55 protein-coding genes, 6 pseudogenes and 1 other annotated feature (1 of these 62 cut by a window edge) are annotated in these 57318 nt (G+C 57.6%); of the genes and pseudogenes, 48 read left to right on the top strand and 13 right to left on the bottom strand.

Annotated features, from left to right (window positions below; genetic code table 11):
* From BI364_RS07255 to BI364_RS07290, 8 genes are all read left to right on the top strand, one after another.
* Positions 1-882, top strand: partial view of a ribonucleoside-diphosphate reductase subunit alpha gene (locus tag BI364_RS07255; protein ID WP_456049113.1) — the 3' portion only. It extends 1932 nt beyond the left edge of the window; the window shows 882 of its 2814 coding nt (coding positions 1933-2814); its start codon lies beyond the left edge, outside the window; its stop codon occupies positions 880-882.
* 457 nt (positions 883-1339) lie between these two features.
* Entirely contained in the window at positions 1340-1792 is a 453-nt protein-coding gene (locus BI364_RS07260) for a hypothetical protein (protein WP_070078173.1), read from the top strand.
* Positions 1793-2089: 297 nt separating this feature from the next.
* Positions 2090-2554, top strand: coding sequence for a single-stranded DNA-binding protein (locus BI364_RS07265; protein WP_070078174.1), 465 nt, complete (start codon positions 2090-2092; stop codon positions 2552-2554).
* Positions 2555-2596: 42 nt separating this feature from the next.
* Positions 2597-3565, top strand: coding sequence for a RecT family recombinase (locus tag BI364_RS07270; RefSeq protein ID WP_083251226.1), 969 nt, complete (start codon positions 2597-2599; stop codon positions 3563-3565).
* A gap of 163 nt (positions 3566-3728) precedes the next feature.
* Positions 3729-4166, top strand: a complete 438-nt coding sequence (locus BI364_RS18295; protein WP_070078176.1) for a hypothetical protein — start codon at positions 3729-3731, stop codon at positions 4164-4166.
* Entirely contained in the window at positions 4081-5193 is a 1113-nt protein-coding gene (locus tag BI364_RS17315; protein ID WP_197495934.1) for a DUF7146 domain-containing protein, read from the top strand. The genes BI364_RS18295 and BI364_RS17315 overlap by 86 nt, the downstream gene beginning before the upstream one ends.
* A 2-nt stretch (positions 5194-5195) precedes the next feature.
* Positions 5196-5462 carry a hypothetical protein gene (locus tag BI364_RS07285; RefSeq protein ID WP_156782654.1) on the top strand — a complete coding sequence of 89 codons (267 nt, stop codon included), beginning with the start codon at positions 5196-5198 and terminating at the stop codon, positions 5460-5462.
* 23 nt (positions 5463-5485) lie between these two features.
* On the top strand, positions 5486-5707 hold the full coding sequence (locus BI364_RS07290; protein WP_145930829.1) for a hypothetical protein: 222 nt from the start codon (positions 5486-5488) through the stop codon (positions 5705-5707).
* On the opposite strand, the gene BI364_RS07295 is transcribed toward BI364_RS07290, so the two are convergent.
* The 4 genes from BI364_RS07295 to BI364_RS07310 all read right to left on the bottom strand — a co-directional run bounded on the left by BI364_RS07295 (position 5678) and on the right by BI364_RS07310 (position 9987).
* Positions 5678-6916 (bottom strand): carbon-nitrogen hydrolase family protein, encoded by a 1239-nt coding sequence (locus BI364_RS07295; protein WP_070078179.1) that lies wholly within the window; start codon positions 6914-6916, stop codon positions 5678-5680. The two genes, BI364_RS07290 and BI364_RS07295, sit on opposite strands and share 30 nt — an antisense overlap.
* Positions 6917-6919: 3 nt before the next feature.
* A complete protein-coding gene (locus BI364_RS07300) occupies positions 6920-7486 on the bottom strand; it encodes a nuclease-related domain-containing protein (protein WP_070078180.1) in 567 nt (188 codons plus the stop codon).
* Positions 7487-7524: 38 nt separating this feature from the next.
* Positions 7525-9165 (bottom strand): ATP-dependent helicase, encoded by a 1641-nt coding sequence (locus tag BI364_RS07305; RefSeq protein WP_197495936.1) that lies wholly within the window; start codon positions 9163-9165, stop codon positions 7525-7527.
* Positions 9166-9240: 75 nt separating this feature from the next.
* On the bottom strand, positions 9241-9987 hold the full coding sequence (locus BI364_RS07310; RefSeq protein ID WP_070078182.1) for a hypothetical protein: 747 nt from the start codon (positions 9985-9987) through the stop codon (positions 9241-9243).
* Positions 9988-10268: 281 nt separating this feature from the next.
* On the opposite strand from BI364_RS07310, the gene BI364_RS07315 reads away from it, so the two are divergent.
* The 3 genes from BI364_RS07315 to mobI all read left to right on the top strand — a co-directional run bounded on the left by BI364_RS07315 (position 10269) and on the right by mobI (position 12321).
* A complete protein-coding gene (locus BI364_RS07315; RefSeq protein WP_070078183.1) occupies positions 10269-10652 on the top strand; it encodes a hypothetical protein in 384 nt (127 codons plus the stop codon).
* On the top strand, positions 10649-11476 hold the full coding sequence (locus tag BI364_RS07320; RefSeq protein WP_156782655.1) for a hypothetical protein: 828 nt from the start codon (positions 10649-10651) through the stop codon (positions 11474-11476). Before BI364_RS07315 ends, BI364_RS07320 begins: the two co-directional genes overlap by 4 nt.
* A gap of 383 nt (positions 11477-11859) precedes the next feature.
* Positions 11860-12321: a conjugative transfer protein MobI(A/C) gene (gene mobI, locus BI364_RS07325; RefSeq protein ID WP_070078185.1), complete on the top strand. Its 462-nt coding sequence runs from the start codon at positions 11860-11862 to the stop codon at positions 12319-12321.
* Here mobI and BI364_RS07330 read toward each other — a convergent pair.
* Positions 12305-12568, bottom strand: coding sequence for a hypothetical protein (locus BI364_RS07330; protein WP_070078186.1), 264 nt, complete (start codon positions 12566-12568; stop codon positions 12305-12307). The two genes, mobI and BI364_RS07330, sit on opposite strands and share 17 nt — an antisense overlap.
* Before the next feature lie 142 nt (positions 12569-12710).
* Between BI364_RS07330 and BI364_RS07335 the strand changes: the two genes are divergently transcribed.
* Genes BI364_RS07335 through BI364_RS07350 form a run of 4 tightly spaced genes read left to right on the top strand, consistent with a single transcriptional unit; the run spans position 12711 to position 15615 of the window.
* Positions 12711-13673, top strand: coding sequence for a ParM/StbA family protein (locus BI364_RS07335; RefSeq protein ID WP_070078187.1), 963 nt, complete (start codon positions 12711-12713; stop codon positions 13671-13673).
* Entirely contained in the window at positions 13654-13938 is a 285-nt protein-coding gene (locus tag BI364_RS07340) for a hypothetical protein (RefSeq protein WP_070078188.1), read from the top strand. Before BI364_RS07335 ends, BI364_RS07340 begins: the two co-directional genes overlap by 20 nt.
* Positions 13939-13982: 44 nt before the next feature.
* Positions 13983-14567, top strand: coding sequence for a hypothetical protein (locus tag BI364_RS07345; protein WP_070078189.1), 585 nt, complete (start codon positions 13983-13985; stop codon positions 14565-14567).
* Positions 14560-15615 (top strand): hypothetical protein, encoded by a 1056-nt coding sequence (locus BI364_RS07350; RefSeq protein WP_070078190.1) that lies wholly within the window; start codon positions 14560-14562, stop codon positions 15613-15615. Before BI364_RS07345 ends, BI364_RS07350 begins: the two co-directional genes overlap by 8 nt.
* A 632-nt stretch (positions 15616-16247) precedes the next feature.
* Here the strand turns inward: BI364_RS07350 and BI364_RS07355 are convergent.
* Positions 16248-17276: pseudogene (locus BI364_RS07355) on the bottom strand (IS630 family transposase).
* 211 nt (positions 17277-17487) lie between these two features.
* On the opposite strand from BI364_RS07355, the gene BI364_RS07365 reads away from it, so the two are divergent.
* The 10 genes and pseudogenes from BI364_RS07365 to BI364_RS07415 all read left to right on the top strand — a co-directional run bounded on the left by BI364_RS07365 (position 17488) and on the right by BI364_RS07415 (position 28353).
* Positions 17488-18614, top strand: a protein-coding gene (locus BI364_RS07365; protein ID WP_156782608.1) for an IS3 family transposase whose coding sequence is annotated in 2 segments (ribosomal slippage) — positions 17488-17755 and positions 17755-18614 — 1128 coding nt in all. Because the reading frame shifts where the segments join, the coding sequence is not laid out codon by codon here.
* Between the two features lie 56 nt (positions 18615-18670).
* A pseudogene (locus BI364_RS18300) lies at positions 18671-19039 on the top strand (transposase); the annotation flags it as partial.
* 1033 nt (positions 19040-20072) lie between these two features.
* Positions 20073-21107, top strand: a complete 1035-nt coding sequence (locus tag BI364_RS07380) for an IS630 family transposase (protein WP_070078097.1) — start codon at positions 20073-20075, stop codon at positions 21105-21107.
* Between the two features lie 78 nt (positions 21108-21185).
* Positions 21186-21614, top strand: coding sequence for a hypothetical protein (locus BI364_RS07385; RefSeq protein WP_156782656.1), 429 nt, complete (start codon positions 21186-21188; stop codon positions 21612-21614).
* Positions 21615-21702: 88 nt separating this feature from the next.
* Complete coding sequence (locus tag BI364_RS07390; RefSeq protein ID WP_070077351.1) at positions 21703-22458, top strand: cytochrome c oxidase subunit II; 756 nt, start codon at positions 21703-21705, stop codon at positions 22456-22458.
* A 426-nt stretch (positions 22459-22884) separates the two neighbouring features.
* Positions 22885-24377, top strand: a pseudogene (locus BI364_RS17325) (cytochrome c oxidase subunit I).
* Between the two features lie 52 nt (positions 24378-24429).
* A complete protein-coding gene (locus BI364_RS07400; protein ID WP_070078192.1) occupies positions 24430-24999 on the top strand; it encodes a hypothetical protein in 570 nt (189 codons plus the stop codon).
* A 395-nt stretch (positions 25000-25394) separates the two neighbouring features.
* Positions 25395-26522: a porin gene (locus tag BI364_RS07405; RefSeq protein ID WP_197495938.1), complete on the top strand. Its 1128-nt coding sequence runs from the start codon at positions 25395-25397 to the stop codon at positions 26520-26522.
* Positions 26523-26622: 100 nt separating this feature from the next.
* A complete protein-coding gene (locus BI364_RS07410) occupies positions 26623-27585 on the top strand; it encodes an IS5 family transposase (RefSeq protein WP_070078194.1) in 963 nt (320 codons plus the stop codon).
* A gap of 312 nt (positions 27586-27897) precedes the next feature.
* Positions 27898-28353 (top strand): bacteriohemerythrin, encoded by a 456-nt coding sequence (locus BI364_RS07415; protein WP_156782658.1) that lies wholly within the window; start codon positions 27898-27900, stop codon positions 28351-28353.
* 314 nt (positions 28354-28667) lie between these two features.
* On the opposite strand, the gene BI364_RS07420 is transcribed toward BI364_RS07415, so the two are convergent.
* Positions 28668-29630: an IS5 family transposase gene (locus tag BI364_RS07420; RefSeq protein WP_070078194.1), complete on the bottom strand. Its 963-nt coding sequence runs from the start codon at positions 29628-29630 to the stop codon at positions 28668-28670.
* A 420-nt stretch (positions 29631-30050) separates the two neighbouring features.
* On the opposite strand from BI364_RS07420, the gene BI364_RS07425 reads away from it, so the two are divergent.
* On the top strand, positions 30051-31673 hold the full coding sequence (locus BI364_RS07425) for a methyl-accepting chemotaxis protein (RefSeq protein ID WP_070078195.1): 1623 nt from the start codon (positions 30051-30053) through the stop codon (positions 31671-31673).
* Positions 31674-31757: 84 nt separating this feature from the next.
* Positions 31758-32318, top strand: a complete 561-nt coding sequence (locus BI364_RS07430; protein WP_070078196.1) for a hypothetical protein — start codon at positions 31758-31760, stop codon at positions 32316-32318.
* Positions 32319-32384: 66 nt separating this feature from the next.
* Here BI364_RS07430 and cysB read toward each other — a convergent pair whose 3' ends face one another.
* Positions 32385-33443 (bottom strand): HTH-type transcriptional regulator CysB, encoded by a 1059-nt coding sequence (gene cysB, locus BI364_RS07435; RefSeq protein ID WP_083251532.1) that lies wholly within the window; start codon positions 33441-33443, stop codon positions 32385-32387.
* 219 nt (positions 33444-33662) lie between these two features.
* Here cysB and BI364_RS07440 point away from each other — a divergent pair, with 219 nt between their 5' ends.
* The 10 genes from BI364_RS07440 to BI364_RS17850 all read left to right on the top strand — a co-directional run bounded on the left by BI364_RS07440 (position 33663) and on the right by BI364_RS17850 (position 44424).
* Entirely contained in the window at positions 33663-34415 is a 753-nt protein-coding gene (locus tag BI364_RS07440) for a sulfite exporter TauE/SafE family protein (protein ID WP_070078198.1), read from the top strand.
* Between the two features lie 19 nt (positions 34416-34434).
* Positions 34435-35148 carry a phosphoadenylyl-sulfate reductase gene (locus BI364_RS07445; protein WP_070078199.1) on the top strand — a complete coding sequence of 238 codons (714 nt, stop codon included), beginning with the start codon at positions 34435-34437 and terminating at the stop codon, positions 35146-35148.
* A complete protein-coding gene (locus tag BI364_RS18305) occupies positions 35145-38621 on the top strand; it encodes an NADPH-dependent assimilatory sulfite reductase hemoprotein subunit (RefSeq protein WP_197495940.1) in 3477 nt (1158 codons plus the stop codon). The genes BI364_RS07445 and BI364_RS18305 overlap by 4 nt, the downstream gene beginning before the upstream one ends.
* Positions 38618-39250, top strand: coding sequence for a peroxiredoxin (locus tag BI364_RS07460; RefSeq protein ID WP_070078201.1), 633 nt, complete (start codon positions 38618-38620; stop codon positions 39248-39250). Before BI364_RS18305 ends, BI364_RS07460 begins: the two co-directional genes overlap by 4 nt.
* Positions 39251-39252: 2 nt before the next feature.
* Complete coding sequence (gene cysG / locus BI364_RS07465; protein WP_070078202.1) at positions 39253-40677, top strand: siroheme synthase CysG; 1425 nt, start codon at positions 39253-39255, stop codon at positions 40675-40677.
* 301 nt (positions 40678-40978) lie between these two features.
* Positions 40979-41881, top strand: coding sequence for a sulfate adenylyltransferase subunit CysD (gene cysD / locus BI364_RS07470; protein WP_070078203.1), 903 nt, complete (start codon positions 40979-40981; stop codon positions 41879-41881).
* Complete coding sequence (gene cysC / locus BI364_RS07475) at positions 41881-43761, top strand: adenylyl-sulfate kinase (protein WP_070078204.1); 1881 nt, start codon at positions 41881-41883, stop codon at positions 43759-43761. Before cysD ends, cysC begins: the two co-directional genes overlap by 1 nt.
* Positions 43758-43931 (top strand): hypothetical protein, encoded by a 174-nt coding sequence (locus BI364_RS17845; protein ID WP_156782659.1) that lies wholly within the window; start codon positions 43758-43760, stop codon positions 43929-43931. Before cysC ends, BI364_RS17845 begins: the two co-directional genes overlap by 4 nt.
* The gene (locus tag BI364_RS07485; RefSeq protein WP_070078205.1) at positions 43928-44257 is read left to right on the top strand and encodes an IS3 family transposase; all 330 of its coding nucleotides are present in this window, start codon (positions 43928-43930) and stop codon (positions 44255-44257) included. Before BI364_RS17845 ends, BI364_RS07485 begins: the two co-directional genes overlap by 4 nt.
* 2 nt (positions 44258-44259) lie before the next feature.
* Positions 44260-44424 carry a DDE-type integrase/transposase/recombinase gene (locus tag BI364_RS17850; RefSeq protein ID WP_407639352.1) on the top strand — a complete coding sequence of 55 codons (165 nt, stop codon included), beginning with the start codon at positions 44260-44262 and terminating at the stop codon, positions 44422-44424.
* Positions 44425-44633: 209 nt separating this feature from the next.
* On the opposite strand, the gene BI364_RS07490 is transcribed toward BI364_RS17850, so the two are convergent.
* Positions 44634-45101, bottom strand: a complete 468-nt coding sequence (locus tag BI364_RS07490; RefSeq protein WP_070078206.1) for an RES family NAD+ phosphorylase — start codon at positions 45099-45101, stop codon at positions 44634-44636.
* Positions 45098-45649: an antitoxin Xre-like helix-turn-helix domain-containing protein gene (locus BI364_RS07495; protein WP_070078207.1), complete on the bottom strand. Its 552-nt coding sequence runs from the start codon at positions 45647-45649 to the stop codon at positions 45098-45100. Before BI364_RS07495 ends, BI364_RS07490 begins: the two co-directional genes overlap by 4 nt.
* A gap of 201 nt (positions 45650-45850) precedes the next feature.
* On the opposite strand from BI364_RS07495, the gene tnpA reads away from it, so the two are divergent.
* The 4 genes and pseudogenes from tnpA to BI364_RS07515 all read left to right on the top strand — a co-directional run bounded on the left by tnpA (position 45851) and on the right by BI364_RS07515 (position 48322).
* Entirely contained in the window at positions 45851-46294 is a 444-nt protein-coding gene (gene tnpA / locus BI364_RS07500; RefSeq protein ID WP_070078208.1) for an IS200/IS605 family transposase, read from the top strand.
* Positions 46291-47406 carry an RNA-guided endonuclease InsQ/TnpB family protein gene (locus BI364_RS07505; protein ID WP_070078209.1) on the top strand — a complete coding sequence of 372 codons (1116 nt, stop codon included), beginning with the start codon at positions 46291-46293 and terminating at the stop codon, positions 47404-47406. The genes tnpA and BI364_RS07505 overlap by 4 nt, the downstream gene beginning before the upstream one ends.
* Positions 47407-47410: 4 nt before the next feature.
* Positions 47411-47701: pseudogene (locus BI364_RS17330) on the top strand (integrase core domain-containing protein); the annotation flags it as partial.
* A gap of 219 nt (positions 47702-47920) precedes the next feature.
* The gene (locus BI364_RS07515) at positions 47921-48322 is read left to right on the top strand and encodes a hypothetical protein (protein WP_070078211.1); all 402 of its coding nucleotides are present in this window, start codon (positions 47921-47923) and stop codon (positions 48320-48322) included.
* 123 nt (positions 48323-48445) lie between these two features.
* On the opposite strand, the gene BI364_RS07520 is transcribed toward BI364_RS07515, so the two are convergent.
* A protein-coding gene (locus BI364_RS07520; protein WP_156782661.1) for an IS3 family transposase occupies positions 48446-49674 on the bottom strand; the annotation gives its coding sequence in 2 pieces (ribosomal slippage) (positions 48446-49386 and positions 49386-49674; 1230 coding nt in all).
* Positions 49280-49396, bottom strand: a sequence feature (AL1L pseudoknot). (Overlaps the previous gene by 117 nt.)
* 52 nt (positions 49675-49726) lie before the next feature.
* Here BI364_RS07520 and BI364_RS07530 point away from each other — a divergent pair.
* The 3 genes from BI364_RS07530 to istB all read left to right on the top strand — a co-directional run bounded on the left by BI364_RS07530 (position 49727) and on the right by istB (position 52503).
* Positions 49727-49990, top strand: coding sequence for a transposase (locus tag BI364_RS07530; protein WP_197495942.1), 264 nt, complete (start codon positions 49727-49729; stop codon positions 49988-49990).
* Positions 49991-50180: 190 nt separating this feature from the next.
* Positions 50181-51713 (top strand): IS21 family transposase, encoded by a 1533-nt coding sequence (istA, locus tag BI364_RS07535; protein WP_083251223.1) that lies wholly within the window; start codon positions 50181-50183, stop codon positions 51711-51713.
* A gap of 31 nt (positions 51714-51744) precedes the next feature.
* Complete coding sequence (gene istB, locus BI364_RS07540; RefSeq protein WP_070078167.1) at positions 51745-52503, top strand: IS21-like element helper ATPase IstB; 759 nt, start codon at positions 51745-51747, stop codon at positions 52501-52503.
* 165 nt (positions 52504-52668) lie between these two features.
* On the opposite strand, the gene BI364_RS17855 is transcribed toward istB, so the two are convergent.
* The gene (locus BI364_RS17855) at positions 52669-52833 is read right to left on the bottom strand and encodes a hypothetical protein (protein WP_156782663.1); all 165 of its coding nucleotides are present in this window, start codon (positions 52831-52833) and stop codon (positions 52669-52671) included.
* A 26-nt stretch (positions 52834-52859) separates the two neighbouring features.
* On the opposite strand from BI364_RS17855, the pseudogene BI364_RS18605 reads away from it, so the two are divergent.
* The 4 genes and pseudogenes from BI364_RS18605 to BI364_RS17865 form a co-directional block, all read left to right on the top strand.
* A pseudogene (locus tag BI364_RS18605) lies at positions 52860-53150 on the top strand (transketolase-like TK C-terminal-containing protein); the annotation flags it as partial.
* An 86-nt stretch (positions 53151-53236) separates the two neighbouring features.
* Positions 53237-53404: a hypothetical protein gene (locus BI364_RS17860; RefSeq protein ID WP_233279594.1), complete on the top strand. Its 168-nt coding sequence runs from the start codon at positions 53237-53239 to the stop codon at positions 53402-53404.
* Positions 53405-53565: 161 nt separating this feature from the next.
* Positions 53566-54324: a porin gene (locus BI364_RS07545; RefSeq protein WP_083251234.1), complete on the top strand. Its 759-nt coding sequence runs from the start codon at positions 53566-53568 to the stop codon at positions 54322-54324.
* Positions 54325-54385: 61 nt separating this feature from the next.
* A pseudogene (locus BI364_RS17865) lies at positions 54386-55536 on the top strand (IS3 family transposase); the annotation flags it as partial.
* A gap of 325 nt (positions 55537-55861) precedes the next feature.
* Here BI364_RS17865 and BI364_RS07560 read toward each other — a convergent pair.
* The gene (locus BI364_RS07560) at positions 55862-56896 is read right to left on the bottom strand and encodes an IS630 family transposase (protein ID WP_070078216.1); all 1035 of its coding nucleotides are present in this window, start codon (positions 56894-56896) and stop codon (positions 55862-55864) included.
* Between the last annotated feature and the right edge of the window lie 422 nt (positions 56897-57318).

Below are 57318 nucleotides of genomic sequence, written 5' to 3' on the forward strand. Positions count from 1 at the left end.
AACCTGCGCCACCGTCCGGTGGGCTTAGGGCTCATGGGCTTCCAGGACGCCCTGTATAAGCTCCGCCTGCCCTACGCCAGCGAGGCCGCGGTCGAATTCGCCGACCGCTCCATGGAGGCCGTGTCCTACTACGCCATCAAGGCCTCAGCCGAACTGGCAAGGGAACGCGGTGCATACGAGTCGTTTGCAGGCTCGCTCTGGTCGAAAGGCATCCTGCCGATCGATTCCGTGGGATACGTAAGCAAGGCGCGAGGTGGATATTGCGATATGGACGATAGCGCAACGCTCGACTGGGATCGCATTCGCGAACTGGTGAAGGGCGGCATGCGCAACTCCAACACCATGGCCATCGCCCCGACCGCGACCATCTCCAACATCTGCGGCGTGTCGCAGTCGATCGAGCCGATTTACCAGAACCTGTACGTCAAATCGAATCTCTCCGGAGAATTCACGGTCGTCAATCGGTATCTGGTGGCGGACCTCAAGCAGCGGGATTTGTGGGACGAGGTCATGGTCAACGACCTCAAGTACTACGACGGTTCGGTCAACGCCATAGACCGCGTGCCGGACGACCTCAAGGCCCTCTACGCCACAGCCTTCGAGGTTGACCCGCGGTGGTTGGTTGAGGCTGCATCGCGCCGCCAGAAGTGGATCGATCAGGCCCAGTCGCTCAACCTGTACATGGCCGAGCCGTCCGGCAAGAAGCTGGACAACCTGTATAAGCTCGCCTGGGTGCGCGGCCTGAAAACGACGTATTACCTGAGAAGCCAGGCGGCAACTCAGGTTGAAAAATCCAATACGCGGGTCGAAGCCTTGCCGGAAAAAGCAGACGAACCCAAGGTTTGTTCCATCCTTGATCCGGACTGCGAAGCCTGTCAGTAAGCTTGTTCTATTCTGGCCCGGGGATTATCCCGGGCCAGCTTTCCAGACGCGCCGTGGCGGGTCTCGAAAGAGGCGCTTGATCTGTTTGCGCCAATACGTTAAAAGTGGAAAAGGCATCCGTGGGCCTTGCCACGGAATATCGCTTCCAGCATCCAGGCTGGAACAAAGCTCAATGTGATGACCTATATCGCCGTTTGGCGAATATCCATCTACCGCATCCTGCGGCATTCCCGATTTTTCTATGTCCGACATTGCCACCCCTATCCGTTATCCGCCGGATAAGGCTGTCGATTTCCACAAGACCGCCCCTCTTTAATCGGGCTCAATCATCCGGCGTGCACGCCGGATATCACCCGTCTGCGGGAGCATTCTCCTGTCGACGGGGAATCTTCCTATCCACTACGTGGACGGGATTTATTTTTCTCCTGGGGAGTAGTGGCCCCACGAGGAAATCATCATGAAAAAATATCTTTTGTTTCTTGCCCTGCCTGCGCTGATTTCTCTCGGAGGTTGCGCGAGCTATGGGTATCAATCGTATGGCACGGGTCTTAGGGCCATGCAGACGGAAACCGGTGTTGTGGTTCACGACGCCATGGTTCGCATCAATCCGGGTACGCAAAGCATCGGCACCATGGCCGGTGCCGGTATCGGCGGCATTGCTGCAGCCGGCGCAGCCCAGGGTTCTGGTCAGTTCGGTCAACTATTGGCTGGTGCGGTTGGCGCCCTGGTGGGCGGCACCGTGGGCAATGCTGTGCAACAGCAAGCCACAGGGCCGGCGCAACAGGTCACGGTAGAACTGCCGGACCGACAGTTGATAACGGTGGTCGAACAAGGATCGATGCTTCATTTGGGTGAGCGTGTGGGTATTTCTTACTCGCCCAGCGGCCGAGCCAGAGTTTTTCCTATGTGATTTATCTTCACACCCCCGTCGTTCCGGGATCGCGTAACTTGATTATGCCTTCCCGAACGGAGGAAGGCGTGAGGACACTCACATGACCGCTCTCATTTTCATGACTGCCACCATTATCGGCATGGTCATCGCTATTCCCGTCATTCGCGTAAAGCGAATCTTTCTCGGGTAATCACTGCTTCCGCGGGGCCTTCGGCCCCGCTTTTCACGGTGCTCACAAGCTTCGCGAAAAGCGATTTACGCGGAGCCGGACCGTTATTACTCCGGCCTATTCAATCCCCAAAAGGAGAAACAACCATGCAAATGGTCATTGCACTCGGAAACCTCGGAAAGGACCCCGAGATCCGTTACTCACAAAGCGGCATGCCGGTCGCGAATGTGTCGCTCGCCTGCAGCGAGAAATGGACGGACAAACAGTCCGGAGAACAGGTCGAGAAGACCGAATGGCTCAATCTCGTTGCGTTCGGACGCACAGCCGAAATCATGGGTGAATATCTCAAGAAAGGTTCGAAGATATTCATTCAAGGCAAGCTGCAGACCGACAAGTACGAGAAGGACGGCCAGACCCGATATGTGACAAAGGTTGTCGTTAGATCCATGCAGATGCTTGGCCAGCCGTCGGGTGGTAATGGCAACGACGGTGAGAAGCACCGCGGAGCGAATCAGCAAAATTCGCGTTCGGCGCCTCAGCCCGCCCATGCCGGTCATTCGGCCGATTCCGGCGCTCCGGATTTCGACTTCGACGACGATATTCCGTTCTGAATGGCACGTTTTTAGGAATCGTTGACCAAACAGGAGAAATCCATGAACGCCGTCCCAGCAAAAACTCAACCGCCTGCTTGGCGGCTCATGATCGCCCAAACCGAAGCCGCGTACACCGATATCGTGCGCGGCGCGGGGACGGGACTTAGTTATTCCGCCGAACAGGTGTTCGCCGTGCAAGCCTGCATGACGAACGATTTTCTTGCGGATACCGCTTCCAGGAATCCTCAGAGTCTCCGGCTTGCCATGCTCAATTCCGCAGCCGTCGGGCTGACTTTGAATCCGGCCGAAAAGCTGGCCTATCTCGTCCCGAGAGACGGGCGGGTCGTGCTCGATATCTCGTACCGGGGACTCATCAAGATCGCCGTCGATATCGGCAGCATTCAGTGGGCCAAGGCCGAGCTTGTATACAAGAACGACCAGTTCAAATCACTCGGCCCGGGCCAGTTGCCGGAGCATGTCTTCGACCCGTTCGAGGACGACCGTGGAGAGTTCATCGGCGCCTACTGCGTGGCCAAGCTGGCCGATGGCAGTTGGCTGACCGAGATCATGCGCGCCTCAGAAATCTGGAAGACGCGCGACATGTCTCAGGCCTGGGTCAAAAGCAAGAAGGGCCCGTGGGCCGATTGGCCCGACGAGATGATCAAGAAGACGGTCATCAAGCGTGCCAGCAAGACCTGGCCTGCCAGCGGCGGACGCCTCGCCAAAGCCATCCACCTGCTCAATGAACAGGGGGAAGGTCTGGCGCCCGAGCATCTGGCGCTCAATGCACTTGATTCGCCTGAAGAAGGCGACCCGGAGAAGGCCGGTGAAAAGGCCCGGAACACCGTGACCCGTGCGCTCAACCAGGCCGCAGAAAATGGTATGTGGGCTGCCGCCGAACAGTATTTCCGAGATCGCTTCAAGAACCAGGACGAGCTTGCGTACGCGTTGCGCGAACTCGATAACCGGAAACAGGCATTGCCTGCCGAAGCCGGTTCTTCCGACGAAAGCGGGGACGACCCCGCCTAATCCAACTTCCATGCCTGCCCCGAATCATCGGGGCAGGCTTCTCTTAGGCCCTTGGCCCGTATTCGAAACATCGCGTTCCGAATGCGTTTCTCGCTCCGGCGACTGCGCGCATCTCCTTTCATCAAGGCATCGGCCGCCTCATCACAGGCCGAAAGGAGAGAGCATGAGAGTCCTGCACAAACACCAGGATGACAGTCTGCCGGATCTGTTCGCGGATGCCGGCATGTTGCTTCTCGGTTCGGGCGATGAATATTTCGACTGGGACGAGAAAGCCGTACACATCGTCAGGACCCGACTGCTGGAAACCAGCATGCGGGATCTTGCGGACCCACGGAACGGCACATCGACATTCGAGGACATCCTCGACTGGATGGGCCTGGATTCTGGGAATCCCTTTTCATTCCGCCGTTGCGTCGAGGAATACGCCCGCGAATTCGGGATGGATACGCTCGAAGCAATGGAATCCATCAAGGAGGAAGCACGCAACAGTTACCTACGGACCATCGGGAGGTTGTATGAGCGCACAACTGAAGTCGTTGCCGGAACGGACGGAATATCGTCATGTTCCGATCGGCGAGAGAGCTGCCGGGAGGTGGCCTGATATCTTCGCCGCGCTCGCTCCCGATCTGGGGCCGGCGCTAGGCAAATACGGTAAGCATGTCTCCTGTCCGATTCATGGTGGGCGCGATGGGTTCAGGCTTTATGCGGACCCTAGACGCAGCCTGTACGGGCAGGCAGTGTGCAATACCTGTGGCTCGTTTATCAATGGTTTCGTGCTGCTCTCCGCCTTGTACGGGTGGAGCATCTCTGAAACCTATCAGCGAGTCGATCTGGTGCTGGCCGGGTTGCCGGCCGAATCCGGGGTGCGGATAGAGAAACTGCTGAAACGCTTCAAACAAGAGGATGCGCTAAAGCGCCGCCTCGCATTGTCGGACGCAGTCCAGACTTTGAAGAGCAGCAAGCCCGTATGGGCAAGCATGACATGGCCATTGCGCCGCTATCTGGATGAACGTGGTATCCCCATGCATCTGGCCTACCCTTATCTGGGGAGCGATGTCCGCTACCATCCGGAATTGCCTTATTTCGAGGGCGGACGGGAAGTCGATCGGTTCCCGGCACTGCTTGCGATCGCGCGCAACCGGGATGGCAAACCTTGCTTTCTGCACCGGTCTTGGCTCGCCAAAAATGGGCACGGCAAGGCGCCGGTATCCTGCCCACGAAAGACCACCACGTTTTTCCGCAAGCAGGATGGGGCGGCCATTCGCCTAGGCGGACATTTCGGCTCTCAAGGCGACGTTGCGGAGGGCATTGAAACCGCGCTTTCAGTCGCGATTGCTGTAGAACGCCCCGTCTGGAGCCTGGTCAACACCAGCCTGATGTCGGCGTGGTCCCCGCCTGACGAGCACTGTCCCCGGCAGATCACCATCTGGGGCGACAAGGATGTCAAACAGGCCGGCGAACAGGCCGCGGAAGCCCTAAGCCGCAATCTCAAGGACAAAGGCTTGTTTGTGTCTGCACGATTCCCCGAGACGCCAATTCCTCGCGATGCGAAAAGCGTCGATTGGAACGATGTCATCATGAATCTTGGTGTCGAAGGATTCCGAAACACCTACCTATGGGGATTCTGACCATGGGCGGTATCTTCAACAGCCTCGTGATAGACACTTCGCCAGAGCCGGAGACGCGGAACGAGCATCATCCGTTCTCCGTGCCGGAAGCTGGCGATCTGAACGCTTGGAGAGTTGCGATCAAGCGACGACTCAAGCACGACCCGGGCTTCCGCCAGCAATTGATGATCCTGGTTCGGCAAAGCGCCGAAGCCCGGTATCTCGGGCCTTATGCAGACAACGCAAAAGCCTTCGTCGACCACTTCAAAAACAGAGAGCGGCCGGATTGATCCGGCCGCTCATGGAGCCCCTCATGGCAAACATGTACGCCTTCGATACCTTGGCTACGTTCAAAAAGCTGAGGTCAGCAGGATTTACTGACACCCAGGCCGAAGCCTTGGTCGCTCTCCTGAGCGAAGTATTTCGCTTCACGCTTAAGGTGAATAAATCCGGCGACAATGCAGAGACACAGGGCGGACTTCACCCAGAAGTCAGCACAAAAATTTCAGACTTTATCGACCCCGGACCTCGTTGAGGTTCGGGGTCTTTTTTTTGGCCCATTGTCCGCCATAAGCACCGGCACACCATAGAGTCGTCCCCAGGCCATGGCCGCATTCCGTTGAATCGTATCTTCCACTGAACCTGAGTCTGCCCAACCATGATTCGCTGGGGCGAGGATAATTTGCGGATGCTGGTCTGGCGCCATAGCCCAGGCAGCAGGCCAGACGAGCAATTGTTCATAGCACATCAACAGAACAACGCGCGTTCGACCGATCCGGTAACCGCCCAACCGCGTCCAATCGGCGGGGAAGTTTCGCCGGGTGGCCGGATTCCATTCACTCAGCGGTACCGGCTGACGGGCCGAGAGCACGCCACCGTGGGCGCCCAAGGCCAAGAGCGCGTCACTGCGCTTGTTGTTTGGTAGCGGTAGTGTAACGCCCATCAGTATCGTGTCGTGCGCTTTGGCCGCTTGATGGGCAATGGACGCCCAGGCCAGGGCGGACAACCCCGTCCAGGTACCCGCGATACCCTCGGGCAGCAACACTGTGCTGCCAGGTGGCGCGGACGCCATCCACACGGCGACCCGATGTTTAAGTGTGATCTGTCGATCGATCCAGTGCATGCCGCTATCCGGCTCGCGCCCTAACTGGGTATTGATGGCCTGCCATTCGTGCGGCATGGGCGGCGTGGCATAAGGGAGCACCAAGGCAATGATGCCGGCTGCGAACAAACCGGCTAAGGCGGCAGCGCGTAGCCTCAAAGGGGGCGATGCCAGCCCGGCTTGCAGCAGGATCGTTGCGCCCAGGCCATACATGCCCCATCCCGGAAACACGGCGGTTGCGGCAAACAGGGGTGAAGCCATACCGATGGCGCCCAGCGGCGGCACTGCGGTCAATAACAGCCCAATGACCCAGCCGAGTCCGGCGTATCGCCCCATACGGGCCAGCAAGGCCCAGGGCGTCCAAAGCAACAGGGCGACGACGATCCAGGCAGCGATGCCCGCAAGCCATGAGTAGGGACCGGGGTAGAACTCGCTGACCGATGCCGTAACCGGCGCAAGCGCGGTCAGCAGATAGGTCAACATCATGGCGCGGCGGCCGGAAACCGGCAGACCGGCCCAGGCAACAGGCAGCAGCCAAAGCATGAAGAACAGGTCCGGCGGCTCCCAGGCCACCCAGGCCACCAGCGCACCGAAAACCGCACCGGCCAGACTATTCGTGAAGATCTTGGGTAGCCGAAGCAAGGCTCAATACCTGCCCAGTACCTGCATGAGATACGAAGCGTCGCCCATGACGATCATGACGCCCCGATAGGTGAAACGTCCTCGCCTGCCGGCAGCAGGCAGCCACAACAGAGGCCAGGCCCCAGTGGATTGCCCTTCGCGCAGTGCCTGCCCAATCGGGTCGCCGAATGGCGGCTTGCCGTTGAGCTTGACCAATTGTCCGCGCGCCACCCTGAGCCCGCTCCAGCTTTTGATTTCCACTGAGACGCGTCGACCGTCTGCGCCGATCAGCAGTGCGTCAATATCGCCACCGGAAGCGCACGGCACATTGAACCGAGCTTGCCAGTGTGTGTGAGCCGCAGCCCGTTTCAACGCTCGCTGCGCGCGTCGTTCCACAACCTTGCCGTAGGCCCGTCTCACATATTGTCGGTAGGCATACCAGGCCACAAGCAGCAGCGCGCCGCCATACACGGGCGTCATTTCGCTGGTATTCCCGAGACTCCATTCGGCAAGCATGAGCGTGCCTGCGAAAAGACACGCGGTCATGGTGGCGAGGTTGCCGAACCAGGGTGCGTAATGTTTCCGGTACATGGCGATAGCTGAACACGGGCGCCAGAACTGGCAAGCCGTCAGTGCATTTCGTCCACAAAGCGCGAAACGACGGCATCCTTGAGTCCGTGTGAGAGGATCAGGCGATCTTTCGCGCGGGTGATACCGACATAGAAAAGACGCCGCTCCTCATTGAGCGGCGCATCGGTGTGCGGCACGATCCCGTCTTCGCATCCCATAAGCCAGACGTTTTGCCATTCAAGGCCTTTCGAGGCATGCAGGCTTGCCAGGACCGGCACAGGCGAATCGCTCGAACCCGGAGACAGTTCCCGCGCGCGGCGGACGAAGGCGATGCGCTGACCGATCGTGCCGTGAAGCTTCATCAGATGCCCGACGGCGGGCAGCGCGATGGCTTTGGGCTTGTCGTCGAAGTGTTTATCCACCCAATTGAACAGGCCGCGCAGCACGAGACTGGCGCGATGCGATTGGGCCGCGGATGACGCCCACTCGGGTGCGGCGCGGGTCAGTGTGCGCAATCCCGGATTCTCGGGTTCGCCGCCATCGTGCAGGGCTCGCTTGTCTTGTGCGCTGATGCCCTCTACGAAGCTGGACAGGCGGGAGAGACCGGACCCGATATCGTCGCGCCCCAGGTCCTCGGCAAAGGCCAGCATGGCGGCGGCCGGCGGGCGATCCCAAAATGACTTGCCGCCAAGACGCACGAAGGGTTGCCGATGAAAATTGAATGCGAGTTCGACCAGATCCAGCATGCGGTTGGTGCGCGCGAGGATGCCCCATTCGCCGGGTTCGGCGATGATTCGCGCGACAATCGCGTCGGCCTCAGCTAGCCGATCTTCAAATGAGCGCGTACTGATGACGCCGCTCTCCGCGCGTCGGGCGATGATCGGTTTGTCGTACCGATCCTGGTTGTGCCGGATCACAGACAGCCCCGCCGACACGATCTCGCATCCGCAGCGGTAATTGCCGTTCAACAGGAAGCGCCGTGCTTTGGCCGAACGTTCGAAGGCGGCCAGTCCGCGATACCCCATCGCGTGTCGCCAACCGTAGATGCTCTGGTCATCGTCGGCCACGACGGTGGTTTCCACGCCGGCTCGGACATGACACATGACCCACTCGTACTGCACCTCGTCAATATCCTGCGCTTCATCGACCAGGAGGTAGGCGGCATCGAGCGGGCGAGCGGCCCCGGACTGCATCCCCTTGACCGCGTCGCGGAGTATGTCCTGGAAGTCCTTTAGGCCATGTCGCTTGAGTTCGGCCTCGTAGCGTCGGAAGATTTCGGATTCTTCGCCTGTCCTGGGCGGCGGCGCCATCGTGGCCTTGAAACGGTCGATTGCTTGCAACGCATCATCGAGCGATAGATCGCTGCCCACACGATCCAGCACCATGCGCAAATAATGAATGCGTCCGCTTTCGTCGAGGATACGGCGACGGTCTTTGATCTGCTGCAGTGCCAGGGCGTGGAACGTGCCGGTCTTGATGCGGTCGCGAAATTCGGTACCGATGCGGGCCGCAATCTCCTTGGCCGCTTCACGGGTAAACGACACGGCCACGAGACGGCCGCTGCGCGTACTCAGCAAGTGCTGCGCCTTGGCGGTCAGCAGGCGCGTCTTGCCGCTGCCGGGGCCGGCCAGCACTAGGGCGTGCCCCTGTGCTAGCGCGGCGTCCCGCTGCGCATCATCCAGCCCCGACAGCGGGTTCATCGGATTCTTCGGCATCGGTGTTGGCGTCGGCCACAGCGGTGTCTTCGGATTCTGACGGCGTCGCGGAGGTCAACTTTATTTTGGCGATCGCGTCCAGCGCCGCATGCAATTTCTTGCCCGGATACTGGTCCTTGAAACCCTCCAGCATCCGCTGAAACAGTTCCGGATCGCTCGCCGGAGCATCGACGAGCAGCGAGACCAGTTCCGGCGCGATTTCCGCCACATAGTGTCCGTTCTCCCCCAAGCTTCCGGGACGCGGGCTGACTTCTTGCTACGCCCTTCGTCGCGCTGGCGGCTTTCCTGAAATGCCTGGGTGACCGCACGCTGTATCTGGCGGGCCGTCTCGACCAGGGGCTTACGGACTTCCGCCACGGCATTGCGTTTGTCGATGACGGACTCGAGTTCCTCGGCAATCCAGGCCATTTCAACGAGCATGAGCGCATCGTCGCAGCGTCGATAAACCTCCAGGTACTTGTTCGACCAGGGGGTGGTGATCGGTGCATCGAATTCGAGTCCACCCTGCACGCTACTCATGTCAGGATCGAATCCGGCGCCTTCCAGGCGTTCTTTCCAATGCTGCTGCGAAGCGCCCAGGGTTTCGATGGCCTTGGCAATGATTTCCTTGAACATGCCTTCGATGCGCAGGATTTCTTCATCCGTGTCCTCGTTGACCCGCAGCCCCTGGATCGATGCCATGCGCGCCGAGGCCTGCTGGAAGAATCGCTGGAAATGGGTCTGCGTGAGGTTGTGGTGCAGCGTAATGCGTCGGGTCATGGCGACGGGATAGCTGACCTGCATGTCTTTCTTTCTGGGTGACTTCATGGCGTGCCTCTTTGTGGATGAACGACGAGGCCAGCATGACGCGCCATCTCTCTTGTCCGTGACCCAAATAACCGTGATATCGCCACTTTTTCGCAAAAACCGGACAGGGCTTGCGTTATCTGGGAAATCCGTAGGCTGTGATCGTTCCCGCTGAATCCGAGTCGAATAACTCCGCACAGAGACGGAATTCATGAAAAGCCGCGCTATAGAGCGACATTCGGGAAAAAACGCGGCTGAGGCAGGGGGTAGCGTGATCTCATCAGGAGGATGGAGGGAAAACCTTGACTATCGAGCATAAGAAGATACTCAGAAACCTTTTGCGCGCTCAGTTGCTGGCTATCCATGATGTGGCGATTACCCAGGGGGCGGAGCGCGCGGCTCTGCTGTTCGGTGTCTCTCAGGACATCGCGCGCGAGGTGTCCGAGCTGTGTGGCAACGACATCGCGGAAGTGGCGGAGCAAGCCGCCGAAAAAGCGCCCTGGTGTCTTCGGCTCGGCCTCGCCCCGGCCGAAGAACGAACCCTGAAGACGCTTTTCAGAAATGCCTCGCTGCCAGAAACCAAGCGGAAGCGGTTACGCAAGGCTGAGGCCGAACGGCTGGCGGGCCTGACGTTATCGATCGGCCGTGCGAGGACTCGGAACGCGAGTCGCGGAGGATGTTCATGATCGGCATCGCAAATCCGGAAGTCATCGACGCGCTCGTACGATGGGGATTGCGGGTGCCTTATTGGCGTCAGATTTTTCGTGAAACCAGCGCCAATGAATGCGCCGTGCTGATAGAGCATGTGCAATCACGCTGGCGCGCGTTGAACCACCGAAACTCTCCGTCTGGGCAGATGCCATTGTCTGCCTCGAAACATTTGCGCATCAAGACACGCGCCATGCATCTCGCTTCAGCCTATAACGCCATCCTGTATCACGCAACAGGCACGACTGACCCACTGCATCCCCCGGCAAAATCGGATTATCTGGCATTGCACGATGGCTTTCTGTCTTACACGGAAACCGTCGATCACCATCCTATGGTGGACATCAATACGGTCTACCAGCTGATCCTGGATGCGCACCTCTATCGTGGCTATGCCATAACGCCGGCCATCTCTCCACGTCCACCCGTGCTGATGGAAGCCTGCGCCAATCCGGTTTGTCCTGCCTATCGACTGGTCTACTTCTACCCCAAGGATTTACGGGTTGGATGTCCATTTTGCGAGTGTGTGCCGAACGAAGACGAAATCAGGAGTCCCGCGAAGGCGGATGCCGGCGATGATCCGGCATGGTCCCGGGTGAGGGCAGATGCGGGACACGAATGTCCGGAAAAAGGACGGGACTGTCCAGGCAGCGGACAGAGTACCCACGAAATGGGTGAGAAATGCACCAAATCGCGTGAGAGCGTCCCTGAAATGGACAGAAGTGTCCCGTCATTGGATCGGTGCGTCCCTGATGGGGATGCCTGTTGTGAAATCACGTCGATACAGGAACGCATCGCATGATCACGGGCGGATGCACCAATGGCCCACCTCGCGTTATGGGTGGCGGAATCTATCTAACGAGTGACCGGGGATGCGCCGATATGGCGCGATCTGGCGACGTGCAGGGGTCTGTTTTTGTGCGGGGAAACCCTTGAACTCCGTTTGGGAAAAACGGTAACCGATGTTTTCTTAACTTTATGAATTGTGTGGAAAAAATAAATATTTTCGGTGTTTTACTTCCGCGCAAACAGGCACTTATCAGGAGAAACCTAGTATTGGGGGAAAATTCAGTTAATGTCCTGCCAAAAGCGTGCGGGAAACACGCAATTTTCCCCCTAATACTAGATAGGGACGAAAAAGCTTTTAACCACCATTGGGGTTTGGGTTCATAAAAGGAAGTCACGATGACGCAGGTGGATGAATCGATTGGTGCGTATCTGTCGATGAGCGTGGAGGCGATGCAGGCGAGGGCGCAGCGGCTATGCGATGAGTTCAATGAGCGTCGTAAGGTGAGGCGTCAGGATGGTCTGTGGAGTGACCTTGAGGTGAGGGTGCGTACTGAATCGGGTCTTGCGGTGGAGTGGTATTACCGGGCCTGGCATGCGAAGGAGCGCCGTGCGTCGATGGGTGGTCGTCGTTACCGGCGGGTCCATTTGACGAAGCGCCGTGTGATCTTTCACGCGCAGGATTGGGAGCGTGACGAGGTGAAGCAGGTGAGGGACCAGCTGGACGTGTTGAAAGAATCGGTCAAGGCACTGCGTCGGACCGAGCGGATGTTGTCGGCGCAGGCATTGGCAGGAGACGAGGCGGACATGTTGGCGGGCTTTCGTGCGTCGGCGCGTGAGCGAATTAACGATAAGGGTTAATGCGTGCGAGGTTGCCGAGTATGGCGAAGACGCCCGCCATAAACGGAGGCTCGAACAGCACGGCGAGCGCGAAGGCGACGGACGAGATGAACCCCGTCAGGACGTAAATGTGGAGATAGGCGAACAGCGCGACCAGTACGCCGCTACGGAAGGCATAGCGGTAGGGGTGTTTCCAGAGGGCATTGCGATTGATTTCGTTGTCCCGGATGGGGAGGAATAAATTGATGATGCGTTCGATGAAGTGCATGTCTCTCTCCTGTGATTGAAGTTTGTGAGGATTGATTGTGTAACGGGATCGGGGAAAAGCAAGCCGAAACGAGGTTATTTGGTTCCGTGAGTGCTGAACGAAGGATTGAGACTATCCGAATCGTTCCATGGGAGAGTCTGTTATGTACGTGATGGGTTGCGATCTTGGGCTGGGTAATTACAAGGAGGCGTCGGGTCATCGCGGGGGCGTGCCTGAGATGCGCGTGTGGCCGGCGTGTACCGTGCCCGTCGAATCGTTGGGCATAAGCCTGTACGGCGGGGATGATAAATCCGAGAGGCGCATCGAGGTAGGCGAGCGGATGTGGGCGGTGGGGGTATCGCTTGATTCGGGTGCGAGAGGCGCGGAAGAGATGCACGCGGGTTATGTCGGCAGTGCGCCCTGGCTGGCCCAGTTGGGTTATGCGCTAAGGCACAAGGGCCGCGTGGACAGACTGGTGTTGGGACTTCCGGTAGACGAGTGGAGCATTCCGCAGAACCATGAACTCACGAAATCGTCGGCCGCGGAGGCGGCGCGTCTGAGCGGCGCGCATCTGGCGGAGGTACTGGTGGTGCCGCAGCCGCTGGGGGCTTATGTGGACGCGAATGTTCGCAAATCCGGTGGATTGATGAAGCAGCGAGTGCTGGTCGTAGACCCGGGTCGCTACACGGTGGACTGGACGCTATTCGTCAAGGGCAAGTTGCAACCGGACGGTTCTGGATCGGACAGGCGCGGTGCCGTGTCGAGGATTGTTGAAGGCGTGCAACAACATCTTTGGCAGGATTTGCGGGCGCGAGTCGAGGAGGGCCGGATACGTGAGGCGCTGGATGCGGGGTTGACGGAAATTATGGTGAAAGGCAAGCAGGTTGAGTGCGGCGATGCGATAGCAAGCATCACGAGCCGCGTGGTGGATGAGGCGCTGGTCGAGATACGACGAACGCTGCGTATTGAAAGCGACGTGGACACGGTGCTGCTAACGGGTGGAGGTTCGAAGTATTACCGGGTACGGCTGATGGAGGTATTCGGGGAGGGCCTGGTGCAGGAGGTGCCGGAGCCTGTGATGGCGAATGCGCGCGGGTATTGGTGGTATGGCGCGCATGCGGCGTAGTGGCGGGTATTCGGGAGAGCTACATCCGTTGCGGTTTCGCGTGACGGTATCTGGCGAGCTTGCGGAGTATTTGTCGGGTCTGGAACCGGGTGTTCGGTCGCGTGAGGTGGCATTTCTCGCGCTGGCTGGCAAGCGGGTGCTGGAACGTGGTGCTGAGTTGGCGGCAGGCGGGCGCGCGGTGCGCGGCGAAGCCAAGGCCAAGGGAGGCTCGGTGGAGCCGGAGCGGTCGGCCGATTTGGACTGGATGAGTGAGCTCAGGTTTTAAGCGGTGATGCGAACAATGCGGCGCGGCCGCAAGGAGAGTGTGACATGAGCGAATTGGCAAAACGTGGACCGGAGGTGGATGAAGCCGCGTTGCAGGAACAGGCCGAGAAGGATGCTGTGAGCAACAAGCTGTCATCGGTTATGGATGATCTGGTGCAATCGGCGAAACGTGGCGTGGAGAGTTGGCTTGAAGCGGCGGACGCGGCTTGTCTGGCATCGGGTCGTGAGCAGGTGGAGGTGCTGCGGGCGCTGGCGAAGAGTCGTGGTCAGGCGATATCGCAGGATCTCGAAAAACTGAAATCGCTGCGTAGCGCCCTGGGGTCACTGGAGGCGCGTCGGTCGTCTTTGAAGCATCTGTACAAGCAAAGCCTGGTGATGCGTGATGGCACGAGCGTATTCGGGGTCAAGGATGCTGCGCGGGATGTGGATACGGTGGTCGTGAGGTTGCTGGAATGTGAGCGTCGTCGAAGCGAGATCATGGGCGAGGCGATTCGGATAGCGCAGCGTGCGGAGTGGAGTGCAAAGGAGTTGTACGGTCAGGTCAGTGCATTGACCGGTAACGGTCGAGTACGGGAGACGGGGCCGGTGTTTGCTGGTGTTACGAACATGAAGGAGGCAGGCCGTGGTTGATCAGCCAAGCGGATGGGACCTGGAATCGGACGAAGACGGCTATCTGTCGAGTTTGAGTGATGAGGTGCCGGGCAGGAAGTCGCCATCTGAGGATACAGCGGAAAGAATGCGTCGCGAGCTGGAGATTGAAGATGGCGAGCTCGTGGATGTGATGGGCGTCCATGACGCGGGTAGCGCAGGTCATGAAGATCGGGCCGAGATGCCGTCGCTGGAGGATGACTCGCCAAGGCGTAGCCGGTCTGGTTCCGGTTTGAAGAAGAAGCTGATGGTGTCGGCATTGGTGGGAGGTGCGGTGCTGCTGGCGGCAGGTTTGCATGAATATCACCAGCTGTCGGGTGGTGGCGGAGAGCCAGAAGCGTCGATGCCGGTGACGCCACCAGCGCCGGCGTCACGCAGTGGTTATGTTCATAAGTTGTCCCCGGCGCCTGTTGCTGTGTCGACGAAATCTGCTGTGCCCTCTGCTTCTGTGGGTGCTGCGAAGAAATCGGCTAGGGTGGAACCGCCGTCAGTGGCCATCGCGTCGCAGGAAGCATCTTCGGGTGCTACATCCTCGTCGGCGTCTGCTGCGTCTGCTGCGTCTGCTGCGTCTGCTGCGTCTGCATCATCTGCGTCGGGTACGGTGAATCTGGGTGAAGATGCGTCCGGGCCGTCGTCGATGCCTGTTTTGCAACCGTCGTCGTCGCAGGTAATCACGGCGCAGTTGACGGAGATCGAGGGTGAGCTGGCGACGATGAGGCAGAATCCGGGTGTCGACACGAAGAAGCTATTGAAGCGGATGAACGAATCGTTATCAGCGTTGGCGTTGAAGCTGGGTGCTACTCAGACGGAGATAGGGAAGCTGTCATCGAGTCTGTCGTCGCATGTGTCGAAACACCCGGTGCTGTCTGGCTATCGCTTGTTGGCGGTGGTGGGAGATCAGGCGATGGTCGAGGATATGGGTACGGGTCGCGTGGCGGTTCTCAAGACCAACGAACACCTTGGTGGTTTGACGGTGTATCAGGTGTCTGGCGGCGAGGTGGTGACGAACTACGGGGTATTTGGCGGCTGATGCGATGGGCGGGTATTTGGAGCGATCCGCAGCTGAGCTAGAGCAGGCAGGCTGGATGGCGAACATCCAGTCGATGCGCAGCGGATGGCGTGCGCGAGCCCGGATACTCGGGATCAGAACAGGGCGTTACGTGGTATTGGTGCTGGATGCTCAAGCGCCGCAGAGTTGTCTGCTGCTGGTGACGGGCGATGTTCAGATTGTCAGGTGCTTGCACGAGCCAGCGGGTGTAGCGATGGGTTTTGAATCTCGGGTGTTGAAGCGTGTCGAATGCATCTGGAGAGTACGTGGTGGTGCTGGGGTATCCGTCGTCAGCGGAAGAGACGCCGATTCGACGAGACCCGCGATTGGTCTGACGGATGCCCTGCGGGATCATGGTGGATAGAGTGGAGTTGTCCGACTATACGGCTGCGGCGCTCCTGGATGTATCCGCGAGTGGCGCGGAGTTGTTTGTAAGTGCCAACTGCCATCAAGTAGTCTGCGAGACGGCAGGGATTCTTTTGCTTGGCTACTGAAAAAGTCGTCTCGCATCACCGGAAAACACCTCAAGCCACCTCGATTTGCTACCCCGACAGAACCCACATGCTGCAATTCATCATCTTCTATTGATCCGGCCAGCAAATAGTATTAAGCGGCTACTTCACGCGCGGGTCCTGGAAATACATTTTGACGCGCTCTGGCGAGCCCTCCAAGGTCTGCCTCTATTCGGCGGTTGCGGCCTTCAGTTTGGCTTTGGTGCGCGCCGGCACTTTTGTATAAATCGCTTGTTTCAAATCCGCATTGAGCCGCTCCTCCGGGTTCAGTTCAGGACTGTAGCTGGGCAGGTAAAACAACTCGATCTTGTCTGTGCGATCAGCAACCCAGGCCTTAACCACCTTGCTGTGATGTACCCGCAGATTGTCGAGAATCAAAAACACTTTGCGTCCCGCGTCTTTGATCAAAGCACCCAAAAATTCGATGAGCCTGTCCGCATTGAACGCCTCATCAATAATCATCCAGCGCGTCTTGCCCTGGTTGGTCACGGTGGCGATCATCGACAGTTTCTGGCGCGTGCCGCCCACCGCAAAAGTCACCGGTGTTTTTCCAGCCGGTGCGTAGCTGCGACCACGTACATCGGTGTTCACCACCGCCGTCTCGTCGCCCCAATGAATCTCGGCACCCTCAGTCTTGGCGCGTTTCTCGATGGCGGGGTATTCCTCTTCCAGCCAGTTCTGAACTGCCTCCGGACGTTGCTCGTAAGCCTTCTTGATCGGCTTTTGCGGGGTGAATCCCCAGCGCTTGAGGTAATTGCCAACACCCCGTACAGATAGCTTGATGCCGCATTCGCGCTCAATCAGCTGCATAACCGCTGCCCGGTTCCACAGCGCAAATTCCATCTTCAGCTGTTCCGGCCGCTTGTCGCAAATGATTTGCCGTACAGCCATTTCTTGCGATCCGCTCAATCTGCGTCCGCTTCCTTGTTTCTTGCCGCGCGCAGCAGGCTTGAGGGCCACCGCCCCCGCAGTTGAATAAGCGGTGATCGCAGCGTTCACGGCATACCAACTCAGGCCGCTATGCTCAACAATTCGCATCACGGGCATTCCCTTGCGGTACAGGCGGATGACTTGCTTGCGTCTCTCGTGCAGTACTTCTCGCGACTGCTTGCGGGCGTCTTCTTTTTCCATGACCAATGAGACACATCACCGCACCTTAAAGTTCACGGATTAATCGTGCCGAGTCTATAAGGAAGCTTTTTATGGCATCTGGGATATGGACAACCGGCCTGACGCGGAAAGTGCTTATGAGATCTGGAGAACTGGACCCACCTGATTGGACAGTGATTGAACGCTGATAAGTGCTTCCTTCATCATGAGCGAGACGCTCTGGAGAGAAGCGATGAGACGGAAAAGACGAAACCATTCGCCTGAGTTCAAGGCCAAGGTAGCGCTTGCAGCGCTACAGGGTGACCTGACGATGGCTGAGTTGGTCAAGAAGTTCGATGTACATGCCAATCAGATCGCGGACTGGAAGAAGCAGCTGCTGAGCAACGCCTCGGATGTGTTCGGCAAGGGCGCACAGAAGGCTGAACAGTCGGCCGAAACCATTGAGCAGTTGCACGCCAAGATCGGCCAGCTGACGATGGAGAATGATTTTTTAGAACGCGGGCTCGAACGGATTCACGGGCCCAGAGGAAAGCAATGATAGATCGTCAGGATCCGCTGCCGGTAAGGCGGCAATGCGCGTTGCTGGACCTGCCGCGCTCGACGTTCTACCGCGTGGCCAAGCCGGTTACAGACGAGGAACTGGAACTCATGGCGCTGATTGATCGCTGCCACCTGAAGTATCCTTTCTATGGCAGCCGACGCATCCACGACTGGTTGGAAGACCAGGGTCACCGCGTAAACCGCAAGCGGGTTCAGCGCCTGATGCGCACGATGGACCTGAGGGCACAGTACCCGAAGCGCAACCTCAGCTTGGCCAATCAGGCGCACAAGGTCTATCCGTACCTGCTGCGGGATCGGGTTATCGACCGCCCGAACCAGGTCTGGGCGACCGACGTGACCTACATCCCGATGGCGCGGGGCTTTGTGTATCTGGTGGCCATCATGGACTGGCACTCGCGCAAGGTGCTCTCCTGGCGCGTATCGAACACGCTCGATGTGAGCTTCTGCGTCGATGCGCTTGAGGAGGCGATCGAGGCCTACGGCGCCCCGGAGATCTTCAATACCGACCAGGGGAGTCAGTTCACGAGCGAGGCGTTCACCGGCGTTCTCAAGCACCATGGCATCCGCATCAGCATGGATGGCAAGGGTCGGTGGGTCGATAACGTGTTCGTCGAGCGCCTGTGGCGCAGCGTGAAATATGAGGAGGTGTATCTGAAGGCCTACGACAATATCGCCGATGCACGAAGGTCACTGGGGCGATACCTGGCCTTCTACAACGCTGAGAGGCGGCACCAGTCACTGGACCGGCGCACCCCCGACAGCGTGTACTACGAATCCGCCGCCAGACTGGCGGCATAACCCGAGAGAGCACTTAGCGGGCTGTCCAATTTCCCGGGTCCACTTCTTGGTGTGGGAGTCTATCCGATGAGATGAGAGATGCCTTCAAGCCGATTCTCACGGCCATCGGTAACTGGCACACGGAGATCTTCAACTACTTCGATCACCCGATCACCAACGCCTATACGGAAAGTCTGAACAACCTGATTCGGGTGATGAATCGTCTTGGGCGCGGCTATAGCTTCGAGGCGCTTCGGGCAAAGATCCTTTTCACCGAAGGGGTACATACAGTCAAGAAACCCAAATATCCCAAGCGAAGAGCAACGATGGAAGACTCGATGTTCGCGTACAAAACCTTTTCAAGGATTATCGACATCGAACGAGAAACCAACTACGGCGCTCAGATATCAACATTGATATCCTTGATTGAAACCGGCGATCTCTAGACCCGTATCAACACGATCTTCCGGATACCCAAAAAGACAAGTGCTCGAATGAGCAGGCACATAAAGTAAACAAGCACCTCTTGTCGAATCCTGCCTGTGGCTTCCACGCTGGACCTGATAAGTGGGTGTTATAAATCTTTACACTCCGAATGGCTTATGGACTCTAGGTAGACGGTCTATTTTCACAAATAAAATAATCAGTTACGTCAATAATACCCCCATATGAGGGTGTCGAAAAGTCTGGCGGAAAACAAAAGAAGAGGATGACTGATACTGATCAAAACGTATCCAACCACCATAAAACAAGAGGTTTTAAAGCTTGTTATAAAATTGGCATGGAAATCGCTTTCGATTTTGAATAGCCGCCTTCGGAAAATTTATGCTGCCTTGAATTACATCAGTTTTGCTTGACTGAAATTCAGATTCATCAAGACCGGGACCTGGGTAATCTGAATGTTTCCTTCCATCAGAAATCTTCGTAAGTCAGAACAAAGCTATGCAAGTTTAGCCGGAATATATAAATAATGAGGGGTTAAAATGAATATGCCGCTTAGCAAAATCATTGTGTCCTCGTACGCGGTACTTCTAGAAGTTGCAATCTGGCTGATTTTGATCTGTGGCTTTATCGGAGGATGGGTAGTAGGGCACGGATTCATCGAAGCACTCGGAGGGCTAGTAGTGTCTTTCATATTTTGCGTAGTTGTGTTAGGTGCATTTTTGACGATTGCTGACATTCAAAAGACGATCCGCGAAATACAACACAAGCAAGTAGTCAAGCCGCAGCCTCTCGAATAATGGGTTTCATCTGCAGCAACCTAATTAATATCAGATCCTGTTGATAAGCAAGAGGCACCCTAGAGCAATTAGTAACGTTTTATTGTTATACGCTACTGCCCGATTAACTATCGAATAAATTCAGTTGGTTAGAAAACATGTCATCCTCCAGGATATGTTTGGTATCGAAAAAGTCTTTGTTTACTCATAAGTCAGTAGATTAGGGAACAAATGGCGTCGACTTCGGTCATAATTGGGTATGAAGAACGATGGACGGACATTGACCCGCGAGACGCTGGAAGCGATGCGCTTCATGGCGCTGGAGCGGATGGTGGAAGGCGAATCGCCGGCAGCGGTCTCGGCGTCGTTCGGGATGCACCGGACTTGGGCGTACAAGGTACGGCTGAAGGCGCGCGGGCGCGGCCAAGGCAAGCGGGCCCTGCAGTTGCGGCGGGCCCCCGGGCGGCGCCGGAAGTTGACCGATGCCCAAGGACGGCAAGTGTTCCGGTGGGTCAACGGCAAGAACCCGCGGCAGTATGGCTTCGACTTCGGTTTATGGACACGCCAGATCGTGCGCGAACTGATCGCACAGCGATTGGGCGTTTCGCTGAGCTTGGCCTCAGTGGGCGCGTTGCTGGCGCGGGTCGGCTTGACTGCGCAAAAGCCACTCCAGCGTGCGTATCAGAGGGACCCTGACGCGATCGAGCGCTGGCAACGGGAAACCTATCCGGCGATTGCTCGCCAAGCCAAGCGGGACAAGGCCGATATCTATTTTTGGGACGAGTCAGGTTTTCGTGCCGACTCGGTGCACGGCAAGACCTGGGGCGCCAAAGGACACACGCCGGTCGTCTCGGTGCCCGGACAACGGCAAGGGATCAGTGCCGCCTCGGCGGTCAGTGCCAAGGGGGCGTTCTGGTTCGCGACTTACAAAGGCGGCTTGAACGGCGACCTGTTCGTGACCTTCCTGCAGCGCCTGATGCGCGGCCGACGCAAGCCGCTGCATCTGATCCTCGATAATCTGCCTGCGCACAAGACCCGCGCCGTCAAAACGTATGTCGCCAAGTCAAAGGGCAAGTTGACGTTGCACTTCCTGCCCGGCTATGCCCCCGAACTCAATCCCGACGAGCTGGTCTGGAGCCACGCCAAGCGCACGGGCAATGCCCGCCGGCCGTTGCGGGCCGGAGAACGTCTGGAAGATCGCATCCAGTTTCAACTCGCCAACATGGCCGCACAGCCGAATCTGATCCGCTCGTTCTTCAGGCACCCAAGTGTTGCCTATATTACTGACTGCTGAGTAATTGTCTTTGTCGTGCTGTTCGTGGCGGGTTGGTATTGGACCCAAACAACACAGCCGACGTCGTCTGGACAAGTGATGGCTGATGGCTATCACCATTACACGATTGATGAGCATAATTTCTACTACACACCTAGTCATCTCGTCTGGCACGTCGGGGAAAAAGTAGAAATCACACTGGACAACCGTAACCATGCGCGCCCCGGTCTGAATCATCAGTGGAACATGGGTCGCGGTTTGGCATCGGATGCAACGGGTTTCGTGGAACACCGCGAACCGACAGGTTGGAAGACCAATTTCTTTGCGGGCGTGACCATCAACACCAAGTCTGGTGTGGAAAAAATCCAAAAGGATTTTTCGGTCAGCCTGACGCCGGGACAACACTTCACCTTCAAGTTCATCGTGCCGAACAAGCCCGGCAAGTGGACGTATGGCTGTTTCCTCCAGAACGGTCAGCATTTCATGGATGGTATGCAGGGTGTCGTTGATGTTAAGCCCTCAATTTAGGGTGTGGCAGATAAAAATCAGTAGGAAAAATAATAACTATTAGCCGTGCGGGTGGTGTCAAGGGGGCCTTGGCCGAGGTGTATTTTTAATGAAAAGAAATCTTTGGAGAGACTTCATCAACGTCGTCATTATCTGGGCGATATTGATACCGATCGCGCAGACCTTTGTATTCTGGTCTGTCGATCATTTATGGCCGGCAGTGGCGAGTCTGCAGGGAGAGATCACCAAGGACGCGATCACCTTCATTTACCACGTGACGGTGATGGTGTTCATTCTGGTGACCGTGCCCTTCGTGTATGCCGCGATCGTGCATCGGGTGCCGCTGGACGACAAGCAGAGTGCACAGATTCACCGCCACGCGTTCGGCCCGTTCACCCTGGCCTGGTTGGGGATTTCGATCATGATCAACACGGTCGTGTTCGTGTATCCGGGCATGGTTGGTCTGGAGCAGCTGTGGAATATCGCAGCCGACGCCAAGGACCCGCTGGTCGTCGACGTGACCGGTCAGCAGTGGCAGTGGACGTTCAGCTATCCCAAGCAGGGCGTGATGAACTCGCGCGTTCTGGAGGTGCCGGTTGATCAGCCGATCAAGTTCATCGTCAAGACCGATGACGTCATGCACTCCTTCTGGGTGCCCATCTGGGGAATCAAGCAGGCACTGGTGCCTGGCGAAACCCGCTCGATCGTGATCACGCCGACCGAGGAAGTCACCACCGATCAGAACCCGTTGGCTCGCGTGCAGTGCAGCTGGGACTGCGGACTGGGCCACGCGCAGATGCGCGCCGTGGTGAAGGTGGTGTCGGACAAGGAATTCCAGGCATGGGTTGCCAACCAGAGCTTCTAAGCATCGCCCCTACGAACGACTCAGTCATGACAAGAGGACTATGAGATGTCATCGGTAATTTCATCAAGTCAGAATAGGGCCGGCAGCCCGCGAGGGATCACCTTCGCAGACTGGTGGCCGCTAGCCCGCGGAGTGCTGTGGGCCGGCATCGGCTATATGATCGGCACGCTGATCGTGGCCTTAATCGAGCATGGTTCGCTGGCATCGCCGCGCGAGCTGACGGCGGGCTACATTTTCGGCCTGATCGGTTGGTTCATGGGCATTGGCGTGTGGGAAGGCTGGGTCAAGCCCTCCTTCGGCGGTGAGGAGACCTGGGTCAACAAGGGCGTGGGGCGTTACTTCCGCTTCGGCACCGAGGCCAAGGCCACCGCGACCCGCTACACGATCTTCGCGATCGCGACCTTCTTCATCGCCGGTATGCTGGCGATGGCCATCCGTATCGACCTGTTGTCGCCGAATGGCATGTTCTTCGCGAACAAACAGCAGTACAACGAAGCCTTCAGTATCCACGGCACGTTGATGCTACTCGCGGTTGCGGCCTTGGCAATCCTCGGCGGCATCGGTAACTACATGTTGCCGCCGATGATCGGCGCGCGTCAGGTGGTGTATCCGAAGCTGATGGGCATCAGCTCTTGGTTCGTGCCGCCGGCGGTGGTCGCGGTTGCGATGAGCCCGATGGTGGGTGGCTACGAGAGCGGCTGGATGGGCTTTCCCCCCTGGCGCAGCTCGGCGGCACCGGCATCATCTTCTACTTCTTGGGTGGAGCGACCTTGCTACTCTCCTCCTGGGCGGGCGCGATCAACTTCACCGCAACGCTGGTCTTCATGCGCGCGAAGGGTATGACTCTGTCGCGTGTGCCGATGTTCGTTTGGGGTATCGTCGGGTCGTCCGTGCTGTTGATTATCTTTGTGCCTTATACGGCAAGTGCCTTCCTGTTCAATATGTTCGACATGATCGTGGGGACGAAATTCTTCGCGCTCAAGGGCGGGATTACGCTGGCTTACCAGGACATGTTCTGGTGGTTGTTCCATCCCGAGGTCTACGTGTTCGTGCTGCCGGTCTGGACGCTGTGGCTCGATATTATCGTGGTGAACTCGCGCCGTAGCCTGTTCGGCCGTGGTTGGGCGATCGCGGGTGTCATCGGCATCGTGGCGATTTCTGGCGCAGTGGGCGTGCACCATTTCTTCACCCAGGTTGGCGACGTGCGCTTGCCGATCATCATGGGCGTGACCGAGATGGTGTCCGTGCCGACGGGCTTTTTCTATCTGGCGGCGATCGGCACCCTCTGGGGCGGACGCATTCGGATGACCTCGCCGATGTTGCTCGTGCTGATGTCGATGGTGAACTTCCTGATCGGCGGTCTGACGGGTGTGTTCAACTCCGACGTGCCGGCTGATCTTCAGATCCACAACACCTTCTTCGTCATCGGTCATTTCCACTACACCATTCTTGGAGCGATGCTGTTTACTTGGATAGCCGCGCTGTATTTCTACTTCCCGAAGGTCACGGGACGTATGGTGAACGAGTTCTGGGCGAAGTTTCATGGCTGGTGGTTCTTCATCTTCTTCAATGCCACTTTCTTCCCCATGTTCATTGCGGGTATCGACGGCATGAACCGCCGTATCGCGACCTATCTGCCATACCTGCAGCCGATCAACGACTGGATCTCGATCAGCGCGTTCCTGCTCGGCGCGGGCTTCCTGATTCCGTTGGTGAACCTGGTCTACAGCTACTACCGTGGCCCGATCGCCGGCGACAATCCCTGGGGCGCCAAGACCCTGGATTGGCAGATGCCGACGCCGCCGCCTTATGAGAACTTCCCGTTCGGCAAGGACCCCGTGGTGCTGAGCGATTTCTACAACTACGAGGAAAATGCGCCAGATCCGGTGATCTGGGTGGAGACCAAGCAGGGCGCCTAAGGCGCCTTGCAGGTCCGCGACACGACCAAATACCTGTTGAGGAAATAAGGCAATGGAACTAGACGAAGCAAAGGCCTACGTGAACGGGATTCTCGATCCCGCCCCAGCGCGCGCCAAGCGTGGCGCGTTCGGGCTGATCCTGTTGTCGTCGACGATCTTTTTCATCCCGCTGTTTGCCGCGCGCTTTTTGTGGGCCTACGCGGACAAGCCCGCGGGCATCAACTACGTCTTTTGGACGGTACTCACCCTGATCATGATCGCAAGCCTGTTCCCGACCTCGGGTGCGGTCAAGGCGGCCTATCAGGGCGAAAATAGTGGCATCGCGCGCAATCTCTCGATTGCACTGCTGATGATCACGCTCGTGGCCATCGGGATCATTTATCAATGGTTCACCGGCACGATCCCGATCGATAGCCGTTACGGCGAGAACCTGTACACCGACACGGTCGCCTTCATTTTGATGATGTCCCTCGCGCACTTTGCCTTCATGGCTTACGTGTCGGCGAGTTCGAAGGGCAAGATCCGCGCCGCACAGGCCTGGAAAATCCATAACGCGGTGGATTTCTGGCGCCTGCTGGTCGTCATGTGGGTCCTGTTCTATGTGATTTATTTCATTATCTGATCGCGTGGAGGTCAACGAGATGGCTATCCCAGCACATTCGCATGCACTACCGCATATGCATATTCCAGCATTGCATTTCATCATCCCTCACACCGTTGGTTTGCCGGCGTGGTGGTGGACGGGAACATTCATGCTGGTCCCCTGGACGTGTTTTACCGTATTCCTGCTTTGGTTTTATCGGAATGCGCGTAAGGAAGAAGAATTCCGTATCTGGCATACGGAGAAGACACTTAGTTAGCGATATGATCTTTAGTTTTTACCTAAATTAATAATTGTTCGTGACTGCGGAGTTCAGGCGATGCTCAGTCACATAAGCTAATCCTGATCTAAGTAGAATGTGTTTCTAACGGATGGCCTTAAAATTGGCCAAATTATTTCCCCAAGGAGTTATGACCATGAAGAAAACCCTTATCGTTGCCGCGGTGGGCGCGGTGATTGCGGTACCCGTCGTTGCACAGGCGGATGTGACCCTGTACGGTAAATTCGAGCCATCGCTCGACTACCTCAACACCAACACCACCGGTGGCGTGACCAACGGCAGCTCGACCAGCAAGAGCATCTCTGGGTTCTCCCTGAACAGCTCGCGTTGGGGCGTCAAGGGTTCCGAGGATTTGGGTGACGGCCTGCGCGCGCTGTTCCAGGTCGAGAGCACGATTTCCACCGACGGCAAGGCCGCACTGGGCAACCGCAACACCTTCGCGGGCATCGCCGGCGGCTTCGGTACGGTGATTGCCGGTCGTCACGACACTCCGATGAAGAGCCTGGGCCGTGCGGTCGACCTGTTCGGCGATCAGATTGGCGACAGCCGTAATCTGATCAGCGGCAAGTACAACGGCAGCGTGGGTTTCGATTTGCGCGTACCGGATGTGGTCGCCTATGTCACCCCGCAGATAGGCGGTTTCAAGGGTGTGGCGGCCTATGTGTTTGATGGCGGCGTCAGTAACGCAGGGACGTACAGTCTGCTGGGCGAATACAAGATGGGTCCGATGATGGTCGGCCTGGCCTACGAAAGCCACGGCAAGGGCCTGTACAACGGTGGAAGCGGAACCACTGCCTCGCCCTATACCTACGGCACGAATGCCGAGACGGGCGTGCGTTTGGCGGGCAGTTACAAGATCGGCGCCTTCAAGCTGGTGGGCCTGATCGAGCAGCTGACCAATCTGGGTGGCTATCAGAACGTCGGTACCACCTCCACGAAGTCCAAGGCCGTCGTGTATGGCCTCGGTGGGATGTACACCATGGGCTCGAACGCGATCAAGGCGCAGGTGTACCAGGCCAACCCGGATGGCAGCAACAACAACTCCACGATGTTCGCGATCGGCTTTGATCACACCTTCAGCAAGCGTGTGATGGCCTTTGTCGATTATGCGCACATGACCAACCAGAGTGGCGCGCACATGAACGTGTGGGGCGGCGGTCATGCCGCTACTTACGTCGATGCGACCAATAGCGCGGCAGGTATTTCCGTGAAGTCCGGCAAAAATCCCTATGCCATTTCCACTGGCATGATGATCAAGTTCTAAGTATCCGAGCCAGACGCGATTATCGCTTAGGGCAACGCTGAAAAAGTCTCTTACCTCTGCGAAAGTTGAGTTGCTCTGACAACCAATGGGGACCGTAACGATGAAACAGCAGACACTGGCGATGGCAGCGGACTCAGGCGAAGGATTCGAGGTCTATCGGCGGGCGACGCGTCGTGATGTGTTTCTATCGACGATGGAGGAACTCGTGCCGTGGTCCGCGTTGTGTGCGGTGATCGAGCCCCACTACCCGAAGGCAGGGAAAGGTCGTCCACCGGTGGGGCTGGAACGGATGCTGCGGATGTACTTCGTGCAGCACTGGTTCAACCTGGCTGACGAGGCGTGTGAAGAAGCGCTGCTGGACAGCACGTCGCTGAGGCGATTCGTGGGCATTGATCTGGGCCGCGAGCGGGTCCCGGATGGAACGACCCTGCTGAAGTTTCGTCGCCTGTTGGAGCAGCACGACCTGGGTGCGACGTTGTTCGCACAGGTCAATCAGACCCTGCAGGATCGGGGCCTGAAGGTCGGTACTGGAACGATCGTCGACGCCACGATCATCGGTGCGCCGAGCTCGACCAAGAATGCCCACAAGACACGTGATCCCGACATGCATCAGACCCGCAAGGGCCAACAGTGGTATTTCGGTATGAAGCTACACATCGGTGTGGACAGTCGTACCGGCGTGGTGCACAGCGCGGCGGTCACCGCCGCCAACGTGCACGACAAACACCTGCTCGCGGACCTACTGCACGGCGAGGAGCGTCGAGTCTATGGCGATAGTGCCTACGCCAGTCAAAAAGCGCTGATTCGGGCGCATGCCCCTCGGGCGAAGGACTTTACCAATCAACGCATCAGCAAGCGTGGCGAAGTTGACGAGGCCGAACGTTCGCGTAACCGCAACAAATCGCGGATCCGGGCCCGAGTCGAGCACGTCTTTGCGGTGGTGAAGCGGCTGTGGGGGTTCAGCAAAGTGCGCTACCGGGGTTTGGACAAGAATGCCAACCGCAGCTTCGTGGTCCTCGGGTTAGCTAACCTGTACCTATCACGGACCCGAGTACCCACCTGATAGCGCGTTGAGGGCCCACAACGTGCCTCAAGGCGCGAGAAGGGTGAAAACCGAGAGCAAAAACCGGGATCTAGACGTCTGATCAGGGGCAAAACTGATCAACCTTGAGGGTTGATTGATTGTGTCGACTTATTCAGCGTTGCCTTAGATAAACTTTGTGTAGAAGTTTAGACAAGCAAAGCGAGCGATGGGTTGAATACACACTTAAATGCGGTGTTGATGACGGCGCCGCCTCCCCAGCCCAATATAGGGAGGCGGTTGTATAATCGCCTAATTTTCGGCACCTCAAATCACATCCGATAGAGGTTATTAATGACCATTAAATGGACGGATGATCTGAGCACAGGCATCAGCGTGATCGACAAACAGCACATGCGAATAATAGATTACATAAATGAGCTTGAAGATTCACAGAAGAATCACGACAGAGAGAAGGTATCTAAAATACTGGGAGACTTGATTGATTATACGTTGTCACATTTTGCCTTTGAAGAAAGCCTACAGGAAGAGGCTGGATATCAATATTCCAAGCCTCACAAAAAAGTGCATGAATTATTTGCCCGGCGAGTTAGCGAATATTCAGAAAGATTTAAGCTTGGGGATGATGTTTCTGAAGAAGTTCATGGTCTTCTAAGATCCTGGTTAATCAACCATATCAAGCAAGATGACATGGATTATGTGGGGGTGGTAAGAAATTATATGAGTGCTATAAATAAAAACACGGAGAGCCGTAATGAACATGGATGGCTCAGGCGATTTTTTGGATAACATTAACTATAATAGTAGCGAAGATTCCCAATCAGAATGCTATTTTGAATATTTTATTATTTGCGTTAATGGGGTTGCCTCGAGCGATAATCTTATCTTATAAATCTAAACAGATTAGAGATTATAGAAACGAGGCGCAAAGAATGTCTTAATGTATCATCGGACGTTAGGGCAACGCTGAATAAGTCGACACAATCAATCAACCCTCAAGGTTGATCAGTTTTGCCCCTGATCAGACGTCTAGATCCCGGTTTTTGCTCTCGGTTTTCACCCTTCTCGCGCCTTGAGGCACGTTGTGGGCCCTCAACGCGCTATCAGGTGGGTACTCGGGTCCGTGATAGGTACAGGTTAGCTAACCCGAGGACCACGAAGCTGCGGTTGGCATTCTTGTCCAAACCCCGGTAGCGCACTTTGCTGAACCCCCACAGCCGCTTCACCACCGCAAAGACGTGCTCGACTCGGGCCCGGATCCGCGATTTGTTGCGGTTACGCGAACGTTCGGCCTCGTCAACTTCGCCACGCTTGCTGATGCGTTGATTGGTAAAGTCCTTCGCCCGAGGGGCATGCGCCCGAATCAGCGCTTTTTGACTGGCGTAGGCACTATCGCCATAGACTCGACGCTCCTCGCCGTGCAGTAGGTCCGCGAGCAGGTGTTTGTCGTGCACGTTGGCGGCGGTGACCGCCGCGCTGTGCACCACGCCGGTACGACTGTCCACACCGATGTGTAGCTTCATACCGAAATACCACTGTTGGCCCTTGCGGGTCTGATGCATGTCGGGATCACGTGTCTTGTGGGCATTCTTGGTCGAGCTCGGCGCACCGATGATCGTGGCGTCGACGATCGTTCCAGTACCGACCTTCAGGCCCCGATCCTGCAGGGTCTGATTGACCTGTGCGAACAACGTCGCACCCAGGTCGTGCTGCTCCAACAGGCGACGAAACTTCAGCAGGGTCGTTCCATCCGGGACCCGCTCGCGGCCCAGATCAATGCCCACGAATCGCCTCAGCGACGTGCTGTCCAGCAGCGCTTCTTCACACGCCTCGTCAGCCAGGTTGAACCAGTGCTGCACGAAGTACATCCGCAGCATCCGTTCCAGCCCCACCGGTGGACGACCTTTCCCTGCCTTCGGGTAGTGGGGCTCGATCACCGCACACAACGCGGACCACGGCACGAGTTCCTCCATCGTCGATAGAAACACATCACGACGCGTCGCCCGCCGATAGACCTCGAATCCTTCGCCTGAGTCCGCTGCCATCGCCAGTGTCTGCTGTTTCATCGTTACGGTCCCCATTGGTTGTCAGAGCAACTCAACTTTCGCAGAGGTAAGAGACTTTTTCAGCGTTGCCTTAGGTGGTTTGATGCAGATATAGAGGTCTTGAAAAAATACATTTGCCGAAGTCATATCGTGTGTAGGAAAAAATTTATAAATACACTGAGTTAGATGGAATTTTTAATGCGCTTATGACTGATGCGTGGACTTGGCATGCGAGTACACTAGGCGCCATAGACGATTGTCATGCGAATGAGTGCTTTTTGCTCAAGTCGCCATTATTCGATATGGCTATTTCTGAAAATTAGATGATTTTATTGAGCGGAGCTGACGATACGATTTCAGATCGTAAATTAATTTCTCTTCCAGAATAAACAACCGGGGGTCGTCGTCCGTGCACTCAAACGATAAGCAGGCAGGTCTCAAATGAAAAAAAACTTTCCGATCAATCATATAGAACATAAGTATGATGAAGATGAAGTGCTAATTTCATCCACTGATCCTGCCGGGGTGATTACCTACAGCAATGACACCTTTGCAAAGGTCGCCGGTTTTGAGCTCAATGAACTATTAGGTAAGAGCCATAATATTGTAAGGCACCCCAATATGCCACAGGCGGCTTTCACAGATCTTTGGCAGACGATCAAAACTGGGCGTCCTTGGATGGGCATCGTACAGAATCGCAGCAAGGATGGTGGCTGCTATTGGGTTGACGCCTATGTGACTCCCGTTTATGAGAACGGGCGTTGTATGGGGTATGAATCAGTGCGCGTAAAGCCACGCGAAGCAGACCGTGCGCGTGCTGAAAAACTCTATCATGGCTTGGGACCTGCAGCGACGGATGGCGGAAGGGGCGCCTCTACTCAAGAGGCTACTAAAATGGTGGCAAAACTGAGTCGTCGCAATCGATTCGATGATATCGAAGCGCGAATAAGCATAGTCGTAAGCTGCATTTTTATCGCATCACTTGCAGCCCTTATTCTCCATACGCCTAGCTACGTGATGATGCTATTGATGATAGGCCTCGGCTTCATTGCATTGCTTTCCATCAGGTTTATTATGCGCCCTCTTCGTGAGCTGATCGATACGGTTCATAAGGAAATTGTAGATAATCCGATCATGCAAGCCGTTTACAGCAATCGAAAAGGAGAGGTAGGACAGATAGATGTTGCCTTGCAACTGCTCCGTGCCGGGCAGCGTACGATACTGCGCCGTGTAGGCGAACATGCTGATAAATTGCGTGATGCCGCCGAGCAGTCGGTCGCCGAACTCTCACTTGCAGTTGCACAGGTTGAGCATCAACATCTCCAGACCGAGCAAGTTGCCACGGCAGTTAACCAAATGGCTGCGACCGTGGTGGAAGTTGCCCGGAATACTGCGGCTGCCGCGAATGCTGCACATCGCGCTGAAGTTGAAACGGCCAATGGGGAAATGGTGACAAAAGCCCTTACTCAGATCATCGAAACCTTGGCCGATGAAGTCGCTGATGCGGTCGAGGTTATGGCACAGTTACTTAAGGATAGCGAGAACATTACCAAGGTCACTGATTTAATTAATCAAATCGCTGAGCAGACGAGTTTATTGGCACTGAATGCTTCTATCGAGGCGGCACGCGCAGGTGAGCATGGTCGTGGTTTTGCCGTCGTCGCCAGCGAGGTTGGAGAATTATCCAAACGTACTCAAAAAGCAACGATCGAAATCGGTTTTCTCGTTGATGGATTTCGAAAATCCGTAGACAAAAGCACACAGAATATGAGTTCTAGCAAACTCCTTTCTGATAAAGGTGTGGGTAGTGCAAGAAATGTGGTATCCGCCTTGGAATTGATTTCTCAGGCAGTTGATGTCATCAACACGATGAATACGCAAATAGCCACCGCTGCAGAAGAGCAGAGTACAGTGGCCGAGGAAATCAATCGTAATGTGGTCTTGATACGGAATTCTGCAGAACAAACGGCAACCACAGCTAACCACACAATGAACCTGTCAGTCGATTTGATCAGCTTGGCGAACGAATTGGACTCTCTGATCGAAAGATTCGAACATAAATGATGCATTCGTTTGGTGCGGTCATTCCATTATGTATGGTCTTCTATCTAGGAGCATCTCTACGACACGTCACAGACGGGAGGCGATATGCTTAATCAACACATTTTGGTAGCTGATCCAGTCAAGGAAGATGATGAGTATTTCATGCCCTCGCAAATTGAAGTTTTTATCGAGTGTGACGACCACGTCGATTGGGCCATACTCGAAAGAGACATCGGCGATGTGCTTGGAAAATGGCAAGATGTACCGCCTTACTACGGGCATTATCTTGTTCGTTATACAGATGCGCGCAGCCGTCTCATCATCGCTCAAGCGGAATTGACGACTCCTGGGAATGCCGTCGAAACACCGGAACTGGTAGCTTGGCGCGACAGATTAGGGGAGCGATTCGCAGATGTTTACCGTATTCAACCCGTTATCCTCGCCGATGTTACGGATGACATCATGGATGAACTGAATGCCGTGATCACAGTGCTCATCAAAGACATTATCGATGAGCTCAACCTTGATGTGGTTGAGCAGGCAATCGAATTGGGCAACTCCGAACTTATGCGATTGGCGGAGCTGTCCGGTGTTGACACACACCTTCTACGCGAAGCCATGTCTATTCGTGATCAATTGATGGAAACTCTCAGCAGAGCGATATAACCTTAGGGCCGCTCAGCCTAAAAGGCTAAAGGCTCAAACTGAGGATTTCTAGCGCTTATCAAGATGCTAGCCCCGCGATTCTGCGTTTATTTGCGCACTCTTTTGGGGCGTAGGATTGGTTGCCCCCTGATGCATCCGGCTCTCGGTGACGCGAATCAAATAGGGCAGGTGGGCCTTGAAGAGGCGCTTGCCCTTTCCGGTGTCCTGCGATAGCAAAGCGACATCAATACTCAGCTTGTCGAGATGCGGCGCGAAGCGGTGGATGAAATCGTACATTGGCGGGCTGAGCACCAGTCCGCGCCGCAGCCCGATACTGGTGACTTCGTCCTGAAACAGGTGTCGGATGTCGATGCAGGCCAGATCGGTGTCGCGCATGGGTTCGTAGGCCATGCGGGCGATGATGCCGACGCCCAGGCCGCTCCGGACGTATGTCTTGATGACCTCAGCATCCGTCGCCGTGAGGACTAGGTTGGGTTCGAGGCGCCGCCGCGCGAAGGCCTCGGTCATCTTCGAACGGTCGGCGAAACTGAAAACATAGGTGATCAGCGGGTAGCTGGCGAGATCTTCCAGCGTCGGCCGTTGGATCTGAGTCAGCGGATGATCTTTGGGTACGACCACGGCTCGATTCCAGAGATAACAGGGAAATAGAACCAGCTCGTCAAAGTGTTCCAGACCCTCGGTGGCGATGGCGATATCCACCTTGCCGGCCGCCGCGAGTTCTGCGATTTGATCCGGTGTGCCCTGGTGCAGGTTCAAGCTGACGGCGGGGTAGCGTGCGCGAAAGGCTGAAATAACGTCCGGCAACGCGTAGCGGGCCTGGGTATGCGTGGTGGCGATCGACAGGGTGCCGGTGCCCGGTGCGGTCAGTTCCCGAGCGATCCGTCGTGCGTTGTCGGTCTCGTTTTGTATGCGTTCCAGATAGGGCAGGATGCCGCGTCCGAATGCGGTCAGGCATGTGAGCTGGCGCCCGCTGCGTTCGAAGATTTGAGCCCCGAGTTCGTCCTCAATCTGTCGGATCTGTTTACTCACACCCGGTTGCGAGGTGAATAGCGTCTCGGCGGCTGTGGATACGTTCAGTCCATTGCGCACGACAGCGCATACACACTGTATCTGGCGAAGTTTCATCCGTTTCTCTCGCTTGAATGCAATGTCATTGAGGGGCTGTATTTGAAAGCGTCGAAGGCTATTTTCGAGTGTTTGTAGGCGTAAAAAACGAATTACCATCATTAACCACTTGAATAACAGTCATATTCCATAAGGATATATGCAGTGCATTATTTATTCTTTGCCTAGAATAAGTCAATTCAATAGTATCGAATCCACATCACTGCAACTGGAAAGATCGTGGATTGGATACTCATCGCAACCGGTTTATTGGTCGCCACCTTAGTCACCCTAACGGGTGTGGGTGGTGGTGCACTGATGACACCAGTTCTCATCTTGGGTTTCGATCTGCCTCCGGCCATGGCGGTAGGGACTGACCTGCTTTATGCGGTGTTCACCAAGAGTGGGGCGGCGCTGTCTTACGCGCGGGATCGGCGTGTCGATTGGCGTGCGGCCGGATGGATGCTGGCGGGCAGCGCGCCTGCCGTGATCCTCAGCACCGCAGTGCTTATGTGGTTGGGAAGCAGCCAGGCACAGGACAGGCGAATTCGTGTGGCTATCGGTCTCGCGTTGATTTTGAGCGTCCTCAGCATGCTGCTGCGACGACAGACGGTTCTTGAGGATTCGGTAACCCGCACGATCCATCCCGCTTGGTTGGGAGGTGCTGGTGCGGTTATTGGCTCGCTGGTGGCAGTGTCGTCTATCGGGGCAGGATCGCTCGGCATGGCAGTACTGACCCGACTCTATCCAGGGCGTTCGGTACGCGAGCTCGTCGGCACCGATTTGGCGCTGGCCGTGCCGGTTGCCGCGCTGGCCGCAAGCGGGCATGGATTTCTTGGGCAGGTGGACTGGCGTGTTGCCCTCAATCTGGCGATCGGTGCCGTGCCCGGCATCTGGATCGGACGACATCTGCTCCATCGCTTACTCGAGAAATGGTTGCGGTTGATTCTGGTCATGGTGCTGATCGGGGCTGCCACCCGACTGATTGTTTGAATTGTAAGGAGGAACCCGTATGTCAAATTTTCCCGATACTTTAGAAACCAAGATCGAGCGTACCGTCGCGATTCTTCGGCGTGCGGTTCTCGAAAACGCACCCGTTGCCTTTGCTAGCAGCCTGGGTGCTGAAGACATGGTGCTGACTGATCTGATCTATCGGCACACATCCGCTGTCAGCGATTTTACGCTGGATACCGGTCGTCTGCCGGCGGAAACCTATGAATTGCTCGAGGCCGTTAAAGTACGCTACGGGCGTGCCCCGAGGGTGTATTGCCCGCAGGCGGAAGCCATCGAGGCCTACGTCGATGCCAACGGGCCCAACGGCTTTCGCAACAGCGTCGCACTGCGCAAGTCCTGCTGCGCGATCCGCAAGATTGAACCGTTACGCCGGGCGCTCCGCGGCCATAAGGCATGGATTACCGGCTTGCGTCGCGAGCAGTCGGTGACGCGTCAGGTGCTTGAATCGCGAGAGTGGGATGCCAGCAATGGCCTATTCAAATACAACCCGCTTGCCGATTGGCGCGAGGAAGACGTTTGGGCCTACCTCCGAGCCTACAACATACCCTACAACCGCCTGCACGATCAGCATTACCCGAGCATCGGCTGCGCGCCATGCACGCGCGCCATCGCGCCGGGCGAGGATATACGCGCCGGCCGCTGGTGGTGGGAGCAGCCGGAATCCAAGGAGTGCGGATTACATTTGCGAGCGGCTGAGGAACAGGATGTATGAGCCAGATCATCGAATGTTCTCGCCAGGTGGCGGTGCCGGTACTTGACGCACATCAGCTTCACGATTTGCGCCGCTTTGCCGACACACTCAACTCCGATCAGTTGCTGTGGGCCAGCGGCTATTTTGCTGGTTTGCAGGGCGCTGTCATGCCGGCAGCTGCCGCGGAAGATGCCACCGAAGCCGTACGCGTGGCGGTCCTCTACGGATCGCAGACAGGTACCGGTGCAGCCCTGGCCACCCGTGTGGCCGAGCGTATCCGCACTCAGGGCATCGAGGCTGAAGTGCATGACATGCTGCGCTATCGCCGAGTTCGTCTACGCGAGGATGACAACTTGTTGCTGATCGTGAGCACGCACGGTGACGGTGACCCGCCCGACAGCGCGCAGGAACTGCTTACCTTATTCACCGGCGCCAAGGCGCCTAATCTTGATAACACCCGGTTCGCTGTATTGGCCCTGGGAGATGCCAGCTATCCCAGATTCTGCCAGGCGGGCAAAGATTTTGATCAGGCACTGGGCGCGGCCGGCGCCAAGCGTCTGGTCGAGCGCGTTGATTGCGATGTCGATTACGAAGCCGCCGCCGAGCAATGGATAACCCGCGTGCTGGGTGTACTGACGGCCGAGCAACCGTCCGCGTCACGCGGGCTCAACTTATCGACCCGTCAAGTGACACGCCCAACCTGGACGCGTCACCAGCCGTTTATGGCGCCATTACTGGAAAAAATCCCACTTAATGGCCGTGGTTCGACTCGGGAGGTGTGGCATTTGGCGCTGGACCTGGACGGTTCTGAGCTGGATTTTGCGGCCGGCGACAGTCTGTCGTTACTGCCGTCAAATCCCTCTGCTTTGGTCGGGGCGCTCATCGAGCACCTCGGTCTCGACGGTGATGTGACGATCAAGACTTCGCAGGGCGACCATACGCTGGCCGCCGCGCTGACATCAAATTACGAGATCACCCGCCTGACGCGGCCCTTTGTCGAACGTTACGCGGCAGTGGCTGAGTCGGGCGAGCTGCACGGACTGGCGGCGAATGTCGAGGCGCTTGCCGCGTGGATGGACGGCCGCGACGTGCTAGATGTGATTCAAGAGTACCCGGTGCGTGGGGTGGATGCACAAGCTTTTATCGAGATGTTGCGGGTTCTGCCCGCGCGGCGCTACTCGATCGCGTCAAGCCCACTGGCCTATCCCGGCGAAGCGCATCTGACGGTGGCGCCGGTGCGTTACACCTGCCATGGCCGGGATCGTCTCGGTGTCACTTCCACAATGCTCGTGGATCGGCTCTCCGAAGGCGATTTCGTGCCGGTGTTCCTGGACGGGCATGCAAACTTCCGTCTACCTGAGCACGGTAAACGTCCGATCATTATGATCGGCGCCGGTACCGGTGTCGCGCCTTACCGTGGCTTTTTGCAGGAACGCGAAATGCTCGGCGCAGAGGGGCGAAACTGGTTGATCTTCGGCGATCGCAACCGCAGGACCGATTTCCTCTATCAGCGCGAATGGCTGCAGTGGCTCGACGACGGGCGGCTCACGCGACTGGACGTCGCCTTCTCGCGTGATCAACTGAGCAAGGTTTACGTGCAGGATCGCCTGCGTGAAAAGGGCAGTGATATTTATGCCTGGCTGGAAGAAGACGCAGTCATTTATGTCTGCGGCGCGGAGCGCATGGGGCACGACGTGCACCAGGCATTGATCGAACTGGTCGGCACGGCCGGTGGCCTGTCTGCGGACAAGGCCCAGGCTTATGTCGAAGACCTCAAACACTCGGGAGATATCGCCGCGATGTCTATTAAAAAACCGCTATCAGACGTTGAACGCATCAAAGCCGCCAGCCGCGGTCTGCGTGGCAGTCTCGTCGAGAGCCTGGCGTTGAGCTACACCGGCGCCATCAAGGCCGACGACACACAGGTGATCAAGTTCCACGGCATCTACCAGCAGGACGACCGCGATGTGCGCGCCGAGCGTCAGCGTCAGAAGCTCGAACCGCTATACCAGTTCATGGCTCGTCTGCGACTGCCGGGCGGTGTGCTCAATGCCACTCAGTGGTTGGCGTTGAGCGCGATTGCGCGTGCCCATGGCAACGCCAGTCTGCGCATCACCAGCCGCCAGAGCATCCAGTTCCACGGCTTGTTCAAAGGTGACATCAAGCCGGCCCTGCAAGACCTCAAACATGCTTTGTTGGACACGATCAGCGCCTGCGGCGACATCAACCGTAACGTCATCGCCTGTGCCAATCCCAACCGTTCGCACCTGCATGGCGAGGTCTACAGCTGGGCGCAGAAAATTGCCGTACACCTGTTGCCTAAGTCGCGTGCCTATCATGAGATTTGGCTGGACGGCGAACCGGTGGTGAAGTCCGAGGAAGAGCCGCTGTACGGCGGAACGTATCTGCCGCGCAAATTCAAGATCGCCCTGGCCATTCCGCCGTCCAACGATGTTGATGTATTCGCGCACGACCTGGGTTTCATCGCCATTGAGGAGGATGGGCGATTGGCCGGTTTCAACGTCACGATTGGCGGCGGGTTGGGGCGCAGCCATGCGAATCCGGCGACCTATGCGCGGGTGGCCGACGTGATTGGCTTTTGCACGCCGGATCAGGTGCTTGCCGTGACCGAGGCCGTGGTGACCGCCCAACGTGACCACGGTAATCGAAGCGACCGCGCCCAGGCTCGACTCAAGTACACCATTGATCGCATGGGCCTTGCCCCCTTTGTCGCCGAGGTGGCGCGGCGCAGCGGCTTCGACCTTGCGCCTACGCGCCCTGCATGTTTCGACACATCTGGTGATGAGTTCGGCTGGGTCGAGCATATCGACGGTACGGCCAGTCTCACGATGTATGTACCGGGCGGACGCGTGATTGATGGTCAGCCCGGTCTCCTGCCGATGAGTGGCCTGGACGAACTGGTGCGCGCGCACGGTGGTGAACTGCGCCTGACCTGCAACCAAAATTTGGTGTTGGTCGGTGTGACGTCCGCCATGCGGCCAGAGGTCGATGCCGTGCTGGAACGCTTCGAACTTGACCTGGCGCCGCGGCGTACGCCATTGGAAACCGGTGCCATGGCCTGCGTTGCACTGCCAACCTGCCCGCTGGCGATGGCCGAGAGCGAGCGTTACCTACCCGTGTTGTTGACGCGTTTGAATGCATTGTTGGGCGAGTGTGGCCTGGAACGGGAAGCGTTGTCGCTGCGCATGACTGGCTGCCCCAATGGCTGTGCTCGACCGTATCTCGCCGAGATTGGCCTGATCGGCAAGGCGCCAGGCCTCTACGACCTGTATCTCGGTAGTGACCGCGCCGGTACCCGCCTCAACACGCGGGTGCGCGAGTCGCTGGATGAGGACGGCTTCATCGACACCCTGCGTCCCCTGCTGACGCGGTTCGCACAGGAGCGCCTGCTGGGTGAAGGCTTCGGCGATTTTCTGCACCGCCTCGATTTGCTCGGGGCTACTTCAACCCTCAAACAAGGAGTGACTTCATGAGCCTGCAACTCAACCAGATCGTGCCCGATTTCCAGGTCGAGACCACCGAAGGGCCGATTGGCTTCCACGATTGGATCGGCGACCAGTGGGCGGTTCTGTTCTCTCACCCGGCTGATTACACCCCCGTGTGCACCACCGAGCTTGGCGAGGCCTCACGCCTGCAGCCAGAGTTCGCCGCGCGCGGAGTCAAGCTGATTGGGCTGTCGGTCGACCCGCTGGAGGATCATCACGGTTGGGCCGATGACATCCGCGCGACTCAAGGCTACGCCCTGAACTTCCCGTTGATCGCCGACCGGGACCGAGTCGTCTCCAGTCTATATGGCATGGTGCATCCCGAGGCCGATCCCAAGGTCACGGTGCGTGCGGTATTCATCATTGACCCGCAAAAACGCCTGCGTCTGAGTTTCACCTATCCGCCGTCGGTGGGGCGCAACTTCGATGAGATCCTGCGTGTCATCGACGCCCTGCAAACCAGCGACCGAGCGACGGTGGCCACGCCGGTGAATTGGAGGCCGGGCGAGCCGGTGATCATTCCGCCATCAATTTCCGATGAAGAGGCTCGAAAGCTGTTCCCGCAGGGCTGGGATGCCCCCCGTCCATACCTGCGTTACACACGGCTACCGAGCTGAGCATGGACTGGTATCCCGTTTTTTGGAATCTGCGCGGCAGCGCTGTCTTGGTAGTGGGTGGCGGCAAGGTTGCGGCACGTAAAACCAAGGCGCTGCTGCGCTCTGGCGCAGCCGTGAGCGTGGCGGCCGAGCGTTTGGGTGATGAATTACGCCACGAGCTGGAGGCGGGACGCATCGTGCATCTGGCCGGCGCCTATACCGGCCAGGTGCTCTCCGCCCAGCGCTTAGTAGTCGCCGCCACTGACGATACCGAGCTTAATCACCGTGTCGCACGCGAGGCCCGCGAAGCGGGCATCCCCGTGAACGTGGTGGATGATCCGCAGCACTGCGACTTCATACTGCCAGCTATCGTCGACCGTTCGCCGTTGCTGATCGCCATTTCCTCTGGCGGGCGAGCGCCGATGCTCGCTCGCCACGTCAAGACTTGGCTCGAGGCGCGGCTGCCACACTCGCTCGCGGCGGTTGCCGAGCTCATGGGGCGGCTGCGTGGGCGGGTCAAGAAGCGTTTCTCCACAGTGTCCGCAAGGCGCGCATTCTGGGAACGCATGCTGGATGGGTTTGAACTGACGCAAATCGATGCGGACAGGGTGCGTGATGCCTGGCGCAGTGTGAAACAGGATGCCGGAATGGCAATGCCGTCGGTGGCGCTAGTCGGTGCCGGACCCGGCGACCCCAGCCTGCTCACGCTCAAGGCACTGCAGTTGATCCAGGGATGCGACGTGGTGCTGTACGACGCACTCGTGTCCAAGCCGATTCTGGACCTGGTGCGTCCCGAAGCAGAGCGCGTGTTCGTCGGCAAGCGTGCCGGCGGCGTGCACACACCGCAGGCGGAAATTGAGCGGCGGATGATTGCCTATGCCCGCCGCGGTTTGCGCGTGGTGCGTCTCAAGGGCGGCGATCCGATGATTTTCGGCCGTGGGGGCGAGGAGATACAGGCCCTGACCCAGGCGAGCATCCCATTCGAGGTGGTGCCGGGGATCAGTGCCGCCAATGGCTGCGCGGCTTACGCTGGCATTCCACTGACCCATCGCGAACATGCGCATACCTTGGTGATCACCTCGGGCTGTGCTCACCCCGACGGTAGCGAGCACGATTGGACGGCTCTGGCCAAACCGCAACACACGTTGGTGTTCTACATGCCGTTGCACGAGCTTCGTCGTATCTGTGCGCAACTCGCCGCACACGGCCTGCCAACTGACTGGCCGGCGGCGCTGGTGATCGATGGAACGCAGCCTTCACAGCGCGTACTCCGGGGGACACTGGTATCCCTGCCGCAGTTAGCCGAAGAGGTTGGTGTTGCCGCGCCCGCCATCCTGATGGTCGGCCAGGTCACCGCACTGACTGAACAGTTGCATTCGCACGGCACACCATCTGTCATCAAGGATGATGCGCAAGAGCGACGCGAGGCCGTATATGCAATGCTTTGAAATTTCACACTCACATCACCACGCCAGCTTGTCTATCAACACCTATGGCTTTTAGACGCTGGACCGCCTGCGCTGCAGTAAAAACCGTGCCCCATTCAATACACTTGCCGTACCCGAAGGCTTCTGCCCGCGCGGAACTGAGACTCACTGTAGCGATGCCTCTCTTGGTCGATCGCCAGCATGTGCTTCCGTCTCGCCCGTGTCATCGCGCGACACCTGTGACACTGCCCATGCTGAGGGCAGCGCGTACCGAAGCATCAGACATTTTTAGTAGCGCCGTAGACCTAAAGGACTTTGCTCAATGTCATCAATTAACCAACTAGATTTGCTCGAGGCAGAAAGCATCCACATCTTCCGCGAGGTGATGGCCGGCTTTCAGCGGCCGGTGATGCTGTACTCGATCGGCAAGGATTCCTCGGTGCTGCTGCACCTGCTGCGCAAGGCGTTTTATCCAGCGCGCTCGCCGATCCCGCTGCTGCACGTCGACACCACCTGGAAGTTCCGCGAGATGATCGCGTTCCGCGAACAGGTGGCGGCGACTGGCGACGTCGAGGTGCTGGTGCATATTAACCAGGACGGCGTGCGCCAGGGCATCTCGCCCCTGACCCACGGCTCCACCGTGCATACCGACGTGATGAAGACCGTCGGGCTGAAGCAGGCGCTGGACAAGTACGGCTTCGATGCAGCGATCGGTGGCGCCCGCCGCGACGAGGAGAAGTCGCGTGCCAAGGAACGCATTTTCTCGTTCCGCAATGCGCAGCACCGCTGGGACCCAAAGAGCCAGCGCCCAGAATTCTGGAACACCTATAACACGCATATCCGCAAGGGCGAGAGCGTGCGGGTGTTTCCCATCTCCAACTGGACCGAGATGGACGTGTGGCTGTACATCCAGCGCGAGAATATCGAAGTCGTGCCGCTGTATTTCGCCAAACCACGTCCGGTGGTCGAGCGCGACGGCGCACTGATCATGGTCGACGACGAGCGCTTCACCCTGAACGAGGGTGAGCGGATAGAGATGCGCGAAGTGCGCTTCCGCACACTGGGCTGTTATCCGCTGACCGGCGCGGTGGAATCCTCAGCCGATACGCTGGAGAAGGTGATCGACGAGATGACACGTTCACGCAGTTCGGAACGGCAGGGACGCGTGATCGATCAGGACCCGACCGCGTCGATGGAACGCAAGAAGCAGGAGGGCTACTTCTGATGGCTATGCAGGACCCCAATTTTAACTCCGCACTCGCCAAGGGCCTGTTGCGCTTCATTACCTGCGGCAGCGTGGACGACGGCAAGAGCACCTTGTTAGGACGCCTGCTGTACGACGCCGGGATGGTGCCGGAAGACCAGCTGGCCGCGCTGGTACGCGATAGCCGACGCCAGCACGATGATGTCGGCGACCAGCTGGATTTCTCCCTGCTTACCGATGGGCTAGATGCCGAGCGCCAGCAGGGCATCACCATCGACGTGGCATACCGCTACTTCCATACCGTGCGACGCAGTTTCATCGTCGCCGACTGCCCCGGCCACGAGCAGTACACCCGCAACATGGCCACCGGCGCCTCCAACGCCGAGCTGGCGGTGGTGCTGGTGGATGCACGCAAGGGCTTGTTGCCGCAGACGCGTCGCCACACGTACATCTGCAGTCTGCTCGGCATCCGCAAGGTGGTGTTGGCGGTGAACAAGATGGACCTGGTCAGTTTCGACCAGACGACCTATCAGTCCATCGTGGACCAGTATCGCGAACTCGCACGGGACCTCGGTATCACCGAGGTGCACAGCCTGCCCGTTGCCGCGCCAACTGGCGACAACGTCGGTGTGCACTCGGAGCGCACACCGTGGTATGACGGTGCCACCTTGCTCGAGTTGCTGGAAACGATCGACGCCGCGCCATTCCGCGCAGAAGACTTCCGCATGCCGGTGCAATGGGTCAATCGTCCGGACCAGTCCTTTCGCGGTTACGCCGGCACCCTCTGCGGTGGCAGCGTGGCCCTTGGCGACGAGATCGTGGTGCAGCCAGGTTTGCATCGCGCGCATGTCGATCGGATCGTCTGCGCCGGTGCCGATGTTGAACATGCAGTGGCCGGGCAGGCGGTGACGCTGTGTCTCGGGCGCGAGGTCGACGCCAGCCGGGGCGACGTGATTGCTGATGCACGGCGCCCGGCGCCGGTGGCCGACCAGTTCACTTGCCACCTGCTTTGGCTGGGCGATGTCGCCTTGCTGCCCAATCGCACCTACTGGCTGAAGATCGGCACGCGAACCATCAATGCGCGGGTGATGTCGATCAAATACAAGGTGGACGTAAACAGCCAAGCAAAACTGGCCGCCCGGCATCTGGATCTCAACGAGGTGGCCAGCTGCACGATCGGACTGGACGAAAATATCGCGTTCGAGACGTATGCCACCAACAGGACGCTGGGTGGCTTTATCCTAATTGATCGGCACAGCAACGCCACGGTGGCCTGTGGCATGCTGGATTTCGCGCTCGAACGATCGTCCAACGTACACTGGCAGCACGTTGATATCGACAAGGCGGTGCGCGGTGCCAACAAGGGCCAGCATCCGCTGTGCCTGTGGTTTACCGGCCTGTCCGGCGCGGGCAAGTCGACCGTGGCCAACCTGGTCGAACGCAAGCTGCACGTACTGGGTTATCACACCTATCTGCTGGACGGCGACAACGTGCGCCATGGCATCAACAAGGATCTAGGCTTCACGCCAGAAGACCGGGTCGAAAACATCCGTCGCATTGCCGAAGTAGCACACCTGATGGTAGACGCCGGTCTGATCGTGTTGGTCAGTGCGATCTCGCCGTATCGTAGTGAACGGCGTTCGGCGTGCGAGTTGTTCGCAAAGGGCGAATTCTTGGAAGTGTTCGTCGACGCCCCGCTGGAGGTCTGTGAACAGCGCGACCCCAAGGGCCTGTACCAGAAGGCTCGAGACGCCAAAATCCGCAACTTCACCGGTATCGATGCGCCATACGAGCGGCCGGAGGCGCCCGACGTGCACTTGCTCAACACTGGCAAGCGCGCCGAGCAGTTGGCTGAGCAGCTGGTTGAACAGGTCATTGGTTTGCTGCGGAGTGGACATTGAAAGAGCAGTTGCTGGATAATACTTCGGGTGTTTTCGCAACGTCGCCCGACAAGCAAGCGGGGGCATCGGACCTCAAGGAGTTGCGCGCCAAAATCGGCCAGCAGGCCTTGGGAATCGATTTTTTGGCCGGCGCGCTCGGTCGCATCGGCGATGCGAGTGCAAAGCGATGATCGAGCGCACTCACAAGTTTCCCGTGCTACGCCAAGCGAAGCTTCTGGATGTCTCGCGTTCGTCGGTCTATTACTTGTCACAACCGACATCCGATGCGGATATGCAATTGATACGGCGGATCGACCCACTGCATCTTGTTCATCCGTTTGCGGGTGTTCGCATGCTGCGCGATCTGTTAAAATTGGAGGGCTTCAAAGTGGGTCGCAAGCACGTCGCGACGCCGATGAAAAAGATGGGCATTGAGGCACTTTACCGCAAGGCCAATACGAGCCGGCGCAACAGCGCGCACGGCGTATCCGCTATCCGTATCGGTTACACGGCCTGACCATCGACCGTGCGAACCAAGTCTGGGCGATGGACACGACCTACCTCCCGATGAGTCGCGGCTTTGTCTATTTGAGCGCAGTGCTCGACTGGGCAACGTGCCGGGTATTGGCCTGGCGCTTGTCCAACACGCGGACACCCGAGGCCTGTGTTGATGCGCTGGAGTAGGCGATCCTGAAATTAAGCCGTTCGCCTAAAGTGTTGTTTCTCTGCCATTAGCTATTTGGACTCTGCTTGTCAAAGTGTCTTTCAACGATACAAGCACACCCCCAGCTCCAGTTGCTCCCAGATACGCAGAAGCTGGAGCATTCTGGAGATTGACTCATACCCCTCCACCGAGGCTGGGGGTTATTGGTCAGGAGATTTAGCCGCCTGGATTAGAGAAGCCGGCTGTCGTAGGTCCACGGTCGTATCGCTTTTGCCTTTATCTTGCTTGCTTGAGGATGAGCCGGGTTGATCAGGACGTTCTGTTCCTCTGGCACGATCACAGAAGGCACCAATAGGATTTCGGAGCGGCCCGAGATCAGCCAGCCAGTCCCATAATCTTTACTCGAGTCTGGTTCGGGGTCATTCCAACCCTCTGGCGCGTCAGCTAGCGCCAGACCCTCTCTTTTGGCCCATGCCGCATCAGGTATCGTAATTTCCACGAGAAAGCGTGGCATAGGGAATAGGCGTTGGTTGAGATGAACCAGGGTTTCAAGTGCCGCAAGGGCAATAGATGTGCTGCTGTAAACAACGGGCACATCCTTGCTGTTCCAGCGTCCTCCAGTATGTGCTGAGCCGATGCCAGACAGGTCATCTACTTCGTAGTACGTGGAGTGGATCGCGATCCTCCAAACAATCACGCATAGGCCCCGGAGACGATCATCGACAACAGCTGAGATAGCCGCTGCGCACCCGCAACGGTGTCCATGTACTCGGCAGGCCTTTCCCCCTTGAGTGCGGGCAAGGGCGTTGTGAGCCAATGCGCAAGCAATACGCCCGACTCAATATCGGGATCTCCGCCTGTGCTTAGTAGCATGTCCTCCACCTTTCCGATCAACTTCATCAGCTCAAGCAGGCGTTCAGACTGTTCCGGCGTGAGTACGTCGTTATTCTTGAGTTTTCGCTTCATTGTAGAGGGCGGCAGGTGCAGCAGTTCGTACAGGTCTTCATTCGTTACCTGCATCGCTCGGGCCGCCTTCTCGATCTCCCGCACCGGGATGCCCTGACGGATCAGTAAGAGCAAATTATCCGTAGTAGTACGGTAGTAGGTCAGATATTGACTCACTGCCTGGTTGCGGTCGGCGCGTTTGGCCCGCGCTTTAGCTTTTGCGCGATCTCTGCGCAGGGTTAGTCCTGAAGCCGTGTGCGGTTTGGCACGCACAGTGTTCTCAAGTTTCCCGGGTTTCATTTCCTTCCTTTTGGAACTTTAATTTGTTTCATTTAAGACTTGTCGTGTGCAGGTGTCAACTGCTGCCGCGTCATAGCTGACATAGCGTACTCCTGCACGCTACTCCCTCCCCACGGCTAAAGCCGTGGGGAGGGATAGCGCAGGCGGCGGACAGCCGCCTTTGTGAGTATTATTCAATTTATATGTGTATAATACTCTGCGATGCACTATCGCTCAAATAACAACGTCGTTTTCGCCTGTCAGTACCACGTCATCTTCTGTCCGAAGTATCGACGCAAGGTGCTGGTGGGTGAGGTCGAACAGCGTCTCAAGGCAATCGCACGCGAGGTGGCCGCCGAGATGGATGTTGAGATCATCGAAATGGAAACCGACGTTGACCACATTCATCTGCTGGTGAGCGTTGATCCACAGTGGGGTATCGCACGTTTCGTCAAGACAATCAAAGGTCGCAGCTCGCGGATTCTGCGCTCCGAGTTTGCGCATCTTCGCAGTCGTCTACCAACTCTGTGGAGCAATAGCTATTTTGTCAGTACAGTCGGCGGCGCGCCGCTGGCGGTCATAAAGCAATATATTGAAAACCAGCAGACATCCGAGCGACCAAAAGAACGTGGGAAGTGGGCGCGGTATCTGGAATCAATGTCATGACCACGCAGCCTACAACCACCCTCAAAACGCTCAGCGTACGGGTCAAGGACAAGCACGCGAAAGTGCTCTCGCGTATGGCGTTCGAGGTCAATCAGGTCTGGAATCTCGCCAACGAATTGAGCTATGAGGCGTGGCATATCCCGGTGCCGGAGGTCGGTTGGGTGCAAGGTACATGGCAGCTCAGTGCCTTCGACATCCAGAAAGCCCTTGCCGGCATCAACAAGGCACACGGCTGGATGATCGGATCGGCCACGATTCAGGAAGTGATTGCCGTACACGGCAAGAGCCGCCACCAGTTCAAGTCCAGCAAGCTGCGCTGGCGCGTATCGAATGGGTCGAAGCGCAACCTGGGCTGGATACCGTTCAAAGCCAGAGCCGCACGTTTCGAGGGAGGGAAAGTGCGCTTCGCGGGCCAGAGCTTCGGCGTGTGGGACAGTTACGGCCTGGATAACTACAAGTTCAGGGCCGGGAGTTTTGCGCAGGATGCGCGAGGCCGCTGGTACTTCAACATCTGCGTCGAAGCTCCAGTTGAGAATCGCTTGCCCACGGGAGCCACAGCCATTGGCATCAATCTCGGCCTCAAGGACGTGGCGATCTGTTCGGACGGCGAGCGACTGGAAGCGAAGCGCCTCTATCGGTCGCTTGAAGCCAAACTGGGTATCGCCCAGCGGGCAGGAAAGACGGATCGCGTGCGCGCGATCCACGCCAGGATCAGGAACCGGCGCAAGGATGCGCTGCACCAGTTCAGCAGCCACTTGGTGAAAGCCAACGCTGCGATCTTCGTTGGCAACGTCAGCAGTTCCAGACTGGCTAAGACACGGATGGCAAAGTCCGTGCTGGATGCTGGCTGGTCGATGCTGCGAACACAACTCCAGTACAAGGCGATCGCGCACGGAGTCGTGTTCGAGGAAGTCAACGAAGCGTACACCACCCAAGCCTGTTCGTGCTGCGGTTCAATCGGCCAAAGCAGTCCGAAAGGTAGGGCAGGACTTGGAATAAGGGAATGGACCTGCGAGGACTGTGGTGCAGTCCGCGACCGCGACATCAACGCGGCCCGGAACATTCTCGCGCTGGGACATCAGCGTCTCGCAGGAGGAATCCCCCGGCTTTAGCTGTGGGGAGGATGTCAACAGCTCAGCTTTCATCGGAGTCCTCCAGCAGCAGCCTATCCAGATCAGCATGGATGGCAAAGGGTGCTGGCGGGACAACGTCTTCGTCGAACGGCTCTGGAAGACGGTCAAGTACGAGGAGGTCTACCTGCATGGCTACGATACCGTCTCCAGTGCTCGCTAGGTCTTGGCCCGTTACTTTGACTTCTACAACCGACGCCAGCCGCATTCCGCACTTGATGGTAAAACATCGGACAGCGCCTACTTTAATCCGCCGTTGCAGATAGCAGCAACCTAACCCACCCACAGAGGACTCGCTTAAAAAAACCGAAATACCGTCCAATTTACCGGGGCCATTTCTTCCGTGTGTGGGTTTCGGCCCATTTTCAGGACCTTGTAAATAACGCAAGCGCCCAAATAGATTTAGTTAGGCGCTTCATTCGATCAATTGACGGGGCGCCGGATCGGCGACTGCCGAAATGGGTATAATTTCACCCAACTGAATAGGAGGTACGCGATGGATTACAACGACGCCGAGCAGCAGGTTTCACAGATTCAAACGCAAGCGCAAGACGTCATGCAGCGCCTGCAGGCGGTCGCGCAGAAACTCCCTCAGAACGTTCCGGACGCAACCAGCGCTCGAGAACTGGCGATGGATCTGCGTGAGATCGCGATAGGGTTCAAGCAGCAGCAGCAACAGATGATGTTCATACTGCAACAGATGGGGCAGCATATCCAGGAACTGGAAAAGGCGGTGGACACACATCCCAATTCTCCGGTACAGACGCGTGGCTGGGGAGGGATGAGCAACAACTTAGGCGGCGGTGGTTTTATGGGCACATTGACCACCGGGCTAGGCTTGGGCGCTGGGATGGCCGTCGGTGAGGATCTGGTCGGCGATCTTTTTAACTTGTTCTAAAGTCGTCCAGAAGAGGTCGCTCCCCCCTTCACCATCCAGCGCGGTGGAAGTGTCTCAAACGTCGCTACCACACCCTGGCCGAAGTGAATCGCCCCGGGTATCGCGGAGGCTGTTTGGTTTAAGTTAAGCAGCTACCGCTGTTTGACGGTTGAGTTGCTCGTAATAGTTTGCCTCAGCTTCTGCGGGAGGTATATGACCCAGTGGTCCCATCAATCTTTGATGGTTAAACCACGAGACCCATTCCAAGGTCGCCAGTTCCACAGATTCCCGCGTCTTCCAAGGCCCTCGACGATGGATAAGTTCGGCCTTATACAGTCCGTTGATGGTCTCGGCCAGGGCGTTGTCGTAGCTGTCGCCCTTGCTGCCAACCGACGGCGCGATGTCTGCCTCGGCAAGCCGCTCACTGTAGCGGATGGAGACATACTGCGAGCCCCGGTCGCTGTGGTGGATCAGGGTATCCTCCGAGCTGGGCTGTCGGTCGTACAGCGCCTGCTCCAGGGCGTCGAGTACGAAGTCCGTGGTCATGCTGGTGCTGACACGCCAGCCCACAATGCGTCGGGCGAACACATCAACGACGAAGGCCACGTAGAGCCAGCCCTGCCAGGTTGAGACATACGTGAAGTCCGACACCCAGAGCTGGTTGGGGCGATCCGCCTGGAACTGACGATTGACCCTGTCCAGCGGGCAAGGTACCGATGTGTCAGGCGTCGTGGTGCGAACGATCTTGCCCCGACGTACGCCCTCCAGGCCCAGGCGACGCATGAGCCGCTCCACGGTACAGCGCGCTACGACAATGTCCTCGCGGTTCATCTGCTTCCAGACCTTCTCGGCACCGTAGACCTGCATATTGGCCTGCCAGACACGCTCAATATGCGGCATCAGCCATTCATCGCGCTTGGCCCTGGCGCTGCGCAGTTCCGGATTGCGCTGCCGTGCCGCATGACGCCGGTAAGCCGATGGGGCGACCTGCAACACGCGGCAGATCGGCTCGACCCCATAGGCATCCCGATGCTCGTCGATGTAGGCGTTCAGGACTTCAGCTTGCGGTCGAGCTCCGCTTGGGCGAAAAAAGCGCTGGCCGTGCGCAGGATGTCATTGGCACGCCGCAACTCCTTGATCTCGCGCTCCAGCTCCTTGATGTGCTGTGCCTCGGCTGTGGTCGTACCCGCGCGCGACCCGGCATCGATCTCTACACGCTTGACCCATTCATGCAGGGTGTTGGCCGAACAGCCGATCTTCGGGGCGATCGACTCCACCGCGGCCCACAGCGAGGGATACTCCCCGCGATGCTCCTGGACCATTCGCACCGCACGCTCACGGACCTCAGGGGAAAATTTGTTCAACTTGTTCATGGCTTCATTCTCTCAAGAGTTGAAGCCTCCTCAAAACCCGGGGCGATTCAAGATGGTTAAAACGACAATGGACGAGAGTCACTCCGTGTCGGTAGTTTCGCGCCAGTACGATGTCAATGCCAACCAGTTGTTCCGTTGGCGCGGGTATTACCAAGAGGGTCATTTGGACGACGGCGCGGGCACCAAGATGTTACCGGTAGCAATCCACGATACGCGTGGACCGAATGATGCCGCTGCCGCGCTCGCACCTGTCGGTTGCATTCACCGGTTAAATCCACACGCCAAAGCCGGCTGTCTGCCGCTGTCTATCGACTAAGTGCGTATTTCGCGGTCATTCGGCCACTGATTTCACGCTGATTCGGCCACCCATTTCACGCGCATTCGGCCACCCGTTTCACGGCCATTCGGCCACCCGTTTCACGGCCATTCGGCCACCCCGTGGGCAGGGGGTGACGCAGGACATCATCCACTAGGATCGACCCTTTTAACGGAGCGAAGGGGTCGAGATGGAGCGATTGTCCATGCGCAAGATTCGAGAAGTTTTACGACTGCGGTTCGAAGCGCAGTTGCCCGCCCGCCAGGTCGCCGAGAGCGTGCGCATCGCCCGCAGCAGCGTGGCCGAGTACGAGCGACGCTTTGCTGTCTCGGGTTTGAACTGGCCGCTGCCGGCGGGCTTGAGCGATACCGAGATCGAGCGTCGTCTGTTCCCGCCCGCGTCGGCGGTACCGGCCGCTACGCGCCCACTACCGGACTGGCCGGTGGTGCATCAGGAACTGCGCCGTCCCGGCGTCACTCTGATGCTGCTGTGGGAAGAGTACCGGGCGGCTTACCGCGACGGCTTCGCCTATACGTGGTTCTGTACCCACTACCGCCGTTGGGCCGGCAAGCTCGATCGGGTGATGCGCCAGACCCATCGTGCCGGCGAGAAGCTGTTCGTCGACTATGCCGGCCAGACGGTCGAGATCATCGACCAACACACCGGTGAGGTGCGTACCGCGCAGGTCTTCATCGCGGTGCTCGGGGCCTCCAACTACACCTACGCCGAGGCGACCTGGACACAGACGCTACCCGACTGGATCGGTGCGCATGTGCGGGCCTTTGAGTTCCTCGGCGGGGTGAGCGAGGTCGTCGTCCCGGATAACCTGCGTAGCGGCGTCAGCAAGGCGTGCCGTTATGAGCCGGACCTCAACCCCAGCTATGCGGAACTGGCCGAGCACTATGGCGTGGCGGTCGTCCCCGCACGCGTGCGCAAGCCGCGCGACAAGGCCAAGGTCGAGAACGCCGTGCTGGTGGTCGAGCGCTGGATCCTCGCCGCCTTGCGTCATCGCACCTTCTTCACGTTGAAGGAACTCAATGCCGCGATCGCGACCCTGCTGGAGCGGCTCAACAACCGCCCGTTCAAGAAGCTGCCCGGCACACGCCGTGAGGCCTTCGAACAGATCGATCAGCCCGCCCTGCGGGTGTTGCCCGCCACGCCCTATGTGTTCGCCACCTGGAAAAAGGTCCGGGTACACATCGACTACCACGTCGAGGTCGACGGCCATTACTACTCAGTGCCGTACGCCCTGGTCAGGCAACAGCTCGATGCCCGGCTGACCGCCCATACCCTGGAGTGCTTCCACAAGGGCCAGCGCGTCGCCAGCCATGTACGCTCCCCGGCCAAGGGCCGTCACACCACGATCACCGCGCACATGCCCAAGGCCCACCGTGAGTATGCCGAATGGACGCCGCAGCGACTGGTGCGCTGGGCCGAGAAAAGCGGTCCGGCCACCGCCGGGGTGATCAGCCAGGTCCTGTCCCGGCCGCATCCCCAGCAAGGCTTCCGCTCTTGCTTAGGGATCATGCGCCTGGGTGAACGCTTCGGTCAGGATCGCCTCGAAGCCGCCTGCCAACGCGCCCTGCTGCTCGGCGCCTGTCGCTACAAGAGCCTCGAATCGATCCTCAAGCGCGGTCTCGATCGCCAGCCTCTGCCCGAACAACAGGCACTGTCCTTACCCGAGGCGCACGACCATCTGCGTGGCCCCGGCTACTACCACTGATCCTTCACCCATCCAACAAGGGACACACACCATGTTGCACCATCCCACCCTGGACAAGCTCCAGCAACTGCGCCTGACCGGCATGCACAAGGCGCTGCGTGACCAACTCGCCTTGCCCGAGATCGAAGACCTGAGCTTCGAGGAACGCCTCGGCCTACTCGCCGACCGCGAACTGACCGAGCGTGAGGATCGCCGTCTACAGACGCGGTTGCGCCAGGCCAAGCTCAAACAAAACGCCTGCCTGGAGGACATCGACTACCGCACCCGGCGTGGCCTCGACAAAGGCCTGATCACCCAACTGGCCACCGGCCAATGGATCCGTGAGGGTCTCAATCTGCTGCTCCTGGGTCCCACCGGCGTGGGCAAGACCTGGATCGCCTGTGCACTCGCCCAGCAGGCCTGTCGGCAGGGTTTTACCACTCGCTACCTGCGGGCCCCCAGGCTGTTCGAGGATCTGCAACTCGCCCACGCCGATGGGCGCTTCCCCAAGCTCATGGCCAGCCTCGCCAAAACCGACTTGATCGTGCTCGACGACTGGGGCCTCGGCCCGCTGGACGCCACCGCACGGCGTGATCTGCTGGAACTGCTCGACGACCGCCACGGCCAGCGCGCCACGCTCGTGACCAGCCAGTTACCGGTCGAGCACTGGCACGAGATCATCGGCGATCCCACCCTAGCCGATGCCATCCTCGACCGCCTCGTGCACAACGGCTATCGAATCACCCTCAAGGGCGAATCAATGCGCAAACGGCGAGCCAGGAACTTGACCGTCTCCACCGACTCCGAGTAACAATGCAAACCCTGCGTCGCTTCGCTCCGACTGCCCCGGCCGAATCACCGTGAAACAGGTGGCCGAATAAATGCGAAACAGGTGGCCGAATCACGCGAAATACGCAGACTAAGCGTTTTTGATAACAGGTCGCGAATAGTCATGGCTTCACGCAATAGGCTGGTGTCAACCAGAAAGTTCTACCAACGTCATCAGTTCAGAATCACCCAATCCGAGTGCCTGCTCGACGACATCAATCTTCAGTTCATCAATGACGGTTTTGATCAGCGTTATGATAGCGGCGGCCAGACTAGCGGCATAACCTGGGGGAGCACTTATCGTGCTGTCCAATTTCCGGGGTCCATTTCTTCCTGCTGCTGGCGACGGGCAGCGAAGTGGCGTTGTGCATTGCCGCGCGGGAACAACTGATGCGTGACGGCATCCAGGCCCGCGTCGTCAGCATGCCATCGTGGGAGCTGTTCGAGGCTGAATCCGAGGCCTACCGCGACAGCGTGTTACCGCCAGCGGTGACGGCGCGTGTCTCGGTCGAGGCCGTGTCGCCGCTGGGCTGGGAGCGCTATGCAGGGCAACGCGGGGCCATTCTCGGCATGCGTACGTTTGGCTTGTCAGCGCCGGGCAAGGTCGCCGAAGCGTATTTTGGTTTTGACGTTGCGCACGTCGTGGCAGCTGCCAGGCAGCAACTGAAGCGCCAATCATCGGCCATGTCGGGAACACAGCGTTCAACGAAGCGCATGTGCATTCCATCACGCAGGCCATCTGCCAATACCGTAAGGCGCATAGCATTGACGGGCCACTGTTCATGGGCATCGATACGCATGCGTTGTCAGAACCAGCAAGCGCAAGCGCGCTGGAGGTTCTGGCGGCCAATGGTGTCGAGGTGATGCTGGCCTTGAATCAATAACATGATTCTTACGTTGCGTTTAACTATCACAGCGCAATGTTGCTAATACGCAACACTGTGTTATTTATGAGCTATATCGATTGCGCTGGGTTGAGTTTGGATGTATATAGACCGCGTATGCTCGGTCGAGCATGCCATAGCGCATAACCTTTGCAGGTACCATGACGGGGACCGCGATTGCGGGTCGTCTAGATACTCCGATGAAAATGTTAGGACGTAGCGTCGATCTTTTCGGTGACCAGATTGGTGACAGCCGAGATCTGATTTCCGGTCAGGTCATTACGGGCGCGTCAGCGAATCAAACACTGACCTACGCCAACAATACGAAGGGTTTCGACCTGCGCACTCCGCAGACCGTCGCCTATTCGTCGCCCACTGTTGGTGGTTTTTCCGCTATGGGAGCCTACGGGATGGATGGCGGTGTCAACAATGTTGCTATACACAGCGGATTGATCAAGTATTCCATGGGCCCCGCGATGATCGGTTTGGCTTACGAAAACCATGGCAAGGGACTTTATTACAACCCCTCTACCAACCCACAGGCAACAAACTCAGAAACTGCAATACGCTTGGCTGGCTCTTATCGGGTCAGTGGATTTAAATTTGTTGGGCTTTATGAACACCTCAATCACTTAGGCGCATTACAGAACGTAGCTTATGATAATGGCAATCTAGCCAAAGCCACCGTCAATGTCTATGGGCTTGGCGTAGCTTATACGATGGGATCCAATGTGTTTAAGACACAGGTCTATCAGTCCAATCCAGAAGGGACACACAACAATTCCACGCTTTGGGCTATAGGCGCTGAGCATCATTTCAGCCAACGAGTCATGGCATTTGTGGATTATGCCGCAGTCAAGAATCAGAGCGAGATCGCCAACGCGCCTTGGTTTGGTGGCAAAGAATACGGCTCCTTATAGTGGACCCTGATTTTCAGACAATAAATCAAGGTGGTAACCTGCTGCAATTGAGGAGCAGGTGATGAGTGAGTCGAAGCGCAAGACTTTTACGGATGAGTTCAAGGCCAAGGTCGCACTTGAAGCGATCCGAGGCGTCAAGACGGTGAGCCAAATTGCCCAGGAATTTGGCGTGCACCCGACGCAAGTCGGTGCTTGGAAGAAGTTGCTGCAAGAAGAGGCATCGAGTTTATTTGATGCCAAGCGTGGCCCAAAACCTGCCGACCCGTCAGCCAGTCCGGAGCGCCTGTATTCTGAGATCGGGCGATTGAAGATGGAGCTGGACTGGCTGAAAAAAAAGTCCGGGATCAGCCAGTAGAAACACGCAAGCAATGGGTCGGTGCCATCGAACCACTGGCACTGACCCGCCAATGCGAACTGGCGGGCGTCAACCGCTCAACGGTCTATGCGCCACAAAAGGCTGTAAGACCGGACGAGCAGGAATTGAAGTTGCTGGGACTGATTGACGCTGAATACACGCGGCATCCGTTTTACGGCAGCCGCAAGATCAAGCGTTACCTGCGTGGCTTGGGGTACAAGATCAACCGCAAGCGAGTGCAGCGACTGATGGGCATACTGGGCCTTGCCGGCATGGCGCCGGGGCCGAATACCAGCCGTCCGCACCCGCAGCACAAGGTTTATCCGTATTTGCTAAGGGGCGTGAATGTGATCCGTCCCAATCAGGTATGGAGTACGGATATTACGTACATCCGCCTGCTGCGTGGGTTTGTGTACCTGGTGGCGGTGATCGACTGGTACTCGCGTAAAGTGTTGTCATGGCGGTTATCGAATACGCTGGATAGCGGATTCTGTGTGGACTGCCTGGAGCAAGCATTGCAGGCCTATGGCACGCCGGAGATATTCAACACCGACCAGGGCTGTCAGTTCACCAGCGAAGCGTTTACGGGTGTGCTGTTGAAAGAAGGGATCACGATCAGCATGGACGGACGCGGTCGGGCATTGGATAACATCTTTGTGGAACGGCTCTGGCGCAGCGTCAAACACGAAGACGTGTATTTGAAAGGCTACGCCACGATGCCTGACTTGCTGATCGGATTGACGGAATACTTCGTGCTTTACAACACGGAAAGACCGCACCAGTCACTGGACTATGAAACACCGGATCAGGTATACCGAACAGCAATTGGCGGCGGCGCAAGGATTGTGGACAAATACAGAGAGAAAGAAAAATCTCACCCCAAAATAGCAACAAAAAAAGAAACCGAAAACCGGGGCAGCGCCGTTCCGCTGCACATGAAAGGTTACCCTCTTAAACTCGATGCGTTATTGCCTTGACGGAGGGGTCCACTGTACCTACGTGGGCCAGAACAGTGGCGCTGCTACGTATACGGTCGCCCCCGGCAAGAACCCTTCAGCGATTTCAACGGGGATGATGATCGCGTTCTATACTAAATTAATTGATGTGGAATTGGTGGTCAGAAATTTGCGTTTAACCACTATTGTTGAGATAGTTAGTCCTTCCTAACGTTGCTGCTTTTACTCAGCAGTCAGTAATATAGGCAACACTTGGATGCCTGAAGAACGAGCGGATCAGATTCGGCTGTGCGGCCATGTTGGCGAGTTGAAACTGGATGCGATCTTCCAGACGTTCTCCGGCACGCAACGGCCGGCGGGCATTGCCCGTGCGCTTGGCGTGACTCCAGACCAGCTCGTCGGGATTGAGTTCGGGGGCATAGCCGGGCAGGAAGTGCAACGTCAACTTGCCCTTTGACTTGGCGACATACGTTTTGACGGCGCGGGTCTTGTGCGCAGGCAGATTATCGAGGATCAGATGCAGCGGCTTGCGTCGGCCGCGCATCAGGCGCTGTAGGAAGGTCACGAACAGGTCGCCGTTCAAGCCGCCCTTGTAAGTCGCGAACCAGAACGCCCCCTTGGCACTGACCGCCGAGGCGGCACTGATCCCTTGCCGTTGTCCGGGCACCGAGACGACCGGCGTGTGTCCTTTGGCGCCCCAGGTCTTGCCGTGCACCGAGTCGGCACGAAAACCTGACTCGTCCCAAAAATAGATATCGGCCTTGTCCCGCTTGGCTTGGCGGGCAATCGCCGGATAGGTTTCCCGTTGCCAGCGCTCGATCGCGTCAGGGTCCCTCTGATACGCACGCTGGAGTGGCTTTTGCGCAGTCAAGCCGACCCGCGCCAGCAACGCGCCCACTGAGGCCAAGCTCAGCGAAACGCCCAATCGCTGTGCGATCAGTTCGCGCACGATCTGGCGTGTCCATAAACCGAAGTCGAAGCCATACTGCCGCGGGTTCTTGCCGTTGACCCACCGGAACACTTGCCGTCCTTGGGCATCGGTCAACTTCCTGCGCCGCCCGGGTGCCCGCCGCAACTGCAGGGCCTGCTTGCCTTGGCCGCGCCCGCGCGCCTTCAGCCGTACCTTGTACGCCCAAGTCCGGTGCATCCCGAACGACGCCGAGACCGCTGCCGGCGATTCGCCTTCCGCCATCCGCTCCAGCGCCATGAAGCGCATCGCTTCCAGCGTCTCGCGGGTCAATGTCCGTCCATCGTTCTTCATGCCCAATTATGACCGAAGTCGACGCCATTTGTTCCCTAATCTACTGACTTATGAGTAATTCGAGCACAACGGTGCGTCGGGTGTGAACAATTGCGGTTTTTATATATCAGTACGGCGCGGAATGCAAAAGGTTTAGTGCTTTGATTTAGCAGATTAATTACGCCTTACGGTATGGTTAAGAATACGGTAAGGCGTAGCATTGTGTTTTCTCTAAATAACGTGCGTAATATTTGGTATATCCAAATTTTTTTAATTATTGTTTTTTTGCTTTTTTCACCTGAAAAACCGAGCAGGGGAGCGCGCCCGCAAGGCGTGGGGACGCAGCCCCTGGGGGGGCGAGTCCGCGAGGGAGCAAAGCGAGCGAGGAGGGGGGGCAGCATGCCCCCCCTGCGGACTGCGAGTCTGGCAAGACGAGCGATTAG

The sequence above is a fragment of the Acidihalobacter yilgarnensis genome, assembly GCF_001753245.1.
In the GTDB taxonomy this organism is placed as follows: Bacteria; Pseudomonadota; Gammaproteobacteria; order DSM-5130; family Acidihalobacteraceae; genus Acidihalobacter; species Acidihalobacter yilgarnensis.

Coding starts and splice junctions, on each gene's coding strand:
- BI364_RS07260 (WP_070078173.1), top strand. CDS start 1,340: ATGAAAAAATATCTTTTGTTTCTTGCCCTGCCTGCGCTGATTTCTCTC.
- BI364_RS07265 (WP_070078174.1), top strand. CDS start 2,090: ATGCAAATGGTCATTGCACTCGGAAACCTCGGAAAGGACCCCGAGATC.
- BI364_RS07270 (WP_083251226.1), top strand. CDS start 2,597: ATGAACGCCGTCCCAGCAAAAACTCAACCGCCTGCTTGGCGGCTCATG.
- BI364_RS18295 (WP_070078176.1), top strand. CDS start 3,729: ATGAGAGTCCTGCACAAACACCAGGATGACAGTCTGCCGGATCTGTTC.
- BI364_RS17315 (WP_197495934.1), top strand. CDS start 4,081: ATGAGCGCACAACTGAAGTCGTTGCCGGAACGGACGGAATATCGTCAT.
- BI364_RS07285 (WP_156782654.1), top strand. CDS start 5,196: ATGGGCGGTATCTTCAACAGCCTCGTGATAGACACTTCGCCAGAGCCG.
- BI364_RS07290 (WP_145930829.1), top strand. CDS start 5,486: ATGGCAAACATGTACGCCTTCGATACCTTGGCTACGTTCAAAAAGCTG.
- BI364_RS07300 (WP_070078180.1), bottom strand. CDS start 7,486: ATGTACCGGAAACATTACGCACCCTGGTTCGGCAACCTCGCCACCATG.
- BI364_RS07305 (WP_197495936.1), bottom strand. CDS start 9,165: ATGAACCCGCTGTCGGGGCTGGATGATGCGCAGCGGGACGCCGCGCTA.
- BI364_RS07310 (WP_070078182.1), bottom strand. CDS start 9,987: ATGAAGTCACCCAGAAAGAAAGACATGCAGGTCAGCTATCCCGTCGCC.
- BI364_RS07320 (WP_156782655.1), top strand. CDS start 10,649: ATGATCGGCATCGCAAATCCGGAAGTCATCGACGCGCTCGTACGATGG.
- mobI (WP_070078185.1), top strand. CDS start 11,860: ATGACGCAGGTGGATGAATCGATTGGTGCGTATCTGTCGATGAGCGTG.
- BI364_RS07330 (WP_070078186.1), bottom strand. CDS start 12,568: ATGCACTTCATCGAACGCATCATCAATTTATTCCTCCCCATCCGGGAC.
- BI364_RS07335 (WP_070078187.1), top strand. CDS start 12,711: ATGTACGTGATGGGTTGCGATCTTGGGCTGGGTAATTACAAGGAGGCG.
- BI364_RS07340 (WP_070078188.1), top strand. CDS start 13,654: ATGGCGCGCATGCGGCGTAGTGGCGGGTATTCGGGAGAGCTACATCCG.
- BI364_RS07345 (WP_070078189.1), top strand. CDS start 13,983: ATGAGCGAATTGGCAAAACGTGGACCGGAGGTGGATGAAGCCGCGTTG.
- BI364_RS07380 (WP_070078097.1), top strand. CDS start 20,073: ATGAAGAACGATGGACGGACATTGACCCGCGAGACGCTGGAAGCGATG.
- BI364_RS07385 (WP_156782656.1), top strand. CDS start 21,186: ATGGCTGATGGCTATCACCATTACACGATTGATGAGCATAATTTCTAC.
- BI364_RS07390 (WP_070077351.1), top strand. CDS start 21,703: ATGAAAAGAAATCTTTGGAGAGACTTCATCAACGTCGTCATTATCTGG.
- BI364_RS07400 (WP_070078192.1), top strand. CDS start 24,430: ATGGAACTAGACGAAGCAAAGGCCTACGTGAACGGGATTCTCGATCCC.
- BI364_RS07405 (WP_197495938.1), top strand. CDS start 25,395: ATGAAGAAAACCCTTATCGTTGCCGCGGTGGGCGCGGTGATTGCGGTA.
- BI364_RS07410 (WP_070078194.1), top strand. CDS start 26,623: ATGAAACAGCAGACACTGGCGATGGCAGCGGACTCAGGCGAAGGATTC.
- BI364_RS07415 (WP_156782658.1), top strand. CDS start 27,898: ATGACCATTAAATGGACGGATGATCTGAGCACAGGCATCAGCGTGATC.
- BI364_RS07420 (WP_070078194.1), bottom strand. CDS start 29,630: ATGAAACAGCAGACACTGGCGATGGCAGCGGACTCAGGCGAAGGATTC.
- BI364_RS07425 (WP_070078195.1), top strand. CDS start 30,051: ATGAAAAAAAACTTTCCGATCAATCATATAGAACATAAGTATGATGAA.
- BI364_RS07430 (WP_070078196.1), top strand. CDS start 31,758: ATGCTTAATCAACACATTTTGGTAGCTGATCCAGTCAAGGAAGATGAT.
- cysB (WP_083251532.1), bottom strand. CDS start 33,443: ATGAAACTTCGCCAGATACAGTGTGTATGCGCTGTCGTGCGCAATGGA.
- BI364_RS07445 (WP_070078199.1), top strand. CDS start 34,435: ATGTCAAATTTTCCCGATACTTTAGAAACCAAGATCGAGCGTACCGTC.
- BI364_RS18305 (WP_197495940.1), top strand. CDS start 35,145: ATGAGCCAGATCATCGAATGTTCTCGCCAGGTGGCGGTGCCGGTACTT.
- BI364_RS07460 (WP_070078201.1), top strand. CDS start 38,618: ATGAGCCTGCAACTCAACCAGATCGTGCCCGATTTCCAGGTCGAGACC.
- cysG (WP_070078202.1), top strand. CDS start 39,253: ATGGACTGGTATCCCGTTTTTTGGAATCTGCGCGGCAGCGCTGTCTTG.
- cysD (WP_070078203.1), top strand. CDS start 40,979: ATGTCATCAATTAACCAACTAGATTTGCTCGAGGCAGAAAGCATCCAC.
- cysC (WP_070078204.1), top strand. CDS start 41,881: ATGGCTATGCAGGACCCCAATTTTAACTCCGCACTCGCCAAGGGCCTG.
- BI364_RS07485 (WP_070078205.1), top strand. CDS start 43,928: ATGATCGAGCGCACTCACAAGTTTCCCGTGCTACGCCAAGCGAAGCTT.
- BI364_RS07495 (WP_070078207.1), bottom strand. CDS start 45,649: ATGAAACCCGGGAAACTTGAGAACACTGTGCGTGCCAAACCGCACACG.
- tnpA (WP_070078208.1), top strand. CDS start 45,851: ATGCACTATCGCTCAAATAACAACGTCGTTTTCGCCTGTCAGTACCAC.
- BI364_RS07505 (WP_070078209.1), top strand. CDS start 46,291: ATGACCACGCAGCCTACAACCACCCTCAAAACGCTCAGCGTACGGGTC.
- BI364_RS07515 (WP_070078211.1), top strand. CDS start 47,921: ATGGATTACAACGACGCCGAGCAGCAGGTTTCACAGATTCAAACGCAA.
- BI364_RS07530 (WP_197495942.1), top strand. CDS start 49,727: ATGGTTAAAACGACAATGGACGAGAGTCACTCCGTGTCGGTAGTTTCG.
- istA (WP_083251223.1), top strand. CDS start 50,181: ATGGAGCGATTGTCCATGCGCAAGATTCGAGAAGTTTTACGACTGCGG.
- istB (WP_070078167.1), top strand. CDS start 51,745: ATGTTGCACCATCCCACCCTGGACAAGCTCCAGCAACTGCGCCTGACC.
- BI364_RS07545 (WP_083251234.1), top strand. CDS start 53,566: ATGACGGGGACCGCGATTGCGGGTCGTCTAGATACTCCGATGAAAATG.
- BI364_RS07560 (WP_070078216.1), bottom strand. CDS start 56,896: ATGAAGAACGATGGACGGACATTGACCCGCGAGACGCTGGAAGCGATG.